A 56651-nucleotide genomic window follows, 5' to 3' on the forward strand; every position below is an offset into this window, starting at 1 on the left:
GCACGTGAGATCGCACACGTTCTCGCCGCCCCGGACGCTCGCGCGACCGGCGAACGGGACGCGCGGGGGCGCGGGATCGCCGTCGTGGCCTCCGCCTCGGAGCGGCGCGCCGTCGTGACACCGAGCGGGCTCGGTACCCCGCCGGGAGGGCGCGTCCACCAGCTCTGGCTGATGCGCCCCGACGGGAAACCGCGCTCTCTCGGCCTCTTCGACGGCGACACGCCCCTGATCGCCGACGGACTGAACCCCGACGCGACGTCACTCGCTGTGACCGTCGAACCTCACGGAGGGTCAATACAGCCCACTACGCAGCCGGTTCTCCAACTCGCCCTGGAAACGGTTGGATTCGGAGAGTAACCGTCAACCCCCTTACAGAGATGGTGAATCCTGGGACCGCGATACACGAGTGCCATGAGGGAGCGATAGGGTTAGCCTGCCCGGGCCGGGTGGACTCGTACGGGTGGGGAGTGACATGGAACAGATAACAGTGCGCAGCAGGGCACGCGTCCCTGCGATCACGTGCGGGAGCAGCGCGACCAGTTCGCGTCTCGACCGCCATCTCGCGGTGCTGGGCGGTCCCGCCATACCGCAACGCGAGACGGTCGAGGCGACGTCGCTGATGCGTGAGCTGACCGCCCGTGACACCGCGCACGACAGCGGCTCCAGGGGTGCGCGTGTGCGGCGGGTCTCGCTGTTCGCGCCGCTCAGGCGGCTGCGCCGTTCGCTGTTCGGCGGCCACTGAGCGGCTGCCGGCACCGGCGTTCCCCGACTCGCGCTCCGGCGGCCCACCGGCCCGCGCGGCGCTGCCCTTCCGCGTCCGTCATCCCCACGGCAGGCAGCGGCGCCCGGTGGCCACCACGGCCGGAGCGCGGGTCACCCACGCCCCGAGCCGATCCGCCCCGCCTGAGCCACCCCTCTCCGCCCCACCCGAGCTGCACCCCCCACCCGTACACCTGATCCGCCCCACCCCGCCCGGCCCACGCGCCCCGCGCCGCATGAGCGCCTTCGTGCGGGGGCCGCACAGTCGGCACACGGCCCCTGCCCGCGTACCCCCCATGTCATCGCCCCCGGTGTCATCGCCCCTGGTGAACCGGGTATCCGCACAGCTCAGCGCACCACCCCGTCCCGGCGCAGCGCCGCGATGGCCGGCTCCGTCATGCCCAGGCCCCGCAGCACCGGCCCCGTGTGCTCGCCCAGGCGCGGGACGGCTCCCATGCGTGCCTCCTCTCCGCCCGGCAGCGTGATCGGGGGCAGCAGAGCCCGGAGCGGGCCGGCCGGGGAGTCCACGTCCCGCCAGCGGTTCCTGGCCGCCAACTGGGGATGCTCCGCCACCTCCAGCACGTCCCGCAGACGCGCGCAGGCGATGCCCGCCGCCTCCAGCCGGGCCACCGCCTCGTCGGCGCCGAGCGCGCCGAGTGCCTTCGCCACCAGCGTGTCCACCCGCTCCCGGTTCGCCACCCGCGCCGGGTTCGTCGCGTACCCCGGATCGTCCGCCAACTCCGGGGTTCCCAGAACCTGTTGGGCAAGCCGTCGCCACTCCCGGTCGTTCTGGACCGACAACAGCACCCGTCCGCCGTCCGCCGTCGAATAGACGTCGTAGGGGACGATGACGGAGTGCGCGAGACCGGTGCGCGCCGGCGGAGTGCCCCCGTGCATCGCGTGGTGCAGCGGATAGCCCATCCACTCGGCCAGCGCGTCCAGCATCGACACCTCCACCGGGCCGCCGAGCCCGGTCGTGCCGCGGCGTACCAGCGCGGCCAGAACGCCGGAGAACGCGTACATGGCCGCCGCGATGTCCGCCGCCGGGATCCCCGCCTTCACCGGCTGCTCCGGCGTCCCGGTCACCGACACGAGCCCCGCCTCGCACTGCACGAGCATGTCGTACGCGCGTTTGCCGGCGTAGGGGCCGGACGGCCCGTACCCCGAGACGTCCACGGCGATCAGCCGCGGGTGTTCGGCGCACAGGGTCGCCGCGTCCAGGCCGAGCCGGGCCGCCGCCCCCTGCGCGAGGTTCTGCACGAACACGTCGGCGTCCGCGACGAGCCGGCGGACGACGTCGAGTCCGCGCGGGTCCTTCATGTCGACGGCGACGGACTCCTTGCCGCGGTTGCACCACACGAAGTGCGAGGCCAGACCCGAGGCCGCGGAGTCGTAACGGCGGGCGAAATCCCCGCCGTCGGTCCGCTCGACCTTGACGACGCGGGCCCCGAGGTCGGCGAGCTGGCGGGTCGCGAAGGGTGCCGCGACCGCTTGTTCGACCGCGACGACGGTGATGCCTTCGAGGGGCAGAGGCTGTGGCTGCATGCGGTGGATCATGGCTCCTCGGCGACGCGTTTGTCATGCGCGAGGGCGGGCGGTCCGGGTTCCGTCGTCGTGCGGGGAGGGGGGGCGGTCCGGGTTCCGTCGTCGTGCGGGGAGGGGGGCGGTTCGGGTTCCGTCGTCGTGCGGGGAGGGGGGCGGTTCGGGTTCCGTCGTCGTGCGGGGAGGGGGCGGTTCGGGTTCCTTCGTCCTGCGGGGAGGCGGGCGGTCCGGGTTTCCTCGGCCCACAGGGGAGCGGGCGGTCCGGGTTCCGTCGTCGTGCGGGCGAACGGGCGGGCCGGTCTCCCCGGTCGTGCGTGAAGGCGGTGGCGGCGGCCCCGTTTCCCTTGTCGGGCGGCAAGACGCGCGGGCTCGTCTCCGCGTTCCTGGCCGGCCGGCCAGGCGGGCGCCCGACCGGATACCGCCATACTCGCCCGCCCCCGAAGCAGCGCGACCTCCCCCTCTACAGCAGCGCGAACTGCCCCTCCGGGCCCTCCTCGTGATGGTCGAGGACCGAGGCCGGGCGGCGGGCCGCGGCCGGTACCGGAAGGACGCCCGCCGCGCTCAGCTCGGTCCGGGTGATCGGCGAGCCGAGGGCCAATTCGGCCTGCTGGGGCCGGAGTTCGGCGAGGAGGGCGAGGACCGTGATGAGTTCGAGGAGTTCGGAGGTCCAGCTCTGCGGCCAGGCGGTGGGGCCGATGGCCTCCAGGGTCCCCGGCTCGGCCGCGCCGGTCCGGGCCGCGAACCACTGCTCCAGCACGCGCACCCCGCCCACCTCGAAGTCCCAGGCCTCAGGCGGTACGGGGGAGATCCGGCCCTCGCCGAGGAGCAGGGCCTCCTCCTCGCGGTCGTAGCGCGGGTCGAGGAGAACCGGCGTGCCGGGGCGGCTCGTGTCGGTGTGCGGGAGGGAGGTGAGCGGCGCGCGCACATACGGGCGCCGGCCACCGGGAAGTTTCGGGCGCTCCCCGTCCCGGCACATCAGCCACAGCATCCGGCGACCCAACTCCACCCCGTACGCCCACACTTCGGGATCGGCGGTGAGCGGGACCAGGCAGCCTTCCCGGCCCGGCCGGGCGACGGCGAGGGTCCACGCGAGGACGTCCCGGGGTGCGGGGGAGTGGCCGAGGCGGGTGGCGAGATGCTCCAGCAGGCCCGGCGCCAGGTTCGGTTCGGTGCCCCCGGGGCGCCGGTACAGCGAGCGCACCCGGCCCCCGCGTCCGGCGGCCAGCGGCAGCACGGAGCCGGCCAGCAGGACCGGACCGGGCGACTCCGGCACCACGGTCTGCTCCACGGTGAACACCTGCCGCTCGTCCGCCACCCGCCACAACTCGGGGCGCGCGGCGTCGATCAGCCGGTGGTCCGGGATGAGCCACTGCTCGTCGAAGGGCGCGGTCAGTACCCGGACCGGCTCGGGGCAGGGGCCGGTGGCACGGGCGAGCCGGCCCGTACCGCCGGACTGTCCCGGGAGCTGGGCGACCGCCGAACGGACGGTGCGCGAGCGGGTCGGACCGAACAGCGCCTCGCGGTCCGGCCCTTCGGCCTTCACGAGCGCGTCCCAGCGGGCCTTCAGGGAGGCCGCGTCGGGGGCCGTCGGCCACCCCCGGCCCGGCCTCGGCGGTGCGGCGGACCACGGCATGAGGTCCGCGAGCAGCGGGGCGGCGTCGTGCGTCACGTTCGGCATCGTACGACGCGGGCCGCGCGCGCCGTCCGGGTCCCGCACGCTCAGTGGGCGTCGAGGGTGACCGTGAACGAGAAGCGGTCGCCCCGGTAGTGGATGACGGCCACGTCCAGCGCGCGCCCGTCCTGGCCGTAGGTGACGCCCGTGTAGCGCAGGATCGGGCTGAGCAGCGGGACCCGCAGCAGCCGGGCCGTCTCCGGGTCCGCGAGCCGGGCCTCCACGGTGTCGGTGATCCTGCTGATGGCGACCCCGAGCCCGTCGCGCAGCACCTTCGTCATCGGCCAGCGGATCAGGTCCTCCCGGTCCACGCGGTCGGCCAGCTCCGTCCTGAGGTAGTTGCGGGCGTGGTTCGTCGGCTCGCCCGTCGCCTCGTCGCCGCGCAGCCGGTGGTACGTCGCCACCTCGGCCACGTCCGGGAAGAACTCGGCCAGTTCGCTCGGCACGGGCGCCCGCCCCTCGTCCAGCAGCTCGGTCGACATGCCCGACTGCTGGGCCACGATCGCGTCCACCGAGCCGAGCAGCCGCACGGGCGCGCCGCGCTGCGCGCTCGGCTCGATGAACGTGCCCCGCCTGCGGTGCCGGCTGATCAGCCCCTCGGCCTCCAGCTCCTTGAGCGCCTGCCGCATGGTCAGCACGCTCACCCCGTAGTGGCCCGCCAACTGCTCCTCGGTGGGCAGGCGCAGCGGGTCCCGGGGGGCGCGGCCGAGTATCGAGGCGCGCAGGGACTGCGACACCTGATACCAGAGCGGCAGCTTGCGGTTCAGGACGATCGAGTCCGGAGCGAAGGAGGTCACGAGGGTATCCGTACCGGTCGCGGGCGGGGAAGGCAACGGCCGGCGGGCCTCAGTCGTCCGCGCGGAAGTGCCGCTGGAGGCCCTGCCAGACGTCGTCGTAGCCCCGCTGGAGGTGTCCGGCCCTGGCCGCCTGGGCCGTGGCGGTCACCGGCCAGCGCGTCTCGAACATGAACGCGAGACCGTCGTCGATCTTCTGCGGCTTCAGCTCGGCGGCGCTCGCCCGCTCGAAGGTCTCCTGGTCGGGCCCGTGCGCCGACATCATGTTGTGCAGCGAACCGCCGCCCGGCACGAAGCCCTCCGCCTTCGCGTCGTACGCGCCCTCGATGAGCCCCATGTACTCGCTCATCACGTTCCGGTGGAAGTACGGCGGCCGGAAGGTGTCCTCGCCCACCAGCCAGCGCGGCGCGAAGACGACGAAGTCCACGCCGGCCAAGCCCGGGGTGTCGGACGGCGAGGTCAGCACCGTGAAGATCGACGGGTCGGGGTGGTCGTAGCTGATGGACCCGATCACGTTGAACCGGCGCAGGTCGTAGACGTACGGCACGTGGTTGCCGTGCCAGGCGACCACGTCCAGCGGGGAGTGGTCGTACGTCGCCGTCCACAGGTTGCCGCAGAACTTGTTCACCACCTCGACCGGGCCCTCGACGTCCTCGTACGCGGCGACCGGCGCGAGGAAGTCCCGTGCGTTCGCCAGGCCGTTGGCGCCGATCGGGCCGAGGTCGGGCAGCCGGAACGGCGCCCCGTAGTTCTCGCACACATAGCCCCGGGCGCCCACGGCCGGTCCGCCCGCCGCGCCGGTGTCCGGCAGCTCCACCCGGAAGCGCACCCCCCGCGGGATCAGCGCGACATGGCCCGGCTCCACGCGCAGCAGCCCGAACTCGGTGCGCAGCAGCAGACCGCCCCGCTCGGGCACGATGAGCAGCTCGCCGTCCGCGTCGCTGAACACCCGCTCCATCGAGGAATTGGCGTGATACAGGTGCACGGCGATGCCGGTGCGCTGGGTCGCGTCGCCGTTGCCGCCGAGGGTCCACAGGCCCGCCAGGAAGTCGGTCCCCGCCGGGGGCTCCGGCAGCGGGTTCCAGCGCAGCCGGTTCGGGTCGGGCACCTCCTCGGTGAAGGGCGCCGTGCGCAGCGCGCCGTTGCCGGTGCGGGTGAACGCGGGGTGCGCTGCCGACGGACGGATCCGGTACAGCCACGAGCGCCGGTTGGCGGCTCTCGGCTCGGTGAACGCGGTGCCGCTGAGCTGCTCCGCGTACAGGCCGAGCGGTGCGCGCTGCGGCGCGTTGCGGCCGAGCGGCAGGGCCCCCGGGACCGCCTCCGAGCTGTGTTCGTTCCCGAATCCGGAGAGGTAGGACGGCCCTTCGGCCGTCTTCCTCGCGTCCCCGCTCATGATCGCTCCCTCGCGCCTGATTCCTATGCATCACCGTAGGATTCGGTCCGCGCCCGCGCAAGAGGCCGGCGGAGGGCACCGCACCGGATCGGCCATCGCCGCCCCGGCCGCCCCACGGCGGATTCCCGCCCCCGGGGTTCCCGGGGCGGCGGGAATCCCCGCCGGACGTAGTCCTCAAGGACCTGCCCGCGGGGCAGGAACCCGACTCCAGGGGGATCCGGCTGTCAGAGCCTTGTTCTACGCTCCCGGTCATGCGGTGGACGCGTGGAGTGCTCGCCGCGCTCGCGGTCGGCGCCCTGTTCGGCGGGCCCGCGGGCTGCGGCAGCGGTGACGGGCACGGGCGGGCGGACGGAGTGTCGGCCTCGCCCGTGGGGACCTTGCTGGACGAGGCGGACGAGGAGGGGCGGCCCTACCGTGACGTGGCGGAGAAGGGTGCCCCCGAGATCGGCATCGAGGTCCAGCCCGCCTCCGCCGACAGCTGGAACGTACGCCTGACCGTCGAGCGCTTCCGCTTCTCGCCGCGGGGCACGCCCGCCGTGCCGGTCGCCGGCCACGGCACCGCCCACCTGTTCGTCGACGGCCGCACGGTCGTCCGGCTGCGGACCACCGAGTACCACCTGGCGGCCCGGCTGGTGCCGCGCGGTACCCACCACGTCACCGCCCGGCTCTACGCGGACGACGGCACCGTCTGGGCCGTCCACGGCGAGCCCGTCGAGAGCACCGCCGACATCACGGCGTCCGCCGCGGGACCGACCCCCGACCAGGCCGGACCCGCACCGCAAGCGCCCCCCGGGGCCACCGGCTCCGCGCCCCCCGCGGCGGGCGAGGGCGCCGAATGAGTGGACAGGGCACCGAGGCACGTAGAGAGGGGGGAGGTTCACCGGACCCCGGCGGAAAGGCATCATGAAGACCGTGCCCCATGCGACCTCGCTGCGCAGAGCGCCCGTCCAGCGGCGCAGCGCGGAACGACTGACCCGGATCCTCGACGCCTGCGCCGAACTCCTCGACGAGGTGGGCTACGACGACCTGAGCACCCGTGCCGTGGCCCAGCGCGCCGGAGTGCCCATCGGCTCCGTCTACCGTTTCTTCGGCAACAAGCGCGCGATGGCCGACGCCCTCGCCCAGCGCAACCTGGACCGCTACACCGAGCGCGTCACCCGCCGCCTGGCCGAGGCGGAGACCCGGGGCTGGCGGGCCGCGATGGACGCCGTGCTGGACGAGTACCTCGCCATGAAGCGCACCGCGCCCGGCTTCTCGCTGGTCGACTTCGGCAACCAGATCCCGGTGGGCGCCACCCACACCGAACCCAACACCCGGGTCGCCGACCGCCTCACCGAACTGCTCGCCGCCCATCTCGGCCGCATCCCGGACGAACATCTGCGCCGCTGCTTCCTGGTCGCCGTGGAGAGCGCCGACAGCCTGGTGCATCTGGCCTTCCGGGTGGCCCCCGAGGGCGACGAGGGAATCATCGCCGAGACGCGCGAACTGCTGCGCGCCTACCTCGGCCGCGTTCTCGACTGAACCGGTCCCGGCCGCCCCCTCTCCTGAACCGGTCCCGGCCGCCCCTCCCCACCGTGCATACCGGTCGGTATGCTCGGCGGTGTCCGCGTGCCACCGACGTCACCGCCCTCCGGGAGGACCCGTGTCCAGCACCGCAGGCAGCACTCCCCACGCCCGTACCGCCCTACGGGTCTGCCCCCTGTGCGAGGCCACCTGCGGGCTGACGCTCACCATCGAGGGCACCCGGGTGACCCGCGCCCGCGGCGACCGCGACGACGTGTTCAGCAAGGGCTTCATCTGCCCGAAGGGCGCCTCCTTCGGGCAGGCCGACGGCGACCCCGACCGGCTGCGCGCCCCCCTCGTCCGCGAGGACGGCGTGCTGCGCGAGGCCACCTGGGAGGAGGCCTTCGACGCGGTCGCCGCCGGACTGCACCCGGTGACCGAGCGGTACGGGCCGCACGCGGTCGGCGTCGTCCTCGGCAACCCGAACGTGCACACCATGGCAGGCGCCCTCTACCCGCCCGTCCTGCTCGGCGCCCTGCGCACCCGCAGCGTCTTCACCGCCTCCACCGTCGACCAGATGCCCAAACACGTCTCCAGCGGACTCCTCTACGGCGACGCCAACGCGATCCCCGTCCCGGACCTGGACCGCACCGACCACCTCCTGCTGATCGGCGCCAACCCGCTGGAGTCCAACGGGAGTCTGTGCACCGCCCCCGACTTCCCCGGCCGGCTCCGGGCACTGCGCGCCCGCGGCGGCACCCTGACCGTCATCGACCCGCGCCGCACCCGCACCGCCAAACTCGCCGACCGCCACGTGGCCATCCGCCCCGGCACCGACGCGATCCTGCTGGCGGCGATGGCGTACGTCCTCCACGAGGAGAAGCTCACCGACCTCGGCGACCTCGCCCCGCATGTCCTGGGTGCCGCCGAACTCGCGGACGCCTTGCGGGACTTCACCCCCGAGGCGGCGAGCACCGCCTGCGACGTGGACGCCCATGTCATCCGGGAACTGGCACGCGAGCTGGCCGCCGCGCCCACCGCGGCCGTCTACGGGCGGATCGGAAGCTGCACAGTCCCGCACGGCACCCTCGCGAGCTGGCTGGTCGACGTCCTCAACATCCTCACCGGCAACCTCGACCGGCCCGGCGGCGCGCTCTTCCCGCTCGCCGCCACCGACCGCGCGCCCCGCCCGGCCGGCCCCGGGCACGGCTTCGCGCTCGGCCGCTGGCACAGCCGGGTCAGCGGACACCCCGAGGCCAAGGGTGAACTGCCGCTGGCCGCCCTCGCGGAGGAGATCGACACCGCCACACCCGAGGGCAGCCCGGTCCGCGCCGTCATCGCGGTCGCCGCCAACCCCGTGCTGTCCGCGCCCGACGGCCGCCGCCTCGACAAGGCGCTGGACTCACTGGACTTCATGGTCAGCGTCGACCCCTATCTGAACGAGACCTCGCGCCACGCCCACGTCGTGCTGCCACCGCCTCCGCCCTCCCGCGGCGCCCACCACGACTTCGCGTTCAACACCCTCGCGGTCCGCAACCAGGTCCGCTACAACCGCCCCGCCGTCCCGCTGGAGGAGGGCCGGATGGCGGAGACCGAGATCCTCGCCCGGCTCGTCCTCGCCGCCTCCGGCACGCACGGCGCCGACCCCTCCACCGTCGACACGATGGTCATCGACAGCACCCTCGGCAAGGCGGCCGGCGACCCCGCCTCCCCGGTGCACGGCCGCGACCCGCGCGAACTCGCCGCCGCTCTCACCGGCGAGAACGGCCCCGAACGCCGGCTCGACATGATGCTCCGCCTCGGCCCGTACGGCGACGGCTTCGGCGCGCGCCCCGGCGGCCTGACCCTGGACCGGCTGCTCGCCCACCCGCACGGCATCGACCTCGGCCCGCTCGCGCCCCGCGTCCCCCAGCGGCTGAAGACCCGCAGCGGGAAGATCGAGCTGCTGCCCGCCCCGATCGCCGCCGACCTGCCCCGGCTGCGCGCCGCGCTGCGCGAACGCCCCGCCGCCATCGTGCTCGTCGGCCGCCGCCATCTGCGCTCCAACAACAGCTGGATGCACAACCTCCCCGCCCTGACCGGCGGTTCGAACCGCTGCACCCTGCACATCCACCCGGACGACGCCGCCCGCCTCGGGCTCGCCGACGGCGGAGCCGTACGGGTCAAGGGCGCCGGGGGAGAGGTGACCGCCCCCGTCGAGGTCACCGACACCGTACGGCGTGGAGTGGTGAGCCTGCCGCACGGCTGGGGCCACGACCGGCCCGGCACCCGGCTCAGTCACGCGGCCCTGGACCCGGGCGTCAACGTCAACCAGCTCCTCGACGGCTCGCTGCTCGACCCGCTGTCCGGCACGGCCGTACTCAACGGCGTCCCCGTGGAACTCACGGCCTGCCCGTCACCCTGACCCGGCCCACCGCCCACCCACCCCTGTGACCTGGAGTTCTGCGCTTATTGCTCACGTGTCAACGTCTTGTTAACGCCTTCGGGCGCGACCTAACGTCGTCGGACCGCCGGCCCTGGTGGGAGTTCAAGGGCGAACGTTAGGTGTCCATTCCATGCTGACCATCCTCGGCTTCGCCATGATCGCGACCTTCCTGGTCCTGATCATGCTGAAGAAGCTGTCGCCGATCGCGGCGCTCGTGCTGATCCCGGCCCTCTTCTGTGTCCTCGTCGGGAAGGGCGCCCGTCTCGGCGACTACGTCCTCGACGGCGTCACCGACCTCGCGCCCACCGCGGCGATGCTGATGTTCGCGATCGTCTACTTCGGCGTGATGATCGACGTAGGCCTCTTCGATCCGGTCGTCCGGGGAATTCTCGGGTTCTGCAAGGCCGACCCGCTGCGGATCGTGATCGGCACGGCGCTGCTCGCCGCCATCGTCTCGCTGGACGGCGACGGCTCGACCACCTTCATGATCACGGTCTCCGCGATGTACCCGCTGTACAAGCGGCTGGGGATGAGTCTCGTCGTGATGACCGGCGTCGCCGCCATGGCCAACGGCGTGATGAACACGCTCCCCTGGGGCGGCCCCACCGCCCGCGCCGCGACCGCGCTCAAGGTCGACGCCGGCGAGATCTTCGTCCCCATGATCCCGGCCCTCGCCACGGGCCTCCTCGGCGTCCTCGCGCTCGCCTACGTCCTCGGCCGCCGCGAGCGCGCGAGGCTCGGCGTCCTCACCCTGGACGAGGCGCTGGAACCCCGCGAGACGCGGACCGGGACGATCCTGGTGGGAACGGCCGGCTCGGAGACGGCGAAGGACCACACGGCGGGCCCGTGCGGCGGAAGTTCGGGCGGCGTCACCGCCAAGTCGCCCACGGCAGGCGGCAGTACGGGGACTGGACCCGGCCTGAACGTCGAACACCCCGGCCAGAACGACGACTTCCCGGGACTCGACCCCCGCCGCGCCACCCTGCGCCCCCGGCTCTACTGGTTCAACGCGCTGCTCACGGTCGCCCTGCTCACCGCCATGATCATGGAGTTGCTGCCGATCCCGGTCCTGTTCCTGCTCGGCGCGGCCCTCGCCCTCACCGTCAACTTCCCCCACATGCCCGACCAGAAGGCCCGGATCGGCGCCCACGCCGAGAACGTCCTCAACGTCTCCGGCATGGTCTTCGCCGCCGCCGTCTTCACCGGAGTCCTCCAGGGCACCGGCATGGTCGACCACATGGCGGCCTGGCTGGTCGGCAACATCCCCGACGGGCTGGGCCCGCACATGGCCCTCGTCACCGGCGTCCTGAGCATCCCGCTCACCTACTTCATGTCCAACGACGGCTTCTACTTCGGCATCCTCCCGGTACTCGCCGAGGCCGGCCACGCGCACGGCGTCTCCACGCTGGAGATCGCCCGCGCCTCGATCGTCGGACAGCCCCTGCACATGTCGAGCCCCCTCGTGCCCGCCGTGTACGTCCTGGTCGGCATGGCGAAGGTCGAGTTCGGCGACCACACCCGCTTCGTGGTCAAGTGGGCGGCGCTGATCTCGCTGGTGGTCCTCGGCGCAGGCGTCCTCTACGGCACCGTCTGAGCCGCGTCGGACGAAGGCCGGCCCGCGCGTCGCCCGGGGGCCTCGGAGCCCCAAGTCCTCCTCCCGATCCGCCCGGTAGACGATCGTCCGTTTCCACCCGTACGGAACCGGCCCGTCCGATACCGGTAGGTGTCTTCCCCCAGGCGTGCGCGGTCCGTTAGCTTCCGTGACTCATACGCCTCGTACGACTCGTACGGGACGACCGACCGCGGAGCACCAGCGCCTTGCACGCCCCCGGGGGCACCTGTCATGACACGCGCCATCTCCCTGCACCACGTCAGCAAGTCGTACACGCGCGGCGTCCGCGTGGTGGAACGGCTCTCGCTGGACATCCGGCCCGGCGAATTCCTCGTCCTGCTCGGCCCCTCCGGCTGCGGCAAGTCGACCGTGCTGCGGATGATCGCCGGCCTCGAAGAGGTCACCGAGGGCGAGATCCGGCTCGACGGGGAGTACGCCAACGAACTCCCGCCGTCCGGACGGGACATGGCGATGGTGTTCCAGAACTTCGCCCTCTACCCGAGCATGACGAGCCGCGACAACATCGGCTTCCCGCTGCGCATCGAGTCTCCCGGCGAGGACCCCCGCCCCCGGGTCGACGCCACCGCCCGCATGCTCGGCATCGAGGACCTGCTGCACCGCTTCCCCGCCCAGCTCTCCGGCGGCGAACGCCAGCGCGTCGCGATGGGACGGGCCATCGCCCGGCACCCCTCCGCCTTCCTGATGGACGAGCCGCTGTCCAACCTCGACGCCAAGCTCCGCAACCACCTGCGCACCGAAATCGCGCGGCTCACCAGGGAGTTGGGCACCACCACCGTCTATGTCACACACGACCAGGCCGAGGCGATGTCGCTCGGCGACCGGGTCGCCGTGCTGCGCGGCGGGGTCCTCCAGCAGGTCGGCACGCCCCGCACGGTCTACGGACTGCCCGCCAACGTCTTCGTCGCCGCCTTCATCGGCACCCCCCGGATCAACCTGCTGCGCGGTGTCGTGCGGGCCCCGCTCGACGGGGCGATGACGATCAGACTCGGCAAGCAGTTCCTGCGGCTGCCCGAACCCCTCTCCCTGGACCACCAGTTGCTCCGGGTGCAGCAGGGCCGCGAGGTCATCGTCGGGCTGCGCTCCGAGGCGGTCCGGCTGGCCAGGGCCTCCGACGCGCGGCCGGGCGAGGTGGCGATCACCGGCCTGGTCGAGCATGTCGAGTTCCAGGGCCACGAGGTCCTGGTCCACTTCAACACCGGCTCGCGGCCCGCCCTCGTACCGGACCTGGAGTCACCGCGTCCGGCCCGCGCGACCCGGCGGCGGCGTCGTGACGGCACCGTCCTCGACCGGCTGCGGGAGCGGGCCGGAGCGCTGCGGGCCGGGCCGGTCGTGGTCCTCGACCCGCCCTCGGACGGGGACCCCGGCCTCGGCCTGCCGGGACAGGCGCCGCCCGAGGGCCGGCTCCCCGGGGACCTCGTCGTCCGCACCACGCCCGACCTCGACCTGCGCCACGGCATGCAGGTCCCGCTCCTCGTGGACCTCGCCCACCTCTTCGTCTTCGACCGGGGCGGCGAACGGATCTGCCCGGCACCGGCGCGACTCCCCGACCTGGACGAGTGAGCCCGGGGCGGCCCGCCCCGTGACGCCCCGCCTCGATCCGGCCTGTGCGTGACGGCCTGACCTGCCCGGCGACCGTGCCGGCCCCGATCCCCCTGGCGCCGCAAAACTATCACCGCTAGTTTAGGGTGCGGACGACGCTGCCCCTGCCCGGGAGGAACACGATGAAGGCACACGACGGCATGTACATCGGCGGGGCGTGGCGTCCCGCCGCCGGACGGGACACGATCGACGTCGTGAACCCGGCCGACGAGCAGGTGATCGGCCAGGTACCGGCGGGCACGGCCGAGGACGTCGACGCCGCCGTGCGCGCCGCCCGTACCGCCTTCCCCGGCTGGGCCGCGACCCCGCCCGCCGAACGAGCCGCCCGCCTGGCCGCGCTCCGTGACGTGCTGGCCGCCCGCAAGGACGAGATCGCCGAGACGGTCACCGCCGAGCTGGGCTCACCGCTCGCCTTCTCGCAGGCCGTGCACGCGGCCGTCCCGGTCCTCGTGGCCGGCTCCTACGCCGAACTGGCCGCGACCTACGCCTTCGAGGAGAAGGTCGGCAACTCGACCGTCTACCAGGAGCCCGTCGGCGTCGTCGGCGCCATCACGCCCTGGAACTATCCGCTGCACCAGATCGTCGCCAAGGTCGCCCCCGCGCTCGCCGCCGGCTGCACCGTGGTGCTGAAGCCCGCCGAGGACACCCCGCTGACCGCCCAGCTCTTCGCCGAGGCCGTCGCCGAGTCGGGAGTGCCGGCCGGCGTCTTCAACCTGGTCACCGGCCTCGGCCCGGTCGCGGGACAGGCCCTCGCCGAACACCCGGACGTCGACCTGGTCTCCTTCACCGGCTCCACGGCGGTCGGCCGGCGGATCGGCGCGACCGCGGGCGCCGCCGTCAAGCGCGTCGCCCTCGAACTCGGCGGCAAGTCCGCCAACGTCATCCTGCCGAGCGCCGACCTCGCGAAGGCCGTCAACGTCGGCGTCGCCAACGTGATGTCCAACTCCGGCCAGACGTGCAGCGCCTGGACCCGCATGCTGGTCCCCGCCGCCCGCTACGACGAAGCGGTCGAACTGGCCGCGACCGCCGCCGCGAAGTACGGCGACCGCATCGGCCCCGTCGTCAACGCCAAGCAGCGGGAACGGGTGCGCGGTTACATCGAGAAGGGCGTCGCCGAAGGCGCCCGGCTGGTCGCGGGCGGCCCCGAATCCCCGCGCGAACAGGGCTACTTCGTCAGCCCCACCGTCTTCGCCGACGTGACCCCGCAGATGACGATCGCGCAGGAGGAGATCTTCGGCCCGGTCCTGTCGATCCTCCGCTACGAGGACGAGGAGGACGCGCTGCGCATCGCCAACGGCACCGTCTACGGCCTCGCGGGCGCCGTGTGGGCCGGCGACGAGGCCGAGGCCGTCGCCTTCGCGCGCCGGCTCGACACCGGTCAGGTCGACATCAACGGCGGCCGCTTCAACCCGCGGGCCCCCTTCGGCGGTTACAAGCAGTCGGGCGTGGGGCGTGAACTCGGCGCCCACGGCCTCTCCGAGTACCTCCAGACCAAGTCCCTCCAGTTCTAGGAGCGTTCACGTGGTTCGCGCCGCAGTCCTTTCCGCCGTGGGTGCCCCGCTGGAGATCGCCGAGATCGACCTCCCCGACCCGGGACCGGGTCAGGTCCGGGTCAGGCTGGCCGCCGCCGGTGTCTGCCACTCCGACCTCTCCCTCTCCGACGGGACCATGCGGGTCCCGGTGCCCGCCGTCCTCGGCCACGAGGGTGCCGGCACGGTCGTCGCCGTCGGTGAGGGCGTCACCGAGGTCGCGCCCGGCGCCGAGGTCGTCCTCAACTGGGCGCCCTCCTGCGGGCGTTGCCACGCCTGCTCGCTGGGCGAGGTGTGGCTGTGCGCCGACGCGCTCACCGGCGCCGGGATGGTCTACGCCCACCGCGCCTCCGACGGTGGCGACCTGTACCCCGGCCTGAACGTCGCCGCCTTCGCCGAGGAGACTGTCGTGCCGGTCTCCTGTCTGCTGCCGCTGCCCGACGGCATCCCGCTCACCGACGCCGCCCTCCTCGGCTGCGCCGTCCTGACCGGCTACGGCGCCGTCCACCACTCAGCCCGGGTCCGGCCGGGCGAGACCGTCGCCGTGTTCGGGGTCGGCGGGGTCGGGCTCGCCGCGCTCCAGGCCGCCCGGATCGCGGGCGCCTCGAAGATCGTCGCGGTCGACGTCTCGGCCGAGAAGGAGGCACTCGCGCGCGAGGCGGGCGCCACCGACTACGTCGTCGCCTCCGACACCACCGCCCGCGAGATCCGCGCCCTCACCGGCAAGCAGGGCGTCGACGTCGCCGTCGAGTGCGTCGGCCGCGCCGTCACCATCCGGACCGCCTGGGAATCCACCCGGCGGGGCGGGCGCACCACGGTCGTCGGCATCGGCGGCAAGGAACAGCAGGTCACCTTCAACGCGCTGGAGATCTTCCACTGGGGACGCACCCTCGCGGGCTGCGTCTACGGCAACTCCGACCCGGCCCGCGATCTCCCGGTGCTCGCCGAACACGTCCGCGCGGGCCGCCTCGACCTCGCGAGCCTGGTCACCGACCGCATCGCCCTCGACGGCATCCCGGCAGCCTTCGACAACATGCTCGCCGGCAAGGGCGGCAGGGCCCTGGTGGTGTTCTGACGGCCGAACCCCGCATGTCTCTCGCCCCCCCCCGCTTCGGCCTGAACGGCCTCGTCCTCAATCGCCGGACGGGCTGGGAATCTTCAGCCCCTCCGGCGTTCGAGGAGCGGGGGTCCGGGGGCGGCGCCCCCCGGGAACGGGACGGGCGGGGGCGGAGGGGGCGAAGAACGCCTGGGCCTCAGCCCTTGTCGGCGGGGCATTCCGCCGAGGGCTTCCCGCCCGCCGGCGCGGGCCCCGACACCGCGGCACCCTCCCGCAGGGCATCCGCCGCGGCCCCAGGCCGCGGACGCGACCGAGACACCGCGACGCCCGCCAGGCACAACGCCCCGCCCGCCAGCGTCAACAGCCCCGGCACCTCGTCCAGCAGCAGCCACGACATCAGCACCACCAGCGCCGGCACCGCGTACGTCGTCGCCCCCATCCGGCTCGCACTCGTCCGGGCCAGCGCGTACGCCCAGGTCGTGAAGGCCAGCGCGGTCGGGAAAACACCCAGGTACACCATGTTGAGCGTCGCCGACACGGGCGCGTCGGCCGCGTCGTGGAGGAGCTGACCGGCGAACGGCAGACAGACCACGGCCCCGATCAGACAGCCGTACGTCGTCACCTGGAGCGCGCTGGCCCGCCCGAGCGCCGGCTTCTGCGCGACGACCCCGCCCGCGTACGCGACCGCGGCGAGCAGGCACAGCACGACGCCGAGCACCGAGGAGCCCCCGCCGCCCGACATCGACAGCCCCACCGCGACCGCGCCCGCGAAGGACACGGCCATGCCCGCCAGCAGCCGGGGCGGCATCGCGTCCCCGAGCAGCCGGGAACCGAGCAGGGCGATCAGAATCGGGCCGATGTTGACCACCAGGGCGGCGGTACCGGCGTCCACCTGCTGCTCGCCCCAGTTCAGCGCCACCATGTAGAAGCCGAACCACAGCACGCCGGAGACCGCGATCCCGCGCCAGGCGCCCCGCGGCGGCAGCCCCTCGCGCCGTACCGCGCAGACCGCCCCGAGCACCAGCACGCCCGAGAGCAGCCGTCCGAGCGCCAGCGCGCCCGGCGAGTAGGCGGCGCCCGCGCTGCGGATCGAGACGAAGGCGGAGGCCCACAGCCCCACGGTGACGACCGCCGCGGCCGCGGCCAGCACTCCGTCACGGCGGTGGTTCGGGGCGGACGTCCGGGCGGGGGAGGCGTTCATCATGCTCCTGAGACTAGGTGGGAAGCGGTTGCCGGGCTCGCGGACATCGGACGGGGAGACCGAGGCGGGCGGCGGACGTGAGCGGCGGACGCGAGGTCCCCGGGCGGGAGGCAGCCGCGTACGGCGGACGGGAACGGCGCGGGGGAGTGCCCCGCGAGGGAGGGAAGGACCGCCGCCGTTCAGCGGAGTGCGGTCGCCTCGATGCCGAGGAGTTCTTCGAAGGCGCGTTCGCCGGCCGGGGTGACCTTGACCGCCCGCCGCGAGCCGACGCGGACGCACCAGCCGGCGTCCAGGGCGTGCCGGCACAGCGCCGCACCGGCGGTGCCGGCGAGATGCGGCCGGCGTTCGGTCCAGTCGAGGCACGCGCGCGCCAGTGGCCGGCGCCCGGTGCGGGCCAGGGCGATGCCCGTGTCGCCGAACCAGCGCAGACCGGCGTCGGTGAGCGCGAACCCGGTGTCCTGGCGCAGCAGCCCGCGGCCCGTCAGCGCGTCCGTGAGGGCGATGCCGAGCCGTCCGGCCAGGTGGTCGTAGCAGGTGCGCCCGCGCGCCATCGCCGACCCGGCGCTCGACTCCCGCAGCGTGCGCGGGGGTTCGGCGGCCCGGGGGCCGGCGTGGGCGGCCAGGTCCTCGATGAGCTGGGCGGTCCGGGCGTCGGCCAGCCGGACGTACCGGTGCCGTCCCTGGCGCTCCTCGGTGAGCAGACCGCCCGCGACGAGCTTGCCGAGATGCTCGCTCGCCGTCGACGGCGCGACCCCCGCCCACCGGGCCAGTTCACCGGCGGTCCAGGCCCGCCCGTCGAGCAGCGCCAGCGCGAACGCGGCCCGCGTCTCGTCCGCCAGCAGCCCGGCCAGGGCGGCGAGCGCCGGCGCCACCGGCTCCTTCGACCTCGTCATGCCGTCCAGCATGCGACACGGACACTTCGGCGCCCACCGAAATACGGGCGGGACCCGTCGGGCCCGCAGCCCCCCGAGCCCTCAGGCCTCCCGAGCCCTCAGGCCTCCTGAGTCCGCCGCCCGTACTGCGCCGCGAGTCCCTCCAGCAGCGCGCCGAGCCCGGTCTCGAAGGCCCGCTCGTCGATCTTCTCCTGCTGGTCGGCGAGCAGGTGTGCCTGCCCCAGGTGGGGATAGTCGGCGGGGTCGTACGCGCTCTCGTCGTCCACGAAGCCCCCGGCGAAGGACCCCAGCGCGGAGCCCATGATGAAGTACCGCATCAGCGCGCCGATCGAGGTGGCCTGGGCGGGCGGCCACCCGGCGTCGACCATCGCCCCGAAGACGGCGTCGGCGAGCCGGAGTCCGGCGGGCCGCCGGCCGGGCCCGCGGGCCAGCACGGGCACGATGTTCGGATGGTCGCGCAGAGCGGCCCGGTAGGAGACGGCCCAGTCGTGCAGCGCGGTCCGCCAGTCGCGGCCGTCCTCGAACATCGACAGGTCGACCTGCGCGCTCACCGAGTCGGCGACCGCCTCCAGGATCTGGTCCTTGGTGCGGAAGTGGTTGTAGAGGGAGGGCCCGCTCACCCCCAGTTCCGCGGCGAGCCGGCGGGTCGAGACGGCCGCCAGTCCCTCGGCGTCCACCAGGGCCCGTGCCGTCTCGACAATGCGGTCGGTGCTGAGGAGGGGCTTGCGCGGTCGGGCCATGGCGCACATAGTAGGGCTGCGCCAGTAAACTAGCAGTGCTAATTTAAAGGTACGGCTTTCAAGGGCCGCTATTTGTGGGGTGACTCGGCATGAACCTAGGTCTCAGCGAGGAGCAGACCGCCGTCCGGCAGCTCGCCCGGGACTTCGTGCAGCGCGAGATCGCCCCGCACGTCGTCGCGTGGGACCGCGCCGAGGAGGTCGACCGCTCGATCGTGAAGAAGCTCGCCGGCGTCGGCTTCCTCGGTCTGACCATTGACGAGGAGTACGGCGGCAGCGGCGGCGACCATCTCGCGTACTGCCTGGTCACCGAGGAGCTGGGGCGCGGCGACTCCTCCGTGCGCGGCATCGTCTCCGTCTCCCTCGGGCTCGTCGCCAAGACGATCGCGCACTGGGGCGACGAGGAGCAGAAGCGGCGGTGGCTGCCGGGGCTGACCTCCGGCGAGTACGTCGGCTGCTTCGGCCTCACCGAGCCGGGCACCGGCTCCGACGCGGGACAGCTCTCCACGCGGGCCGTGCGCGACGGGGACGACTACGTGATCAACGGCAGCAAGATGTTCATCACGAACGGCACCTGGGCCGACGTCGTGCTGCTCTTCGCCCGCTCCACCGACGCCCCCGGACACAAGGGCGTCTCCGCCTTCCTGGTGCCGGCCGACACCCCCGGCCTGAGCCGCCGCACCGTCCACGGCAAGCTCGGACTGCGCGGCCAGGCCACCGCCGAACTCGCCTTCGAGGACGTGCGGGTGCCCGCGAGCGCCATGCTGGCCCCCGAGGGCAAGGGCTTCGCGGTCGCCATGTCCGCGCTGGCCAAGGGCCGGATGTCGGTGGCCGCGGGCTGCGTCGGCATAGCCCAGGCCGCGCTGGACGCGGCGGTGGCGTACGCGACCGAGCGCGAGCAGTTCGGCAAGACCATCGCGCACCACCAGCTCGTGCAGGAACTGCTCAGCGACATCGCGGTGGACGTGGACGCGGCGCGGCTGCTGACCTGGCGGGTCGCCGACCTGATCGACCGCGGGCTGCCGTTCGCCACCGAGTCCTCCAAGGCCAAGCTCTTCGCGTCCGAGGCCGCCGTGCGCGCCGCCAACAACGCCCTGCAGGTCTTCGGCGGCTACGGCTACATCGACGAGTACCCGGCGGGCAAACTCCTGCGCGACGCCCGCGTGATGACCCTCTACGAGGGCACCAGCCAGATCCAGAAGCTCGTCATCGGCCGCGCCCTGACCGGAGTCTCCGCCTTCTGAGGACGCCTTCCGGACACGCCTCCCGGGTGCGGCCGGTGCGTCCGGTGCGTACATGTTCTGAGTACGTCCCTTGAGTACGACGGCTGAGTACGACGGCGGATGTGCCGGACGCCGCGTCCGCCGATCCTTTCTCCCATGAGTGAGACACCGGTCAAACAGCAGAACACCGCCGCCTTCTACGGACAGGCCGTGGCGTCCTTCTCCGTCGCGATGGCCGCCACCGCGCTCGGGATCTTCAAGCTCCAGGCCGACGCCTGGGTGCGGGCCTTCCTGGCCATCGCCGTCCTCTACCTGGTGACGTCCGCCTTCACGCTCGCCAAGGTGATCCGGGACCGCCAGGACGGCCCGCGCGCGGGCGGCAGGGTGTACGACCCCTTCGAGAAGCTCTGACCTGCCGCGCCCCCGGCCGGGCACCGGCACTAAGCGCTCGCTCAGGTTCGGGGGTATGGTGTTCACCCTGGCAGTGGAGAAGGGGCGAACAGCGATGAGTACGGCGCAGGAGACGCCCGGCAGCGAGACGCAGCCGTGGGCCGAGGTCACCCCGGACGCGGCGCGGCGGCTGCTGGTCGCCGCCGTGGAGGCCTTCGCCGAGCGCGGGTACCACGCGACGACCACCCGGGACATCGCGGGCCGCGCCGGCATGAGCCCGGCCGCGCTCTACATCCACTACAAGACCAAGGAAGAGCTGCTCCACCGGATCAGCCGGATCGGCCACGACAAGGCGCTCGACATCGTGCGCACCGCGGCCGACGGGCAGGGCACCGCCGCCGAGCGGCTCTCCGACGCCGTGCGCTCCTTCGTGCGCTGGCACGCGGGCCAGCACACGACCGCGCGGGTCGTGCAGTACGAACTCGACGCCCTCGGGCCCGACGCGCGCGCCGAGATCATCGCGCTGCGCCGCCAGGTGGACGCCGAGGTCCGCGGCATCATCGAGGACGGCGTCGCCGTGGGGGACTTCGACGTCCCCGACGTTCCCGGCACCACCCTCGCCGTGCTGTCCCTGTGCATCGACGTGGCCCGCTGGTTCAACGTCGACGGCCCCCGCACCCCGGACGAGGTCGGCGCGCTCTACGCCGACCTGGTCCTGCGGATGGTCGGGGCCAAAGGGTAGGGCCGCGCTCTCAGAGGTAGTAGCGCGAGACCGACTCGGCCACGCAGACCGGCTTGTCGCCGCCCTCGCGCTCGACGGTGAACGCGACGGTCACCTGGACGCCGCCCGGCACGTCGTCCACCCCGGTGATCGTCGCGGTGGAGCGCAGCCGCGAGCCGACCGGTACGGGCGCGGGGAAACGGACCTTGTTCGTCCCGTAGTTGACGCCCATCTTCACGCCCTCGACCGCGATGAGCTGCGGGCCGAAGAGCGGCAGCAACGACAGCGTGAGGTAGCCGTGCGCGATCGTCGTGCCGAACGGGCCCGCCGCGGCCTTCTCGGGGTCGACGTGGATCCACTGGTGGTCGCCGGTCGCCTCCGCGAAGAGGTCGATCCGCTTCTGCTCGATCTCGACCCAGTCGGTGTATCCCAGTTGCTCGCCCACGGCGCTCCGCAGCTCGTCGACCGTCGCGAACGTCCTCGGCTCTGCCATGTCCCTGGCCTCCCGCATCTCATACCGCATCTCAAAGTCTAAGCGACTGCTTAGCATGCTCGGGTGGGCGGCGCATGTCAACGGACCGGGCGGCCGGCGCGGTGGGTAGGTTGGGGGAGTGCCCCAGATCCCTGAGAAGATCCACGAGCTGACCGTCGGCCAGTTGTCGGCCCGCAGTGGAGCCGCCGTGTCGGCCCTGCACTTCTACGAGTCGAAGGGCCTGATCAGCAGCCGTCGCACCAGCGGCAACCAGCGCCGCTATCACCGTGACGCGTTGCGCCGGGTCGCCTTCGTACGGGCCGCCCAGCGCGTCGGCATCCCCCTCGCCACGATCCGTGAGGCGCTCGCCGAACTGCCCGAGGAGCGCACCCCGACCCGCGAGGACTGGGCCCGCCTCTCCGAGGCCTGGCGTTCCGAACTGGACGAGCGCATCAAGCAACTCGGCCGGCTGCGCGACCACCTCACCGACTGCATCGGCTGTGGCTGCCTGTCGCTGGAGAACTGCGTGCTCTCCAACCCCGACGACGTCTTCGGCGAACGCGGCACGGGCTCCCGCCTCATGGTGGAACGCACCACCCCGGTCCCGGACACCGCCGGGGGCGGGGAGGGCCATCCCGCGCGGCGGGAGGAACCGGCGGGCGACTGCCGCTGACGCGGGCCCGCGCGTGCGAGGGGCCGGGGCCGGTTCAGCGCCCGGGGCGCGTCCGGCCTCCCGGGGTGCGTGACCCGTACCGGCTACGGCCGGGGGCGGGAGTGGCCCTGGGAGCGGGCCGCCTGGTACTGGAGGAGCCCGGCCGTCACCAGCCGGGCGTTGGAATCCGCCCTTTCCCCATCCGGGAGTTCGAGGGTGTCCTCCAGGCCGATCCGGGTGGCCAGCCCCAGGCGTCCCGCCAGGCGCAGCACCGGCCAGGCGCCGCCGTCCTCGCCGTACAGCAGGACGGGACGGCCGGGGGTGCCGAGCGCGGCGAGCAGGGTGTGGGCCGAGGCCTCGGCCGTGTGCGCCGAGGTGTCCGTCACCTCGGCCAGGACCCGCAGCACCCGGGGCGCGAGCGGTGAGGCGGCGAACCGGGCGGATCCGTCCGTGCCGGACCAGATGCCGGCCTCCACGCCGATCCCGCGGTCCAGGAGGGCGGCGGCGATCTCCTCGGCGCCGGGTTCGTGCCAGTTGACCGACGCGTGGTCGGGCAGCGCGGTCCAGGAGCGGACCCGCTCCACCCGGTCCGCCGGGTCGGGCTCGGCCCAGGCGCCGGTGGTCACGCCGACGGGGACGGCGACCCGGGCCCGGATCGCTTCGAGCGTGGCCGCCAGCACGCGCGGCGACAACGTGTCCTGCCCGCAGGGGGTCTTGGGGTGGACATGGATATCGGAGGCCCCGGCCGCCACCGCCTCGGCGGCGGCCCGTGCGAGGGCCTCGGGGGACATCGGCACGGCGGTCCCGTCGGCTGTGCCGCGGGCTCCATTCAGACAGACCTGCACCATCCCCCGATAGTGCCGGACCCCACTCCCGGCCGCGGCCAGGCCCGCATGCCCCACCGACGACATCCGGCCACAGCCGAACCCGCACCGGCCCCCTCGGGCAACCACCAACGGGAACCCGCCGCATCCGCACCCGTACCGGCCCTCCGGGCGCGCGCACGGCCCTTCCGGTCGGCACCCGCAGGGGCCTTCTGGCCCGCCCTCGCCCCGGTCCCGTCGGCGGGCGCCCGCACGGCTCCCTCCGGCCGGCACCCGCTGTGACCCGCCCCTTCCCGCGCCACCGCCCCTCTCCCGTCCGTGGCGGGAACCGCGTGTCCGGGCCGGACCTCCGCTCCGTGGGCGGCGGCCCGCGCGCGGCCCCCTCGTGTGCCGTTCAGGCCGGGCGGGCGCTCACGCGGAGACGAGCAGTCGGCCGCGCCTGGCCCCCGCCAGGGCTTCCGGGGTCAGGACGGGCCGGGGCACCACGATGCCGCAGCTCGTGCAGACGGGGCCCGACGAGGGTTCGTGGGCCAGGTCGTACATCCACAGGAGGTTGTCCCCGGCGCACACCGGGCAGACATCGCCCGGCTCGCGCTCCAGCGCGGCGATCAGCCGGCGCAGCACCTCGGCGAGGGACTCACGGGGATGGACCCGGGGATCGTCGCACCACGCGACCCCGAAGCCGCCCCAGGTCAGCCGGTGCCAGTCGTCGACACTGCCCGGCCTGCGCAGCCCGTCGTGCTTCTCCTTCCTGCGGCGCTGCGCGAACTCCACCTCATAGGCGAGCCAGACGGAGCGGGCCTCCTCCAGCTCCTCCAGCGCGGCCACGAGCCGCGCCGGATCGGGGGAGCGGTCCTCGGGGCCGAACCCGGCCCGCGAACACAGATGGTCCCAGGTCGCCCGATGCCCGTACGGGGCGAACCTCTCCAGGCATTTGCGCAGTGAATACCGCCGCAGTGCCAGATCACACCGCGGATCTCGCACCTGTCTCGCCAGACTCCGGAAACCGGCCATCGCCCTGCACCTCCGTCACACCTTCACGTGTACTCCGGTCACTTCGGCGCCGTCTCGTACGGACGTCGCCGAGTAGACGTATCGACACACGATTCGGCTCCATCCGTTTTTCGATGACTGCCATAAGCCACCCGCCGAGTGCCCTCGGTCCGCCTCCCCTTGCCGTCGGCCGCCCGCAGGCGGGTCCATGGTCGCGACGCGTCCTCAAAACTGACGCATGTTCACCTTCAATCGCGGGGATACCGGCGGTAACGTCGGCCCACCCCAATCGGTAGGAGCTGACATGCCACCGAGCACCTCACGCACCACCCTGGACAGACTGAGAACTCCCCGCAGATTCCCCAAGTTCCTCAAGGCCGCTTCCCTATGCGTGCTCATTGCCGGACTTTTGTCGCCGCTTTCCCCGGCCGCCGCCGCCGACACCTCGGCATCGGCCGCGGCGAACGACTACTGCGGCGGCCGGTGTTCGGACATCCTGCCGCCGGGCCAGAACGGCAACGCGACCCTGGCGGAGATCCTGCTCAACCAGGCCTTCGGCACCCAGCCCGGCCACGCGGAGGACCAGCTCACCCCGTACGGCAACCTCGCCTCCGGCTATCCCGCGCTCACCGACGCGAAGATCAACGACTTCTTCAACGACGCCTCCTTCGGCGTCGCCCCCGGCCAGGTCGCCTCGACCACCAAGCCGGGCGGACGCGGCGACGTGACGATCGTCCGTGACAAGAAGACGGGCGTTCCGCACATCACCGGCACCACCCGCTACGGCACCGAGTACGGCGCGGGGTTCGCCGCCGCCCAGGACCGGCTGTGGCTCATGGACGTCTTCCGGCACGTCGGCCGCGGCCAGCTCACCGGCTTCGCCGGCGGCGCCCCCGCCAACCAGGGCCTGGAACAGGAGTTCTGGCGCAACGCCCCCTACACCGAGGCCGACCTCCAGGCCCAGATCGACAACGCCACCGGCAACGCCGGAGCCCGCGGCGCCCAGGCCCTCGCCGACGCCAAGGCCTACCTCGACGGCGTCAACGCCTACATCGACGCCTCCGACAGCGGCCGCTACTTCCCCGGCGAGTACGTCCTGACCGGCCACAAGGACGCCATCACCAACGCCGGCACCATCGACCACTTCAAGCTCACCGACCTGGTCGCGCTCGCCTCCGTCATCGGCTCGCTGTTCGGTTCCGGAGGCGGCGGCGAGGTCGACAACGCGCTCTCGCTGCTCGCCGCCCAGTCCAAGTACGGCGTCACCGAGGGCACCAGGGTCTGGGAGTCCTTCCGCGAACGCAACGACCCGGAAGCGGCCCTGACCGTCCACAACGGCGAGAGCTTCCCGTACGGCGGCAAACCGGACACCGCACAGGGCCAGGCGCTCCCCGACGCCGGATCGGTCACCCAGGAGCCGCTCGTCTACGACCGCACCGGCAGCGCCAGGTCCGCGAGCGCGACCGGCGCCTCCGCCGGCGCCGCGAAGAGCACGCTCGGCTCGGCCAGGCGCGGCATGTCCAACGCCCTTGTGGTCAGCGGCAAGCACACCGCGAGCGGCCACCCCATCGCCGTCTTCGGCCCGCAGACCGGCTATTTCGCGCCACAGCTCCTCATGCTCCAGGAGATACAGGGCCCGGGTCTCAGCGCCCGCGGCGCCTCCTTCGCGGGCCTGAGCATGTACGTCGAACTGGGCCGCGGCCAGGACTACGCGTGGAGCGCGACGACCTCCGGCCAGGACATCATCGACACCTACGCCGTCGAACTGTGCCAGGACGACTACCACTACCTGTACCACGGCACCTGCACGGCGATGGACAAGGTCGAGCGGACCAACTCCTGGAAGCCGACCGTCGCCGACGGCACCGCGGCCGGCTCCTACCGGATGCAGGTCTACCGGACCAAGTACGGCCCCGTGGAGTACCGGGCGACCGTCGGCGGCAAGAAGGTCGCCTACACCACCCTGCGCTCGTCGTACATGCACGAGGCCGACTCGATCATCGGCTTCCAGATGCTCAACGACCCGGACTACGTGAAGAGCCCGGCGACCTTCCAGAGCGCGACCCAGCACATCAACTACACCTTCAACTGGTTCTACGCCGACTCCGCGCACACCGCCTACTACAACAGCGGGGACAACCCGGTACGGGCGAGCGGCGTCGACGCCGAGTTCCCGGTGTGGGCGCGGGCCGCGTACGACTGGCAGGGCTGGGACCCGGCCACGAACACCGCCGCGTACACCCCGCCCTCCCAGCACCCCAACTCCGTCGACCAGGACTACTACATCTCCTGGAACAACAAACAGGCCAAGGACTACACGACGGCCTCCTGGGGCGACGGCTCGGTGCACCGCGGCGACCTGCTGGACGACCGGGTGGCGAAGCTGGTCGCGGCCGGCGGGGTGACCAGGACCGCGCTGGTGAAGGCCATGGCGGACGCCTCCCTCGCCGATCTGCGCGCCGAGGACGTGCTCCCCAACCTGCTGAAGGTGGTCAACAGTTCGCCGGTCACCGACCCCACCGCCGCCGCGGCGGCGGGCAAGCTGAGCGCCTGGCTCACGGCGGGCGCCAAACGCACCGAGACCTCCGCCGGTTCGCACACCTACGCCGACGCCGACGCGATCCGCGTCCTGGACGCCTGGTGGCCGCTGCTGGTCAAGGCGGAGTTCCAGCCGGGGCTCGGCGACGGCCTGTACAGCGCGTTCGGCAACAACCTGCCCATCGACGAGGCCCCGTCCGCCGGACACGGGCCGACCGGATCACACGCCGGAAGCTCCTTCCAGTACGGCTGGTGGAGCTATGTCGACAAGGACATCCGGGCGGTGCTGGGCGAGACCGTGCGGGGCGGCCTGGCACGCGAGTACTGCGGCGACGGCAGCCTCGGCGCCTGCCGGGACGTCCTGGTCAGCACGTTGAAGGAGGCGGCGGGCAAGAGCGTGGCCACCGTCTACCCCGGCGACGACCAGTGCTCGGCCGGCGACCAGTGGTGCGCCGACTCGATCGTCCAGCGGACGCTCGGCGGCATCAAGCACGGCAAGATCACCTGGCAGAACCGGCCGACCTACCAGCAGGTCGTCGAGTTTACGAGTCACCGGTGAGCACCCGGCCGCGCCGTCGGGCGCGGCCGGCCCCACCACAGGGCCGGGGGCGGACCGCGCAGGCGGCCCGCCCCGCGTCCCAAGGGCCAACGGGCCCGGCGGACAAGGGCGGCCGGCCGGCCGGCGCCATGCCGGACGGCCGGGCCTCGGGATCACCGGTACAGCAGGTACTCCTTGCGGGTCCGCCGGAACGCGCGGAGTTCGTCCTGCCAGGCCGCCACGACCTCGTCCGTGCTCGCCCCCGCGTCGATCATCGTGCGTACCTGTGTGGACCCGGTCAGCTTGTCGATCCAGTTGTCGGAACGCCAGGCGAACCCGCTCCAGACCCTCCGGGCGGTCACCAGGAGGGCGATCCCGGTGCGGACCGGGTCGTACGCCGCCCGGTCGTGCACATGGATCTGCACGCCCCCGATGGTCTTGCCCTCGAACTTGGAGAACGTCGGGGCGAAGTACGCCTCCCTGAAGTGCACGCCGGGCAGGCCCAGTTCACCGACGGCGGCGGCCCACCGCCCGTCCAGGCCCTCCGCGCCCAGCAGTTCGAAGGGCCGCGTGGTGCCGCGCCCCTCCGACAGGTTCGTCCCCTCGAACAGACAGGTCCCCGAGTACACGAGCGCGGTGTCGGCGGTCGGCATGTTCGGACTCGGCGGCACCCAGGGCAGCCCCGAGACGTCGTAGAAGTCGTCGCGCCGCCAGCCCGACATCAGCACGGTGTCCAGCTCGACGGGCCGCGCGAGGAACTCCCCGTTGAACAGCCGGGCCAGCTCCGCCACCGTCATCCCGTGCGCCTGCGCGATCGGCTGCCGGCCGACGAACGTGGCGAACTCCTTGTGCAGCACCGGCCCGAGAGCCGCCCGGCCGGTGACCGGGTTCGGCCGGTCGAGCACCACGAAGCGCTTCCCGGCGAGCTGGGCCGCCTCCATGCAGTCGTACAGCGTCCAGATGTACGTGTAGAACCGCGCCCCGGCGTCCTGGATGTCGAACACGACCGTGTCCACGCCGGAGGCCGTGAAGACGTCGGCGAGGGGCCGGCCGCTCTTCAGGTACGTGTCGTAGACGGGCAGTCCGGTCGCCGGGTCGTCGTAGCGGCCCTCGGAACCGCCCGCCTGCGCGGTGCCCCGGAAGCCGTGCTCGGGCCCGAAGACGGCGGTCAGGTCCACCCGGTCGTCCGCGTGCATGACGTCCACGATGTGCCGGACGTCGCGGGTGACACCGGTCGGGTTGGTCACCACGCCGACCCGGCCGCCGCCCAGCGCGGCGTACCCGGAGGCGGCGAGCCGCTCGAAGCCCGTGCGGAGCCGGGAGCCGGGATGCGCGGCCCGCGGCGCCGCCTCCGCGGGCAGCGGGCTCAGCGCCGCCGCGGCGGTGCCGGCCGCGAGCAGTGACCGTCGGGACATGCGCATGGTGTGACCTCCGTGATCGCGGAAGGTGGGCACGTGCACGCTAGAGGCTCACGGCCGAAGTTCGTAGACCGCCGTTCCGGTTCGTCCGTCGTGGCTCGTCACACGGTCGGCGGCGGGAGCCCGGAGCCCCTTCCCCCGCAACATACCGACTGGTTAGTCTGGCGTCGCAGGAGAGCCGTGTCGCGTCGAAGGAGACCGATGGTGGGAGCCGTGCAGGGTGCGGGAGTGGTCGTCACAGGAGCGGGAGGCGGCATCGGGGCCGCGCTGGCCCGCCGCTTCGCCGCCGAGGGAGCGCGGGTCGTCGTCAACGACCTCGACGCCGCCAAGGCGAAGGCCGTCGCCGACCGGATCGGCGGGATCGCCGTCCCCGGGGACGCGTCCCTGATCGTCGAGGAGGCCCGCGACGCCCTGGGCGGCACGGTCGACGTCTACTGCGCGAACGCGGGCGTCGGCTCGGGCGGCTCCGAGGCGGCCGACGAGCAGGTGTGGGAGCTGGCCTGGGACGTCAACGTGATGGCCCATGTGCGCGCCGCCCGCGCCCTGCTGCCGGACTGGCTGGAGCGCGGCGGCGGCCGGTTCGTCTCCACCGTCTCGGCCGCCGGCCTGCTCACCATGATCGGCGCCGCCCCGTACAGCGTCACCAAGCACGGCGCGTACGCCTTCGCCGAGTGGCTCTCCCTCACCTACCGCCACCGCGGGGTGAACGTGCACGCGATCTGCCCGCAGGGCGTGCGCACCGACATGCTCGCCGCCACCGGCAGCGCGGGCGACCTGGTGCTCCAGCCGACCGCCATCGAGCCCGAGGACGTCGCCGACGCCCTGATGAAGGGGATCGAGGAGAACCGTTTCCTGATCCTGCCGCACCCCGAGGTCGCCGGGTACTACCAGGCCCGGGCCGCGGACCCCGACCGCTGGATGACGAACATGAACCACCTCCAGCAGAAGTGGGAGACGACCGAGTGACCAGCTATGCCGACCGGCCCTGGGTGGCCCTGCTCAACGACGCCCAGCGCGCCCCGGTCCACCCCGCCGACACCCTCGTGCACGCCCTCCGGGACGCCGTCGCCGCCACCCCGGACCGCACCGCCCTCGCCTACTTCGACGGACGGCTGAGCTACCGCGAGGTGGACGAGCTGAGCGACTCCGTCGCCGGCCACCTCGCCGCCCGCGGCCTCGGACGGGGCGACCGGGTGGCGATCCTGCTCCAGAACTCGCCGCAGTTCGTGCTCGCCCTGCTCGGCGCCTGGAAGGCCGGCGCGACGGTCGTGCCGGTCAACCCGATGTACAAGTCGGGCGAGGTCCGGCACGTCCTGCACGACGCCGAGGTGACCGCCCTCGTCTGCTCCGACCGCGCCTGGGACACCTATCTGCGCGACACGGCCGCCGACTCGCCCGTGCGGATCGCCTTGACCGCCTGTGAACTCGACTTCCAGAGCCGGGGCGACACCCGCGTGCTGTCCTTCGAGCGGCTGCCGCTCGACCTCGGGGCGGACGACCTGGTGGCCGTCGCCCGGCAAGGGCACCAGGCGCCGCCCGGCCGCGATCTCGGCCCCTCGGACATCGCCCTGATCAGCTACACCTCGGGCACCAGCGGCACCCCCAAGGGGGCCACCAACACGCACGGCAACATCATGTACAACGCCGAGCGGCAGCGGACCGGCCTCGCCCTGCCCGACGCGCCCGTGTACTTCGCGCTGGCCCCGCTGTTCCACATCACCGGCATGGTCTGCCAGCTCGCCGCCTGCATCGACAGCGGGGGCACGCTCGTCCTCGCCTACCGCTTCGAGGCGGGAGTCGTCCTCGACGCCTTCGCCGAGCACCGGCCGCTCTACACGGTCGGCCCCTCCACCGCCTTCATGGCGCTGGCCGCCCACCCGTCGGCCACACCGGACCACTTCTCCTCCTTCGTCAACATCTCCTCCGGCGGCGCGCCGCTGCCGCCCGCCCTGGTCGAGAAGTTCCGCGCCGGCTTCGGCCCGTACATCCGCAACGGCTACGGGCTCACCGAGTGCACCGCGCCCTGCGCCTCCGTGCCGCCCGCCCTGGAGGCGCCGGTCGACCCCGTCTCCGGGACGCTCGCGGTGGGAGTGCCGGGCCCCGACTCGGTGGTCCGCATCGTCGACGACCTGGGCCAGGAGGTCCCCTTCGGCGAACAGGGCGAGATCCTCGTACGCGGACCCCAGGTCGTGCCGGGCTACTGGCGCCGCCCCGAGGCCACCGCCGAGACCTTCCCGGACGGCGAACTGCGCACCGGCGACATCGGCTTCATGGACTCCGACGGCTGGCTCTACGTGGTCGACCGCAAGAAGGACATGATCAACGCGTCCGGGTTCAAGGTCTGGCCGCGCGAGGTCGAGGACGTCCTCTACACCCATCCCTCGGTCCGCGAGGCGGCCGTCGTCGGGATTCCCGACGGCTACCGAGGCGAGACCGTCAAGGCCTACATCAGCCTGCGCCCGGGCGCCTCCGAGGACCCCGACGCGCTCGCCGCCTGGTGCAAGGAGAGACTGGCCGCCTACAAGTATCCGCGGCAGGTGGAGATCCTGCCCGAACTGCCGAAGACGGCGAGTGGGAAGATCCTGCGTCGGGAACTGCGTTCCCGTACGGAGGACTCCCCGTAGCTCCCGGGACACGACGCTCCCGGGGGGCTCGGCGCTCCCCGGGACCGTCCCGGGACAGCCGCGGGGACGGCAGTGAACGATGATCGATGTGAACGCACGGAAGGCAGGTGGCGGCAGTGCCCAGGACGACGGACGGTGACGGTACGCCCGTCCCGCAGCGGCTGCTGGCCGCCGCCACCCGGCTCTTCGCCGAGCAGGGCTACGACCGGACCTCCGTGCAGGAGATCGTCGAGGCGGCGGGCGTCACCAAGGGGGCGCTCTACCACTACTTCGGCTCCAAGGACGACCTGCTGCACGAGGTGTACGCGCGCGTGCTGCGCCTCCAGCAGGAGCGGCTCGACGCGTTCGCGGACTCCGACGCGCCGGTGGAGGAGCGGCTGCGCGGCGCCGCGGCCGACGTCGTCGTCACGACCATCGACAACCTCGACGACGCGTCGATCTTCTTCCGGTCGATGCATCAGCTCAGCCCGGAGAAGCTCAAGCAGGTGCGGGCCGAGCGGCGGCGCTATCACGAGCGGTTCCGGGCGCTGATCGAGGAGGGCCAGAAGAAGGGCGTCTTCTCCACGGCCACCCCGGCCGACCTCGTGGTCGATTACCACTTCGGCTCGGTCCACCACCTGTCCACGTGGTACCGCCCCGACGGCCCCCTGGCCCGCCAGGAGGTGGCCGACCACCTGGCCGACCTGCTCCTGCGCGCCTTGCGCCCATAACTCCTCACGTGCCGGAGGGGCCGGAGTCTTCTCGTCCGGAGCCGGAAACTCTCAGCCCGTCCGGCGTTCGAGGACGCGGCCGTTCAGGCCGAAGCGGGTCCGGGGGCAGCGCCCCCGCAACGGGACGGGCGGGGGCGGGGGCGAAAACCCCGCCCCCGCCCCGTCGGCGTCACACGTACTTCTTGATCTCCCGCCGCGCCAGCGACCGCTGGTGCACCTCGTCCGGCCCGTCGGCCAGCTTCAACGTCCGCGCGCTCGCCCACAGCTCGGCCAGCGGGAAGTCCTGGCTCACCCCGCCCGCGCCATGAAGCTGCACGGCCTTGTCGAGGATGTCCACGACCGTACGCGGAGTGGCGATCTTGATGGCCTGGATCTCCGTGTGGGCCCCCTTGTTGCCCACGGTGTCCATCATCCAGGCGGTCTTCAGGACCAGCAGACGCAGCTGCTCGACGGCGACCCGCGCGTCGGCGATCCAGTTCTGCACCACGCCCTGCTGGGCCAGCGGCTTGCCGAACGCCGTCCGGGACACCGCCCGCTGGCACATCAGCTCGATGGCCCGCTCGGCCATGCCGATCAGCCGCATGCAGTGGTGGATCCGGCCGGGGCCGAGCCGGGCCTGCGCGATGGCGAACCCGCCGCCCTCCTCGCCCACCAGGTTCGTCACCGGCACCCGGACGTGGTCGAAGACGACCTCCGCGTGCCCGCCGTGCGAGTGGTCCTCGTAGCCGTACACCTGCATGGCGCGCCGGACTTCCAGGCCCGGGGTGTCGCGGGGCACGAGGACCATCGACTGCTGGCGGCGGATGTCGGAGCCGTCCGGGTCCGTCTTGCCCATCACGATGAAGACCTTGCAGTCCGGGTTCATCGCCCCGGAGATGTACCACTTGCGGCCGGTGATGACGTACTCGTCGCCGTCCCGCTCGATCAGCGTGGTGATGTTCGTGGCGTCGGAGGACGCCACCTCGGGCTCGGTCATCGCGAACGCGGAGCGGATCTCACCGGCGAGCAGCGGCTCCAGCCACTGCTTGCGCTGCCGCTCGTCACCGAACTGGGCGAGCACCTCCATGTTGCCGGTGTCGGGCGCGGCGCAGTTCAGCGCGGTGGGCGCCAGATGCGGGCTGCGGCCGGTGATCTCGGCGAGCGGCGCGTACTGGAGGTTGGTGAGACCGGCGCCGTACTCGGAGTCCGGCAGGAAGAGGTTCCACAGGCCCCGCCTGCGGGCCTCCGCCTTCAACTCGCCCACCACGGCGGGCGTGTCCCACGGCGAGGCCAGCAGGGCGCGCTGCTCCTCGGCGACGGCCTCCGCCGGATACACGTGCTCGTCCATGAAGGCGAGCAGCTTCCCGCGCAGCTCTTCGGTGCGCGCGTCGAATCCGAAGTCCATGACGGATCAGCCTTCCTGAAGGGTGGTCAGGCCGTGCTCGATGAAGACGGGGGTGAGTTCGCCGATGCGGTCGAAGCCCGCGCCGACGGTCTGGCCCTTGGTGTAGCGGTAGTGGATGCCCTCCAGGATCACGGCGAGCTTGAACCAGGCGAACGCCGTGTACCAGGAGACGGCGGACACGTCGCGCCCCGAGCGCGCGGCGTACCGCTCGACGATCTCGCCCGCCTCCGGGTGACCGGCCGCCGAAGCCGTCGTGCTGATGGGCGAGTCGGGAAGATCCAGGCGCGTGCTGTACATGACGAGCAGGCCCAGGTCGGTGAGCGGATCGCCGAGGGTGGACATCTCCCAGTCCAGGATCGCCCTGATCCGGTCGTCCGGGCCGATCAGCACGTTGTCGAGCCGGTAGTCGCCGTGTACGACGGTGGGCGCGGGGGAGTCCGGCAGGTCGCGCCCGAGGGCGGCGTGCAGTTCGTCGATGCCGGCCAGCTCGCGGTTGCGGGACGCGTCCAACTGCTTGCCCCAGCGCCGCAGTTGCCGGTCGAGGAAGCCCTCGGGGCGGCCGAAGTCGGCGAGTTGGACCGCGGCGGGGTCCACCGCGTGCAGTTCGACCAGGGTGTCCACCAGGCCGAGCACCGCGGCCCGCGTACGCTCCGGACCGAGCGGGGCGAGCTGGCCGGCGGTGCGGAACGGGGTGCCCTCCACGAACTCCATGACGTAGAACGGCGCGCCGAGCACCGACTCGTCCTCGCACAGCAGCACGGGGTCGGGCACCGGGACCGCCGTCGGGTGCAGCGCGCTGATCACCCGGTGCTCGCGCTTCATGTCGTGCGCGGTCGCCAGGACGTGCCCGAGCGGCGGCCGTCGTACGACCCACGTCGAGGCGCCGTCGGAGACCGCGTAGGTGAGGTTGGACCGTCCGCCCTCGATCAGCCGGCCGGTCAGCGGGCCGCTCACCAGCCCGGGCCGCTCACGGTCGAGCAGGCCGCGCAGCCGGTCGAGATCGAGACCTGGCGGGTGGTCCGGACTCATCTTTGCTCCTCAGCACACGGAAAACGGGTCGTGACCATGATGCCGACCAGTCGGTATGTCGTCCAGCGACTGTACGAAACGTGATCGGCGTCTCCCCCGGAGTGGCTGGAACCGGAGGGAGACGCCGTGGGATCGCGGGAGGTCGGCGGGGGTCGGTGGTCGTCCCGGTGGCCTTCGTGCTCGGCGCGCCCGTGGCCGTCGGGGGTGCGGAGGGGGTGGTGCGGCGGGGTGGGCCGCCGCGTCCGGGGCGGGGCGGCGGGACACCTCAGGCCATCGCCGTAGGGCGGTGCAAACCGTGTCATCGGGGATTGGCCGGCGTCGCGTGGCGGCGCCGGAGCGCCTCGCGCCCCCGGCGGTCCGGACGGCTCAGAACACCAGCGCCGCCGCGCACCCGGCCAGGGCGATCGTGCAGGCGACGGCCGCCGCCGCGTGCCGGGGGGTGAGCGGGGCGGGGCCGGCCGGACCGGCGAGGGCCAGCGCCCGGATGCGGTGGTGGGTGAGGGCGAGGAAGGTCAGCCACAGGACGCAGGTGACCGCGCAGGCCGCGATCCCGGCCGCCGAGCCGGGGTCGTGCAGGGCCGCCCTCGCCGCGAGCACGGCGACGACGGTGCTGGAGAGGGTCGTACGGCGCCAGGCGAGCCGGGTCCGTTCCGGCTGGAGCCCCGGGTCCCGCTCCTCGCGCGCCGCCGGGGTCATCCGGCCCGGCCCGCGAGGACCACGACGATCATCGCGACCGCCACGACCGCGACGGTGACGCTGAGCACCGCCGGGAAGCGCGACACCGGCAGATCCTCGCCGTGCCGCATCGCCCGCTCGCAGCGCACCCAGTGGTCGACCGCCCGCAGGGCGCAGAGCACGCCCGCCGCCAGCAGCGCCAGCGCGAGGCCCACCCGCCAGGCCCAGCGCAGATCCGGCAGGAACTGGTCCACGGCGAAGCCGCCGCCGATCAGCGCGAGCGCGGTGCGCAGCCAGGCCAGGAAGGTCCGCTCGTTGGCCAGTGAGAACCGGTAGTCCGGCGTCCCGCCCTCCTCCCGGATCTGCTGGGGCGCGAACCACAGCCGGACATTCCGCACGAGTTCGATCACGCACCGGACCCTACCCGGCGCCCCCAGGAGCCCCCGGTAGCCCCTGGAGCCTCAGTCCATCGCCCGGTAGTCCTTGAGCCGTTCGTGGGCCGCGAGGCCGTCGGGGACCCAGGTCCAGTCCGTCAGCCGGGCCTCCACCTCCGCGTCGGTGAGGAAGTCGTGCCAGGCGACCTCCTCCACCTGGGGGTCCACCGGCAGCTCGCACAGCACCTCGTAGACCGCGGACCACCAAGTGCGGCCGGCCCCGTCGTCGTACAGGAAGCGGAAGAGCGGGGTCGGCCGGGGGAGTCCCGAGACGCCCAGTTCCTCCTCGGCCTCGCGGAGCGCCGCGTCGTCGTAGGACTCGCCCGCGCCGACGACTCCGCCGACGAACATGTCGTAGAAGGAGGGGAAGACCAGCTTGGTGGCGGTGCGGCGGTGCACGAAGACCCGGCCCTCGGCGTCCCGGGCCTGGATGAACACGCAGCGGTGACGCAGCCCGCGCTCGTAGGCCTCCCCGCGCGGGGCCTGCCCGATGACCTGGTCGTTCTCGTCCACGATGTCGAGGATCTCGTCAGCGGCACTCATAGGAGCCATCCAAGCAGCCCGGGGCCGGGAACGGGACGCGGCGGCCCGTCGGCCCGGGCCCGCGCCGGGGTGGCTCAGTGCGGCTGGAGGTCCCGCGAATGCTCCGGTTCGGCCGTGCCCGAGGGCATCGCGGGGTGCATCCCGAGCAGGATGATCCCGGCGACGACCCCCGCGAGCCCGGCCGCCTGCCAGGCGAGGGCCCCCGCGTCGGTGCGGAGCTGGTCGCCGAGGAAGCCCACCCCGCAGGCGATGCCGGCGAGCGGCTGGGCGGCGGTGAGCGCGGGCAGCGACATCCGCAGCGGGGCGGTCTCGAAGGCGCTCTGGACCAGGATCAGCCCGGTGACGCCGAGCACGAGCACCGCGTACGGCTGCCAGCCGGTCAGCAGCTCGGACCAGCTCCCGTCGCCGAACCGCTGGCCGCTGACCCGGGTGAGCGCGTCCTGGAGCCCGTACAGCAGACCGGCGGCGGTGGCGAGGAGCACGGGACCGGCGCTCAGCCGGGAGCGTTTCGCGTAGGTGGTGAGCAGCAGGGCGAGGCCGACCACGATCCCGATGATCAGCCAGTGCCGCAGCGGGTCGTCGATGGCCTCACCGCCCTCCGGCTGCCCGGCCACGATGAACGCCGAGACCCCGCCCGCCAGCAGCAGGAGCCCGGCCCAGCCCTGCCGGCCCAGCGGCTGCTTGGTCTGGTGGCGGGAGAGCGCGAGAGCGAACAGGAGGTTCGTGGCGAGGAGCGGTTCCACCAGGGAGACCTCGCCCTTGCCCAGCGCGACCGCGCCGAGCACCATGCCGCACACCATGAGCCCGATGCCGCCCAGCCAGCGCGGAACCCGCACGAGGTCCAGCAGGATGCGCGGGGACAGGAAGTCGCTCAGCGGGGCGTGGGAGGCGGCGTTCTGCTGGAGCACGAAGCCGAAGCCCAGACAGCAGGCGGCGCTCACCGCGAGGACCAGTACCAGAACCGACACGCTGGGTACCTCGAAACATCGGGGTCGGGGGCCACGGTGCGTTTCCCGCCGACTCTAGTGTCATGGGCCACGGCCTGCCCCGGGACTCCGGAGAACCAGGCGGTTGACTCGGTCACCTTCCTTGCCGAAGGATCTGACCGATCAGTAACAACGGCTGGTCGCCCGTCGCGGCCGACCACCACACACACCTCCAATGTCTCATCAACCACCGACCCTGCCGATCGGTTCGTGACAAACGTCATCAAGTCGTCCCCGGGCGACGACCCGATCCGACCAGTCGGAATGCCGAGAGGACGGGCCCATGGCCTACGACGCGGACGTGATCGTCATCGGAGCGGGCCTGGCGGGACTCGCGGCGACCGCGGAGCTGGTCGACGCCGGCCGCAAGGTGATCCTCCTCGACCAGGAGCCCGAGCAGTCGATCGGCGGCCAGGCGCACTGGTCCTTCGGCGGTCTCTTCTTCGTCGACTCGCCCGAGCAGCGCCGCCTGCGGATCAAGGACAGCCACGCGCTCGCCCTCCAGGACTGGATGGGCACGGCGGGCTTCGACCGGCCCGAGGACCACTGGCCGCGCCGGTGGGCCGAGGCGTACGTCGACTTCGCGGCCGGTGAGAAGCGGTCCTGGCTGCACGGCCAGGGCGTGCGCTTCTTCCCGGTGGTCGGCTGGGCCGAACGCGGCGGCTACGACGCCACCGGGCACGGCAACTCCGTACCGCGTTTCCACATCACCTGGGGGACCGGCCCCGGGCTCGTCGCGCCCTTCGAACGCCGGGTGCGGGAGGGCGTCGCCCGCGGCCTCGTCGAGCTGCGGTTCCGCCACCGGGTCACCGGCCTGTCCCGCAGCGCCGGCTCCGTCGACACGGTCACCGGCGAGGTCCTGGAGCCGTCCGGCATCGAGCGCGGCCAGGCCAGCAGCCGTACCGTCACCGGCGCCTTCGAACTGCGGGCGCAGGCCGTGATCGTCACCTCCGGCGGCATCGGCGGCGACCACGACCTCGTCCGCGCCAACTGGCCCGAGCGGCTCGGCACCCCGCCCGAGCGGATGATCTCCGGCGTGCCCGCCCACGTCGACGGCAAGATGCTCGGGATCGCCGAGGAGGCCGGCGCGCGGCTGATCAACCGCGACCGCATGTGGCACTACACCGAGGGCATCCAGAACTGGAACCCCATCTGGGACAAGCACGGCATCCGCATCCTGCCCGGCCCGTCCTCCCTGTGGCTGGACGCCCGCGGCAACCGGCTGCCCGTCCCGCTCTTCCCCGGCTTCGACACGCTCGGCACCCTCGAACACATCATGCGCACCGGCCACGACCACACCTGGTTCGTGCTCGACCAGAAGATCATCGGCAAGGAGTTCGCGCTCTCCGGCTCGGAGCAGAACCCCGACCTGACCGGCAAGTCGGTCCGGGACGTCATCGGCCGCGCCCGCGCCGACGTGCCCGCCCCGGTGAAGGCGTTCATGGACCACGGCGCCGACTTCGTCGTGGAGAAGGACCTCGCGGCCCTGGTGCGCGGGATGAACGCGCTCACCGCGGAACCGCTCATCGACGAGGCCGCGCTGCGCCGGGAGATCGTGGCCCGCGACCGGGAGATCGCCAACCCGTTCACCAAGGACCTCCAGGTCATGTCCATCCGCGGGGCCCGCAAGTACCTCGGCGACAAGCTGATCCGCACCGCGAGCCCGCACCGCATCCTCGACCCCAAGGCGGGCCCGCTGATCGCCGTCCGCCTCAACATCCTGACCCGCAAGACGCTCGGCGGCCTGGAGACCGACCTCTCCTCGCGCGTCCTCACCGAGGGCGGCGACCCACTGGAGGGCGTGTACGCCGCCGGTGAGGCCGCCGGGTTCGGCGGCGGCGGGGTGCACGGATACCGCTCCCTGGAGGGCACGTTCCTCGGCGGCTGCCTCTTCTCCGGCCGCGCCGCGGGCCGCGCGGCGGCGGGGGCGGTCGGCTGAGCCGGGCCGGGCGGAGGTCGGCCCCGGCGGATGTCCGACCTCCCCGGGACGCTTCGGGACGATGAGGGTGACAGGGGTCAACTTCACGTCAAGCCCCGCCCGTTGACACGTGTAGCGACTTGGCCGGGCCTTGACTTGAACCTTGGCTGCGGGTTTGCTGTCCGTGATCACTCTTTGACGAACCGCGCCTGTGAGGTTGAGCAGCGGTGTCACCACCCCCGCCACCCCTGGGCCGTAGCCGCAAGCGCGCGGCCCAGGCATTCGACGCCGCGCTCGACGACGCCGAACTCGTCGCCGCCCGCGCCTCGTTGAGCCAGGGGCGCTGGACCGCCGTCCGCTCACTCCTCGCCGAGACCGGCGCGGACTGGGACCGCCGCGGACACCGCGTCACCGTCCTCGCCCAGGAGCCCGCCACCCTCGCCTGGGCCCACGACTGGCAGCTCGCCGAACCGGAGTCGCCGGACGCGGCCGTCCTGCTCGGCTGCGCCACCGTCGAGCGCGCCCTGCACGGCAAGGAGCGGCCCGAACGCGCCCGGGACGCCTGCCGGGCCGCGGCGGCGCTCGCCCCCGCCGACCCCACCCCCTGGCTGGGCCTGCTCCTGCTGGAGCGCTCGCTCGGCGCCGAGGAGGACGTGGTCCGGCTCTTCGACGAGGTGCGCCACCGACACCCCGACCACCACCACGCGCACCACCTCATGGTCGCCCGGCTCGCCGAACGCCGCGCCACCGCCGGCCAGGACCCGCTGCACGAGGTCTACGACTTCGCCAACTGGGCCGCCGAACAGGCGCCCGCCGACTCGCCGCTCGCGATCCTCCCGGTCGTCGCGCACGCGGAGCGCTTCCGGGTACTGGCCGCCGCCGGGAGCGAGCCCGCCGACCCGGTGGCCTCCGGGCACTGGGTCGGACGCCGGGCCCGCCAGGTGATGAAGGCCGCCTTCGACTGGTGGCTGGAGTGGGAGCGCGACGACCACCCGCGCCGCCTCGTGGACCTCAACTTCCTCGCCCACGCCAAGTACTGCGAGGGCCGGGGCGCCGAGGCCGCGGCCCTGTTCCACCGGATCGGCGAGCACCCCACCCCGGCTCCGTGGTCCTACCCCGACCGCGATCCGTACACCGCCTTCCGTACCGCACGCGACAGCGCGCTCGGCACGGTCTGAACGCCCCCCCCGACGACCTGACATCCGAAAGGACGACCCCGCGATGACGACGGGCAGTTCGAGCACATCGAGTACGTCGAGCACGGGAAGACCGGCCGCCGACGACGCCGGCATCAGCACCTTCAAGGGGCAGGACCGCGCCCTGCGGGCCGGCCGCCTCGGCACGGGCGGTCTGCTGCTGTCCGTCCTCGCGGCGACCGCCCCCCTCATGGTGGTCGCGGGTGTCATGCCCACCACATTCGCGGTGATGGGCATCGTCGGACAGCCGCTGCTCTTCGTCATCCTCGGCGTCGTCCTCGTGCTCTTCAGCGTCGGGTACGCCGAGATGAGCCGGCACGTCCACAACGCGGGCGCCTTCTACGCGTACATCTCACGCGGACTCGGCGGCACCCCCGGCGCCGCCGCCGCCGCGGTCGCCCTGCTCGCCTACAGCTCGCTCCAGGTCGGCATCTACGGACTCTTCGGCTTCGAGGTGTCCGGGCTCTTCGCCACCTACCTCGACACCGAGATCGTCTGGTGGATACCGGCGCTGGCCGCCGTGCTCGTCGTCGGCGCGTTGGCCTGGCTGAAGATCGACGTCAACGCCTGGGTGCTCGGCGTGCTGCTGGTCATCGAGGTGACCCTCGTCGTCGTCTTCGACGTCGCGGCCGTCGCCGACCCCGCCAAGGAAGGCCTGTCGCTGCACGCGTTCAACCCGGACACCCTCACCGGCGCGGGCATCGGCACCGCGCTGTGCTTCTGCATCGCGGCCTTCACCGGCTTCGAACAGGCCCCGGTCTACGCGGAGGAGACCAGCCGCCCGCACATCCTCGTCCCGCGCGTCATGTTCCTCGCGATCGGCTTCGTCGCCGTCTTCTTCGCGATCAGCTCCTGGGCGCTGACGGTGGCCACCGGACCCTCCTCGATCATCGGGACCTCGCAGAAGCAGAGCGCGGGACTGCTGTTCTTCCTCACCGAGTCCCGGCTCGGCTCCACCTTCACCGACGTCCTGCACGTGCTCTTCGTGACCGGCATGTTCGCGGCGCTGCTCAGCTTCCACAACGTGGTCTCGCGGTACGCCTTCGCCATGGGCCGGGAGGGGCTGCTGCCCGCCGCCTTCGGCCGGACCACCGAGTCCAGCGGCGCCCCCGGCACCGGCTCGCTCCTGCACACCGTGGTCTCCCTGATCGTGGTCGGCGGTTTCGCGCTCGCCGACGACAAGCCGACCGGCGACCCGACCGCACCCGTCCTGCACCTGTTCACCTGGGGCGGCAACGTCGGAGCGCTCGGCGTGATCGTCCTGATGGCGACCGCCTCGCTGTCGGTGATCGTGTTCTTCGTCCGCCGCGGCGCCGCCCGCGCCCAGGCCGGGCGCCTGGTCACCTCCGCCATCGCGGGCATCGCCCTGCTCGTCATCGTCGTCTACACGGTCAAGGACTTCGACGTCCTGGTCGGCACCGGACCCGACTCCGCGCTGAGCCGGCTGCTGCCCGCCCTGATCGCCCTCGCCGCGCTCGTCGGGCTCGTCCAGGGTCTCGTGCTGCGCTCCCGCAAGCCCGAGGCGCACGCCCGGATCGGGCTCGGCAACGAGGCCTTCCAGTTGGACAAGGCGGCCGAGTCCACCTCCTGAATTGGGCTCGTACGTCCTGTCCTGGGCCCGGCGCCCTGGGCAGGACGTACGCGCAGATCACGTAATACCCGACGAGCACCCGGCAGGACTGGCCTTTTGGGGGTCGCGGGTGCTCGAATCGACGGGTGAACACCGAACGGCCCGGCGAACCGGACCCCGGGCATCCGCGCCCCCGGAGCCCGGGGGACCCGCACAGCCCCCGACTGCCGAACCCGCAGGACCCGCAGAGCCCCGCGCTGTCGAACCCGCAGGACCCGCACAGTCCTCCGCTGTCGACCCCGCAGGACCCGCACAGCCCCCCGCCGTCGAACCCGCAGGACCCACACAGCCCCCCGCCGCCGAGCCCGCCGCCGCACCCGGAGGAACCGGGCAAGCCCATCGGCCGGCGCGTGCTGCTCGGCACCCTCGGACTCGGTGCCCTCGGCGTCCTGGCCGCCCCCACCCTCCAGCGCGCCATGGAGTCGTTCCTCGCCGGCGCCTCCGAGAAGGACCCCACCGGGCTGACCGGACTGCTCCCCAACGGCGGCGGCTTCCGCTACTACTCGGTGACCTCCTCCGTCCCGCACCGGAACGAGACGAACTACCGGCTCACCGTCGACGGCCTGGTCGACCGCCCCGGCAGCTACACCCTCGCCGACCTGCGCGCGCTGCCGCAGACCCGGCTCGTCCACGACGTCCAGTGCGTCACCGGCTGGCGGGTCCCCGGCACCCCCTTCGAGGGCGTCCGCCTGTCCGACCTGCTCGACGCGGCCGGCGTCCGCTCCTCGGCCGGCGCGGTCCGCTTCACCTGCTTCGACGGCGCGTACTCGGAGAGCCTGACGCTCCGCCAGGCCCGCCGCGTGGACGTCCTGGTGGCCCTGCGCATGCAGGACAAGCCCCTCGGCCACAACCACGGCGGCCCCGTCCGCCTCTACGTCGCGCCCATGTACTTCTACAAGTCCGCCAAGTGGCTCTCCGGCATCACGGTCACCGAGGACGTGCGTCCCGGGTACTGGGAGAACCGGGGCTACGACGTCGACGCCTGGGTCGGCCGTTCGAACGGACGCGACGATGAACCCACGAGCTGACGGCACCCCCGCCGTGTCCGCCGCCCCGAGCCCGTCCCGGCACGTCCGCCGCTTCACCGCGGCCGAGCGCTGGGTGCACCGCGGCACGGCCGTCCTGATGGGTCTGTGCGTGGCCACCGCCGCCTGCCTCTACGTCCCCGAATTCGCCGAACTCGTCGGCCGCCGCGAACTCGTCGTCCGGGTCCACGAATGGGCCGGACTGCTGCTCCCGGTCCCGGTCGTCGCGGGCCTCGCCTCCCGGGCGTTCCGCCGCGACCTCGGCCACCTCAACCGCTTCGGCCCGCACGACCGGGTGTGGCTGCGCGCCGCGCTGCGCCGCGACAAGCGCAGGGACTCCCGCCCGGCGGCCAAGTTCAACGCGGGCCAGAAGATCTACGCCGCCTGGATCGCCGGGGCCACCCTGGTGATGGTGGGCACCGGCCTGCTGATGTGGTTCACCCACCTCACCCCGCTGATGTGGCGCACCTCGGCGACCTTCGTACACGACTGGCTGGCGCTGACGATCGGCATCGTCCTCGCGGGCCACATCGGCATGGCGCTGGGCGACCCGGAGGCCCGCCGCGGCCTGCGCACGGGCTCGGTGAGCCGCGAATGGGCGGAACGGGAGCACCCGTTGTGGCGGCCGTGACCGTACGGCGGTGAGGGCGGGGCGGGGGCGGCCGTGACCGTACGTCCACGCGACAGCCGGTCGGGGGCGGCCCCGCCATCCCGGACCCGCCCCCGACCGGTCCGGCACCGTGGACCCGCTCCCGAAGCGGAGCTAGATGACCGGTGACAGCAAGCTAGATGACCAGTGACAGCAGCAGCACCAGGCCGCCCGCCACCACCGAGATGATCGTCTCCATCACGGACCAGGTCTTGACGGTCTGGCCGACGTCCAGCCCGAAGTACTCCTTCACCAGCCAGAATCCCGCGTCGTTGACATGGCTGAAGAAGAGCGAGCCGGCGCCGATCGCGAGGACGAGCAGGGCGGTGTGCGCGGTCGACATGTCGGCCGCGAGGGGCGCCACCAGACCGGCCGCCGAGATGGTGGCCACGGTCGCCGAACCCGTCGCGAGCCGGATGATCACGGCGATCAGCCAGGCGAGCAGCAGTGCGGGGATCGACCAGTCCTTGGAGATGTCCAGGATCATCTTGCCGACGCCGCAGTCGATCAGGGTCTGCTTGAAGCCGCCGCCCGCGCCCACGATCAGCAGCACACCGGCGATCGGCGCGAGGGACTTCTCGACGGTGGTCGAGATGCGGTCCCGGGTGAAGCCGGCCGCCCGGCCCAGGGTGAACATGCCCACGATCACCGCGGCGAGCAGCGCGATCAGCGGGGCGCCGACGACGTCGAAGACGCGCTGCGTGCCGTTCGCCGGGTCGTCCACGACGATGTCCACCAGCGCCTTGGCCAGCATCAGCACGACGGGCAGCAGCATGGTGGCGAGCGTGGCGCCGAAGCTCGGGCGCTTGTCCAGGTCCTCGGAGGCGCGCTGCGGGATCATCCGGTCGGGCGCCTGGACATCCACCCAGCGGGCGGCGTAGCGGGAGAACACCGGGCCGGCGATGATCACCGTCGGGATGGCGACCAGCACACCGAGGGCGAGCGTGACACCGAGGTTGGCCTTGACCGCGTCGATCGCGACCAGCGGACCGGGGTGCGGCGGGATCAGACCGTGCATCACCGACAGGCCCGCGAGGGCCGGGATGCCGATCCGCATCAGCGAGTAGTTGCCGCGCCGCGCGACCATCAGCACCACCGGAATCAGCAGCACGATGCCGACCTCGAAGAACAGCGGCAGCCCGATCACGGAGGCGATCAGCACCATCGCCCAGGGCATCGCCCGGCCGCCCGCCTTCGCCAGGATGGTGTCGACGATCTGGTCGGCACCGCCCGAGTCGGCGAGCAGCCGGCCGAGTATCGCGCCGAGGGCGATCAGCACACCCACGCCGGCCACGGTCGAGCCGAGCCCGCCCGAGAAACTGACGATGACCTTGTCGAGCGGTGCTCCGGCGGCCGCGCCGAGGACCAGCGAGCCGATGGTCAGGGCCAGAAAGGCGTGCAGCTTGAACCTGGTGATGAGCAGCACGATGACGGCGATGCCCGCCAGCACGGCTATGCCCAGTTGAGCGTGGCCCGCCGAGGTGATCGGTTCGACGGCGTCCGCTGCCAGCATCTCGACACTGAGTCTGGTCACGGTGAGTCCCTTGTCGGTGGAAGGTCGCGTGGAAAATCGCGGGGAGGTTCGCGTGGAAGGGGGTGCGGCAAAGGGGGCGTCGAGCCCCCCGTCGTCGCCCCACACGCGAGGTGACGCGGCGCGAAGACGGCGCATACGCGCTTACGGCACGGAGTCGGCGCTCGCGGCGCGGAAGCGCGGCCCCCTATGGAGGCGTCAGGCGCTCGAGCGCGGCCACGGCACGCTCGGTGATGTCGGCGGGGTCGCCGGCCACGTCCACCTCGACCCCCGCCTCGTCGGCGGCCAGCGGCTGAAGCGTGGCGAACTGCGAGTCCAGCAGCGCGGTGGGCATGAAGTGGCCCTTGCGCTCGGCCATCCGGCCCTCGATCAGCGCGCGGTCACCGGCGAGGTGGACGAAGACGACCCCGGGGGCGGCGGCGCGCAGCCGGTCCCGGTAACCGCGCTTGAGCGCCGAGCAGCTCACCACACCGCCGAGCCCGGCCCGGTCGTGCGCCCACTGCCCGATGGCGTCCAGCCAGGGCCCGCGGTCGTCGTCGGTCAGCGGTGTCCCGGCGGACATCTTGGCGATGTTGGCCTGCGGGTGGAAGTCGTCGCCCTCGGCGTAGGGGACACCGAGCCGGGCCGCGAGCAGCGGCCCGATGGTCGTCTTGCCGGTACCGGCGACGCCCATGACCACCAGGACATGGGGTGAGGGACTCTGCTGCATCACGCTCTCGCTGTCTTCGTCGACATCTGATGTCGACGCCACTGAAACGCATTAGGTACGACGAATTCAAGTAGCTGTGACATATAAGTCTGACTTTTTGATTGTGGCGTCCGCCTCGTACGCTGACGTCATGAGCACACGGGGCCGGGGGCTGCACGGACACGTACTGGAATCCCTCGGGCCGGCCATCACGGCGGGCGACTACCCCCCGGGGAGCGTCCTACGCACCGACGAACTGGCCCAGCGCTTCGAGGTGTCGCGCTCCGTGATGCGCGAGGCGGTCCGGGTCCTGGAGTCCATGTACCTGGTCGAGTCCCGCCGCCGGGTCGGAGTGACCGTCCGCCCCAAGGCCGAGTGGAACGTCTACGACCCGCAGGTCATCCGCTGGCGGCTGGCCGGCGCCGACCGCCCCCACCAGCTCCGTTCCCTCACCGTGCTGCGCTCCGCCGTCGAGCCGGTCGCCGCCGGACTCGCCGCCCAAAACGCCACAGCCGAACAGTGCGCCCGGCTCACCGAGTGCGCGCTCGGCATGGTCGCCACCTCACGCGGCCGGCAACTGGAGGGTTACCTCGTCCACGACGTCGCCTTCCACCGCGTGATCCTCAACGCGTCCGGCAACGAGATGTTCGCCCGCCTCGGGGACGTCGTCGCGGAGGTCCTGTCCGGCCGGACCCACCACGAGGTGATGTTCGCGAACCCCGACCCCGCCGCCGTCACCCTGCACGTCAAGGTGGCCGAGGCGGTCCGCGAGGGCGACGCCGCGCGCGCCGAACAGCTCACCCGCGAGATCACCGTCGGCGCCCTCCAGGAACTGGACATCCTGGCCCCCTGAGCGCCCGGACACGGCGGGCGGCACGGGCGGCGCCGGTCAGGCCCGGAGGCGGTCCGTCCACGACGGCCGGACACGGCGGCCGGGCGGTCACCCGGAAGCGGCCCCTCCACGACGGCCGGCGCCGAGGATCAGTCGAGGAAGTCCCCGTCCACGTACACCCACGCGCCGTCCACCCGCTCGAACCGGCTGCGCTCGTGCAGCGAACCGCCCCGGTACGCGGCCCGGAACGTCACCGTCCCCGTCGAGTGGAACGCCGAGCCCTGCTCCGCGCCGAGGATCTCCAGCCCCGTCCACCGCGTCCCGGGGTCGAACTCCACCCGGGCCGGCCGGGTCCGCGGATGCCAGGTGCGCAGCAGATAGGCCTCGTCCTCCTGGACGAAGGCGCAGTACCGCGACCGCATGAGGGCCTCGGCACTCGGCGCCGCGGCCTCACCGCGGTGGAAGCGCCCGCAGCAGCGCGCGTACGGCTCGGCGAGCCCGCAAGGACAGGAACGGCTGGTCATCGCGTCATTCTCCCCGGACCCGCGCCGGGTCGGTGGTGGTGGGCGGATAGCTGGGCCGGGCCGGCAACCGGACGGCCGGCGCGGGCGGCGCCGGGAGCGCCGTCTCGTACAGCCAGGCGGTGAAGAGGCCGTCCAGCGGCTCGGCCGCGTAGCGGGCGACGTGCGCGGTGAACACGGACGTGGTGACCGCGCCGCCGCGGTGCAGGGCGGTCCAGCCGCGCAGCATCCGGAAGAACGCCTCGTCGCCCAGCGCGCAGCGGACCGCGTGCACCGTCAGCCCGCCCCGCTCGTAGAGCCGGTCGTCGAACATCAGCTTGCGGCCCGGGTCGGACAGCAGCAGGTCCTGCGGCAGCGCGGACAGCTTCCGGTGCGCCACGCCCGCCAGTTGGTGCGCCGGACGCCCGCCCGACCGCTCCGACCACAGCCACTCGGCGTACTTCGCGAGCCCCTCGTTCAGCCAGATGTGCCGCCAGTCGGCGATCGACACACTGTTGCCGAACCACTGGTGGGCCAGCTCGTGCGCGATCAGCCGCTCCGAACCCCGCGCCCCGTCCACATGGTTGGCGCCGAACAGCGACAACCCCTGTGCCTCGACCGGGACATCGAGTTCCTCGTCGGTCACCACCACCGCGTACTCACCGAACGGATAGGGCCCGAAGAGATCCTCGAACAGCTCCATCATCGCGGGCTGCCGGGCGAAGTCCCGGGAGAACTCCGGGAGCAGCCGCGCCGGCAGATGCCCGGACTGCGGCACGCCCCCGAGGCCCGGGTCGCCGAGCAGCACCGTCTGGTACTTGCCGATCGACAGGCCGACCAGATAGCTGGAGGTCGGCGCGGCCTGCTCGTACACCCAGGTCGTCGTGGACGCTTTCGCCGTCCGGGTCAGCAGCCGGCCGCCGGCCACCACCGCGTACGCGGACGGCGTGGTGACCGAGATCTGGTAGGCGGCCTTGTCGGCGGGCCGGTCGTTGCACGGATACCAGGACGGCGAACCGACCGGCTGGCTCGCCACCAGCGCCCCGTCCTCCAGCTCCTCCCAGCCGATCCCGCCCCACGGGCTGTGCACCGGCTTGGGGTTGCCCGACCACTGCACCTCCACGGTGAACGCGGCACCGGCCCGGACCGGCTTCGCGGGCCGGACCCGCAGCCGCCCGCCGCGGTGCGTGTAGTGCGCCGCCTTCCCGTCGACCCGGATCCGGCCGATCCGGAAGTCCGCCAGATTGAGCTGGAACTCGGCCAGCGGGGAGCGGCCCGCTATGGCGTTGAGCCGCGCGGTGCCGGACAGCCGGTTCGGGGCGGGGCGATAGTCCAGCGCCAGCTCGTACCGGTGCACCCGGTAACGGGGATCGCCGTTGGCCGGGAAGTAGGGGTCCGGTCCCGCTGTCTGCTGAACGCTCACTGCTGCGACTGCTCCCTGCCCTGTCCTCGACGTACCGCTGTACCGCCCTTCGTGTCCGACCGGCTCAGGCCTGCGGGGAACGCCAGGCCTCGATCGGGTTGCCCAGCCAGCGGGTGTCGTCGGGAACGGACTCCGCCGCCATCACCAGCGACGCGGGACCCAGCGTGGAGCGGGCCCCGACGGAGCTGCCGGGCAGGACGATTCCGCCCGGACCCAGGGTGGCGCCCTCACGGAGGACCACAGTATCCGTCCGCAAGATCCGGTCGTGGAAGAGGTGGGTCTGCAGGACACAGCCCCGGTTCACCGTGACCGCGTCCTCCAGCGTCACCAGGTCCGTCTCCGGCAGCCAGTAGCTCTCCACCCACGTGCCCCGGCCGATCCGCGCGCCGAGCCCGCGCAGCCACGCCGTCAGCAGCGGCGTACCCGGCACCGCGCCCGCCAGCCACGGCACGGCGACGACCTCCACGAAGGTGTCCGCCAGCTCGTTGCGCCACACGAAACCGCTCCACAGCGGATGCTCACCGGCCCGGTGCCGGCCCACCAGCAGCCACTTCGCCACGACCGACACCAGGCACCCGAGCAACCCGGCCGCCAGCAGCACCGCGCCCGGGAACACCCACGCCCACGGGCCCAGCGCGCACAGCGCGGCGACCGTCAGGACGGCCAGCGCCGCCGAGCAGAACACCGGCACGATCCGGCACGCCTCCACCAGCCCCCGCGCCCACAGCAGCCGGGCCGGCGGATCGTAGGTGCGGCTCTGGTCCCCGCCCTGCGCCGAACGCGGCAGCTTCACCGGCGGCAGCCCCAGATACGAGCTGCCCTTCTTCGCCTTCTTCGGCGTCGCCGACAACACACCGACCAGACCGCCGTCGGGCACGCTGCGGCCCGGCGCCGTCATCCCGGAGTTCCCGAGGAACGCCCGCCGGCCGATCTCCGCCCGCCCGATCCGCATCCACCCACCGCCCAGCTCGTACGGAGCGGTCAGCGTGTCGTCGGCGAGGAACGCGCCCTCGCCGACCGTGGTCAGACTCGGCAGCGCGAGCACCGTGGAGATCTCCGCGCCCCGCCCGATCCGCATCCCGAGCAGCCGCAGCCACACCGGCGTGATCAGCCCCGCGTACAGCGGGAACAGCGTCTCCCGCGACCGGTCCATGAGCTGGGTGACCGTCCACGCCTGCCAGCCGATCCGGCTGTGCGTCGGATGGGTACCCTCCCGGAGCCCGAGGCTCAGCAGCCGCACGGCGACCAGCAGCAGCAGCGCGTACGCCAGACCGAAGGCCAGCGTCGCCGGCACCAGCGCGACCGCCGCCCCGCGCAGCGCCTCCCCGAACCCGGCGTCCGCGCTCACGAAGACCCGCGCCACGAGCAGCGCCGCGACGGCCGCCAGCACCGGAAGCGCCGTCAGCGCGAACCCGCTCGCCCCGTACATCACCCGCCAGTACGTGCCGCGCCGCGGCCGGTCCTTGGGCCACGCCCGCTTCGCCTTGCCCAGCTTGCCCGCCGGCGCACCCGCCCAGCGCTGCCCGGTCGGGATCTGCCCCGCGACCGCCGACCCCGGCGCCACCTCGGCGCGCTTGCCGACCCGGGCCCCCGGGAACAGGATGCCGCGCGTCCCGACCACCGCGCCCGCGCCCACCTTCACCGCGCCGATCTCCAGCCGGTCACCGTCCAGCCAGTACCCCGACAGATCCACCTCGGACTCCACCGCGGCACCCCGGCCCAGCTTGAGCATGCCGGTCACCGGCGGCAGCGAGTGCAGATCCACGTCCGGGCCGACCCGCGCGCCCAGCGCACGGGCGTACCGCTCCAGCCAGGAACCGGTCAGCGAGGTCGCGCCGCTGAACTCGGCGAGCCGCTCCGCCGTCCACAGCCGCAAGTGGACCGAGCCGCCGCGCGGATAGCGGCCGGCCTTCAGACCGCGCAGCAGCAGCCGCGCCCCGCCCGCGGCGATCGCGAGCCGCCCCGGCGGACTGAACAGCACGAGCCCCGCCGCGCCCACCAGCCACCACGAGGCGCTCGGCGCCCACGGATACGGCCCGAACCAGTGCAGTACGTTCCCGAGCGCGGCCAGCGCCACGGTCCAGCGCAGCCCCAGCAGCGTGAACAGCGGCAGCAGCACGAGAAGCTGGATCACCTTGGCCCGCGTCGGGACCGGCGCGACCGTCCGGCCGGCCCCGTCGTCCTGGGCGGACTTCTCCAGATGCCGGGCCAGCTTGCGCAGCACCGGCTGCTGGTAGATGTCCAGCACGGCCGCGCTCGGATAGCGGGCGCGCAGCCGGGTGGTGAGCTGCGCCGCCGCGAGACTGTTGCCGCCGATCGCGAAGAAGTCGTCGGCCGAACCGCCGACCGGGATGCCGAGCACCTCGCTCCACTGCTCGGCGAGCCACGCCTCGGTGCCGTACAGCGGCTCGGTCGCGCCGCCGGTCTGCAGACCCTCAAGCGGCCAGGGCAGCGCGTTCCGGTCGACCTTGCCCGACGTCCGGGTCGGCAGGTCCTCCACGGGGGCGAGCAGCGGCACCAGCGCGGCGGGCAGCTCGGCCCGCAGCTTCTCGACCGCCGTCGCCTGGTCCCAGCCGTCCTGGGTGACCACATAGCCCACCAGGAGCTGGTTGCCGCCGCGCGCCGTGCGCACCGCCGCCGCGGCTCCCGCGACCCCGGGCAGCGCCTGGAGCGCCGCGTCGACCTCGCCGAGTTCGATCCGGCGTCCGCCCAGCTTGATCTGCTCGTCCGCCCGCCCGAGGAAGACCAGCCCCTCGGGCTCGGCCCGGACCAGGTCGCCGCTGCGGTACGCCCGCTCCCAGCCCAGCGAGGCGAGCGGCGCGTACTTCTCCGCGTCCTTCTCGGCGTCGAGATACCGGGCCAGCCCGACCCCGCCGATCACCAGTTGGCCGCTCGCGCCCATCGGCACCAGCTCACCGGCCTCGTCGACGACGGCCAGCTCCCAGCCGTTCAGCGGCAGCCCGATCCGGATCGGCTCCTCACCGGTCAGCAGCGAGGCACAGGCCACCACGGTCGCCTCGGTCGGCCCGTACGTGTTCCACACCTCGCGGCCCTCGGTCACCAGCCGCTGGGTCAGCTCGGGCGGGCAGGCCTCACCGCCGAAGATCAGCAGCCGGACCTCGTTGAGCGCCTCCGGCTCCCACAGCGCGGCGAGGGTCGGCACGGTGGAGACCACGGTGATCTCCTGCTCGACCAGCCAGGGCCCCAGATCGGCGCCGCTGCGCACCTGGGAGCGGGGCACCGGCACCAGACAGGCCCCGTACCGCCAGGCCAGCCACATCTCCTCGCAGGAGGCGTCGAAGGCGACGGACAGGCCCGCCATCACCCGGTCGCCGGGCCCGATCGGCTCCTCGGCGAGGAAGAGACCGGCCTCGGCGTCCACGAAGGCGGCGGCGCCGCGGTGGCTCACGGCCACGCCCTTGGGCTTGCCGGTGGAGCCCGAGGTGAAGATGATCCACGCGTCGTGCTCGATCCCGGGCCGCCCGGCGGGTATTTCGGAGCGGCCGCGGACGGTCAGCTCGTGCCCGGCCCCGACGACGGCGCGCACCTCCGCCTCCCCGAAGACCAGCTCGGCCCGCTCGTCCGGGTCCTCCGCGTCCACCGGCACATAGGCGGCACCCGCCGCCAGCACCCCGAGGATCGCGACGTACAGCTCGTTCGTGCCGGACGGGACCCGTACCCCGACCCGGTCGCCGAGCCCTACCCCGGCCTCGGCGAGCCGCCGCCGCATCGCCTCGACCTCGGCGGCCAGCGCACGGTAGGTGAGCGCGCGCCGCCCGTCGTCGAGGGCGGGCTCGTCGGGGTACGCCCGTACGGACGCGTCGAGGATGTCGACAAGGGTGCGCGGCGACGCGGCCGGGGCGGCGGAGAAGCGCGCCTGGTCACCGAACTCCGCACGCACCTCGTCGTCGGACAACGCGACCGCTGGGCCTTGCTGGAGGGCTGCCATCGGGTCCTCACGTGTTGTTCCCGGGAGAGCCGGGGCGCTGGTGGGCCCGCAGGTACGCCTGGGGATGTTCCGGTCCAGCTCCGAACAAGCCTGCAATTTTAGTACGACGCTAGCCTCGGCCCTGGTCATCAGCCATGCGAGGCCTCCGCCCGGGGCACCGGAGCCTTTGATTCCGGTGCGTTGACGTGGAGGTATGTCAGCGTGACGAGATCTGCCCCACATCTGTCCGTGACACGGCGGACACAAGGAGCGAGAGCCCCGGCGGAGCACCGCTCCACGGCCCGTCGAGGGCCGCCCGGCCGCAGGCCGGAGGCCGTCGGGGGCCGGTCGCGCACAACGAGTGAGGGCCCCGACCTCAACGGTCGGGGCCCTCACCCTTCTCTGTGTCCGAGGGGGGACTTGAACCCCCACGCCCGATAAAGGGCACTAGCACCTCAAGCTAGCGCGTCTGCCATTCCGCCACCCGGACAAGGTGTCTGTCGCGCGGGGTTTCCCTCGCGGCGACAGAGAAAACATTACCAGGCTTTCCAGGAGCCTCGATCACCCCCCGTCGCGGCGTGAACGGCGTGTGACGGGCCGGGACCTGCCTTGGGAGGAGAGCGCCGGGGGAGAGAGGATGAGGGAGACCACCAGCGGCGACAGCGGGAGGAAGCAGCGTGAGCGACACCGGCACGACCAGCAGCGTCACCGGCCAGGACGAGGTCGTGGACCTCTGCCGCGAGCTGATCCGGATCGACACCAGCAACTACGGCGACCACTCGGGGCCGGGTGAGCGCAAGGCCGCGGAGTACGTCGCCGAGAAGCTCGCCGAGGTCGGTCTGGAGCCGCGGATCTTCGAGTCCCACCCGGGCCGCGCCTCCACCGTGGCCCGCATCGAGGGCGAGGACCCCTCGCGGCCCGCGCTCCTCATCCACGGCCACACCGACGTCGTGCCCGCCAACGCGGCGGACTGGACCCACGACCCGTTCTCCGGCGAGATCGCCGACGGGTGCGTGTGGGGACGCGGGGCCGTCGACATGAAGGACATGGACGCCATGACGCTGGCCGTGGTGCGCGACCGGCTGCGTACCGGCCGCAAGCCCCCGCGTGACATCGTCGTCGCCTTCCTGGCCGACGAGGAGGCGGGGGGCACGTACGGCGCCCGCTACCTGGTCGACAATCACCCCGAGCTGTTCGAGGGTGTCACCGAGGCGATCAGCGAGGTCGGCGGCTTCTCCTTCACGGTGAACGAGCAGCGCCGGCTCTACCTCATCCAGACCGCCGAGAAGGGCATGCACTGGATGAAGCTCACCGTGGCCGGCACCGCCGGGCACGGCTCGATGATCCACCGGGACAACGCCATCACCGAGCTGTCCGAGGCCGTCGCCCGGGTGGGCCGTCACAAGTTCCCGGTACGGGTCACCAAGACCACCCGCGCCTTCCTGGACGAACTCGGCGACGCGCTCGGCACCGAGCTGGACCCGGAGGACATGGAGTCCACACTCGCCAGGCTCGGCGGCATCGCCAAGCTCATCGGCGCCACCCTCAGCAACACCGCCAACCCCACCCAGCTCAACGCCGGCTACAAGGTCAACGTCATCCCCGGCGAGGCCACCGCCCACATCGACGGCCGCTTCCTGCCCGGCTACGAGGAGGAGTTCCTCTCCGACCTCGACCGGCTGCTCGGCCCGAACGTCCGCCGGTCCGACGTGCACGCCGACAAGGCGGTGGAGACCGGCTTCGACGGCGCGCTCGTCGAGGCGATGCAGTCCGCTCTGGTGGCCGAGGACCCCGCCGCCAAGGCGATCCCCTACATGCTCTCCGGCGGCACCGACGCCAAGTCCTTCGACGACCTCGGCATCCGGGGCTTCGGCTTCGCGCCGCTCAAGCTGCCCCCGGAGCTGGACTTCGCGGGCATGTTCCACGGCGTGGACGAGCGGGTGCCGGTGGACGGTCTGCGGTTCGGCGTGCGCGTGCTGGACCGGTTCATCGACGCGTCCTGACCACCGCCGCCCCGGCCCGCCGGCCGCGTCCCGCCCGGCCTCGCCGACCGCGTCCCTCCCGGCCTCACCGGCCTCACCGGCCCGGCGGGTCGCGGCGTTGACGCCGACATTCGGCTGCCCGTACGAAGATCGCCCGGGACGGGTGAATGTGACCATCCGCTAGTAGCTCTACTACTCCCTCCTCGTTACAGGTATTGCGATCAGCTACTTGGGATCGCGTTTGCCAACAAGGAGGAATAATGATCAAGAAGGTCGTCGCCGCTGCGGCTGCCACTGGCGGTCTGGTTCTCGCGGGTGCGGGCCTGGCTGTCGCCGATTCCGGTGCTCAGGGTGCTGCCGTGCACTCCCCGGGCGTCGTTTCCGGCAACGTCATCCAGGTGCCTGTTCACGTCCCGGTGAACGTCTGCGGCAACACGGTCTCCGTGATCGGGCTGCTGAACCCCGCCTTCGGCAACACCTGCTTCAACAAGTGACGTCGTGCCCCGTCTCGGGACGGGGCACCCCATGGGGTCGCCTCATGAGGGTCACTTCGTGAAGGTCTGAGCCAGTCGGCCCCGGAGTGCGCGCCATGCGCTCCGGGGCCGACCTGCTTCCCGCGCACCCGTCTCGTGGGCGCGTGCGCGTTCTTGATGGTCCACGTCCCAAGGACTGAGGCAGGGATACAGCTATGCGACAGGTCACCCGCAAAGGCCTGATGACCGTGGCCGCGGCGAGTGGTGTGATCGCCGTGACCGGTGTGTCCGCACACGCCGACACGGGCGCGACCGGCTCGGCGTCGGGGTCCCCCGGCGTGCTGTCGGGCAACACGGTGCAGGTGCCGGTGCACGTGCCGGTCAACGTCTGCGGCAACACGGTGAGCGTGGTCGGGTTGCTCAATCCGGCCGTCGGCAACAAATGCGCCAACCAGGGCGGCGGCGCTCCCGGCGGATCCCACTCCGCCGGCGGCTCACGGGCGGGCGGTCACGCGACCGGCTCCCCGGGCGTCGGCTCCGGCAACCACGTCCAGGTGCCGATCGACGTTCCCGTCAACGTCTGCGGCAACAGCGTCAACGTCATCGGCCTCGGCAACGCGGCGGCCGGCAACGACTGCGCGAACGACTCGACCGGCGGCCACACCACCACCCCACCGGGCGGCGGCCACCCGGGAACACCGGGGCACCCGGGTAACCCCGGACACCCGGGCCATCCAGGCAACCCCGGTACGCCGGGCCACCCCGGTCACCCCGGCCATGGGGGTCACCCCGGCAATCCGGGACACCCCGGCAATCCGGGACACCCCGGAACGCCGGGGCACCCGGGGCATCCGGGCCAGCCCGGTCACCCTGGTAACCCCGGCAATCCGGGTCACGGTCAGCCCGGTCACCCGGGGCAGCCCGGTCACCCCGGTCACGGCGGTCACCACCCGGGCCACCCCGGCCACGGGGGTCACCCGGGGCACGGGCACCAGGGCAACCCCGGCACCCCCGGTCAGCCGGGCACGCCGGGACAGCACGGCGGTACGTCCGGAACGGTCGGCGGAGGCAAGCACCGCGGGGGAGTCTCCCAGGTGACACACCCGGGCACCCGCTCCACCGTGCGGACGGCCCAGGCCACGCAGTCCGGCCCCGCGCAGCTCGCCCACACGGGCAGCGAACTGCCCGTCGGTGCCGTCGTCCCCGCCGGAGCGGCCGCGCTGCTCGCGGGCGCCGTGCTCTACCGCAAGGCCCGCTCGGCACGCGTGTGAGCCGCGCGCCGGTTCGGACACCGGCACAGGTGTGACCGTGGCGTCACGGATCGTCCGTGGCGTCGCGACGGAGCGGGCCCCGCGATCGCGGGGCCCCTCCCTGTCTCCCGGGTCCTACGTCACCAGGTGGCCCGCACCTGGCGGATGATCCGCCGACGCAGCCGCACCCTGCGGCTGCCGTCGCGGAGCAGACTCAGGCGGTCCAACTCCCAGTGTCCGTACTCGGCATGGTCGGTCAGCAGACGGGTCGTCTCCTTGCGGGAGACCCCGCGCGGCACGTACACGTCGACAAATTCGTATTCCGGCATCGCATCTATTGTGCGGGCAGAGCCCCGGTACGGATAGCGTCTGCACTATGTCTGATGCTGTGCAGCCCACCGCTGCCGAGGTACGAGCCGCCGCCGAGGCGGTCAAGACCGCTCTCGACCGCCACCTGGCCGCGGTCGAGCGCAGGACGGGCGACGACGACCCGGCCGTGTACGAGGCGTTCAACGAGCTGGCCGCCGCTGCCGAGGAGTACGACGAACTCCTCTACGACCGCTACGACGAGGTCACCCCCTTCGAGATCCCCGGCAGTGACGACACACTGCCGCCGTACACCGGCCCGGAGGAACCGAACGCGCTGAGCGTGGTCATCCGCCGGGACTACGCGGTGGTGGAGCCGCAGCGACTGCTGGCACAGGCCCAGCGCGTGGAGGCGGTCGAGGAGGACGG

50 protein-coding genes and 1 tRNA gene (2 of these 51 cut by a window edge) are annotated in these 56651 nt (G+C 72.8%); 27 read left to right on the top strand and 24 right to left on the bottom strand.

Annotation, left to right across the window (positions count from 1 at the left end; all coding sequences use genetic code 11):
- Window positions 1–357 carry the final stretch of an anti-sigma factor gene (locus AB0912_RS08945; protein ID WP_366697268.1) on the top strand. It extends 465 nt beyond the left edge of the window, so only the last 357 of its 822 coding nucleotides appear in the window; its start codon lies beyond the left edge, outside the window; the stop codon is at window positions 355–357.
- Window positions 358–472: 115 nt separating this feature from the next.
- Complete coding sequence (locus AB0912_RS08950) at window positions 473–742, top strand: hypothetical protein (protein WP_366697269.1); 270 nt, start codon at window positions 473–475, stop codon at window positions 740–742.
- Between the two features lie 365 nt (window positions 743–1107).
- Here AB0912_RS08950 and AB0912_RS08955 read toward each other — a convergent pair whose 3' ends face one another.
- The 4 genes from AB0912_RS08955 to hmgA all read right to left on the bottom strand — a co-directional run bounded on the left by AB0912_RS08955 (window position 1108) and on the right by hmgA (window position 6160).
- Window positions 1108–2316, bottom strand: coding sequence for a CaiB/BaiF CoA-transferase family protein (locus AB0912_RS08955; protein WP_366697270.1), 1209 nt, complete (start codon window positions 2314–2316; stop codon window positions 1108–1110).
- Window positions 2317–2761: 445 nt separating this feature from the next.
- Complete coding sequence (locus AB0912_RS08960) at window positions 2762–3979, bottom strand: type ISP restriction/modification enzyme (protein ID WP_366697271.1); 1218 nt, start codon at window positions 3977–3979, stop codon at window positions 2762–2764.
- A 41-nt stretch (window positions 3980–4020) separates the two neighbouring features.
- On the bottom strand, window positions 4021–4770 hold the full coding sequence (locus AB0912_RS08965; RefSeq protein WP_366697272.1) for a GntR family transcriptional regulator: 750 nt from the start codon (window positions 4768–4770) through the stop codon (window positions 4021–4023).
- 49 nt (window positions 4771–4819) lie between these two features.
- Complete coding sequence (hmgA, locus tag AB0912_RS08970) at window positions 4820–6160, bottom strand: homogentisate 1,2-dioxygenase (protein WP_366697273.1); 1341 nt, start codon at window positions 6158–6160, stop codon at window positions 4820–4822.
- A 251-nt stretch (window positions 6161–6411) separates the two neighbouring features.
- Between hmgA and AB0912_RS08975 the strand changes: the two genes are divergently transcribed.
- The 7 genes from AB0912_RS08975 (at window position 6412) to AB0912_RS09005 (ending at window position 15924) form a co-directional block, all read left to right on the top strand.
- Complete coding sequence (locus AB0912_RS08975; protein ID WP_366697274.1) at window positions 6412–6999, top strand: hypothetical protein; 588 nt, start codon at window positions 6412–6414, stop codon at window positions 6997–6999.
- 64 nt (window positions 7000–7063) lie between these two features.
- Window positions 7064–7681, top strand: a complete 618-nt coding sequence (locus AB0912_RS08980) for a TetR/AcrR family transcriptional regulator (protein WP_366697275.1) — start codon at window positions 7064–7066, stop codon at window positions 7679–7681.
- A 121-nt stretch (window positions 7682–7802) separates the two neighbouring features.
- Window positions 7803–10067: a molybdopterin oxidoreductase family protein gene (locus AB0912_RS08985; RefSeq protein WP_366697276.1), complete on the top strand. Its 2265-nt coding sequence runs from the start codon at window positions 7803–7805 to the stop codon at window positions 10065–10067.
- A 151-nt stretch (window positions 10068–10218) separates the two neighbouring features.
- Window positions 10219–11682 (top strand): citrate:proton symporter, encoded by a 1464-nt coding sequence (locus AB0912_RS08990; RefSeq protein ID WP_366697277.1) that lies wholly within the window; start codon window positions 10219–10221, stop codon window positions 11680–11682.
- Between the two features lie 249 nt (window positions 11683–11931).
- On the top strand, window positions 11932–13281 hold the full coding sequence (locus AB0912_RS08995) for an ABC transporter ATP-binding protein (protein ID WP_366697278.1): 1350 nt from the start codon (window positions 11932–11934) through the stop codon (window positions 13279–13281).
- Between the two features lie 161 nt (window positions 13282–13442).
- On the top strand, window positions 13443–14831 hold the full coding sequence (locus AB0912_RS09000) for an aldehyde dehydrogenase family protein (protein ID WP_366697279.1): 1389 nt from the start codon (window positions 13443–13445) through the stop codon (window positions 14829–14831).
- Between the two features lie 10 nt (window positions 14832–14841).
- Window positions 14842–15924 carry a Zn-dependent alcohol dehydrogenase gene (locus AB0912_RS09005; protein ID WP_366697280.1) on the top strand — a complete coding sequence of 361 codons (1083 nt, stop codon included), beginning with the start codon at window positions 14842–14844 and terminating at the stop codon, window positions 15922–15924.
- A 178-nt stretch (window positions 15925–16102) separates the two neighbouring features.
- On the opposite strand, the gene AB0912_RS09010 is transcribed toward AB0912_RS09005, so the two are convergent.
- The 3 genes from AB0912_RS09010 to AB0912_RS09020 all read right to left on the bottom strand — a co-directional run bounded on the left by AB0912_RS09010 (window position 16103) and on the right by AB0912_RS09020 (window position 18740).
- Entirely contained in the window at window positions 16103–17107 is a 1005-nt protein-coding gene (locus AB0912_RS09010; protein WP_366697506.1) for a DMT family transporter, read from the bottom strand.
- 179 nt (window positions 17108–17286) lie between these two features.
- On the bottom strand, window positions 17287–18000 hold the full coding sequence (locus tag AB0912_RS09015; RefSeq protein WP_366697281.1) for a helix-turn-helix domain-containing protein: 714 nt from the start codon (window positions 17998–18000) through the stop codon (window positions 17287–17289).
- Between the two features lie 98 nt (window positions 18001–18098).
- Window positions 18099–18740: a TetR/AcrR family transcriptional regulator gene (locus tag AB0912_RS09020; RefSeq protein ID WP_366697282.1), complete on the bottom strand. Its 642-nt coding sequence runs from the start codon at window positions 18738–18740 to the stop codon at window positions 18099–18101.
- Window positions 18741–18829: 89 nt separating this feature from the next.
- Here AB0912_RS09020 and AB0912_RS09025 point away from each other — a divergent pair, with 89 nt between their 5' ends.
- The 3 genes from AB0912_RS09025 (at window position 18830) to AB0912_RS09035 (ending at window position 21092) form a co-directional block, all read left to right on the top strand.
- Window positions 18830–19981, top strand: coding sequence for an acyl-CoA dehydrogenase family protein (locus AB0912_RS09025; RefSeq protein ID WP_366697283.1), 1152 nt, complete (start codon window positions 18830–18832; stop codon window positions 19979–19981).
- A 135-nt stretch (window positions 19982–20116) separates the two neighbouring features.
- Window positions 20117–20371 carry a YiaA/YiaB family inner membrane protein gene (locus AB0912_RS09030; protein ID WP_366697284.1) on the top strand — a complete coding sequence of 85 codons (255 nt, stop codon included), beginning with the start codon at window positions 20117–20119 and terminating at the stop codon, window positions 20369–20371.
- Between the two features lie 94 nt (window positions 20372–20465).
- Window positions 20466–21092, top strand: a complete 627-nt coding sequence (locus AB0912_RS09035; protein ID WP_366697285.1) for a TetR/AcrR family transcriptional regulator — start codon at window positions 20466–20468, stop codon at window positions 21090–21092.
- Window positions 21093–21102: 10 nt separating this feature from the next.
- Here the strand turns inward: AB0912_RS09035 and AB0912_RS09040 are convergent, their stop codons facing one another.
- On the bottom strand, window positions 21103–21564 hold the full coding sequence (locus AB0912_RS09040; RefSeq protein ID WP_366697286.1) for a MaoC family dehydratase: 462 nt from the start codon (window positions 21562–21564) through the stop codon (window positions 21103–21105).
- A gap of 118 nt (window positions 21565–21682) precedes the next feature.
- Here AB0912_RS09040 and soxR point away from each other — a divergent pair, with 118 nt between their 5' ends.
- Window positions 21683–22216 carry a redox-sensitive transcriptional activator SoxR gene (soxR, locus tag AB0912_RS09045; RefSeq protein WP_366697287.1) on the top strand — a complete coding sequence of 178 codons (534 nt, stop codon included), beginning with the start codon at window positions 21683–21685 and terminating at the stop codon, window positions 22214–22216.
- 83 nt (window positions 22217–22299) lie between these two features.
- Here soxR and AB0912_RS09050 read toward each other — a convergent pair whose 3' ends face one another.
- Both AB0912_RS09050 and AB0912_RS09055 read right to left on the bottom strand, forming a co-directional pair.
- Window positions 22300–23043 (bottom strand): 3-keto-5-aminohexanoate cleavage protein, encoded by a 744-nt coding sequence (locus tag AB0912_RS09050; protein WP_366697288.1) that lies wholly within the window; start codon window positions 23041–23043, stop codon window positions 22300–22302.
- Between the two features lie 387 nt (window positions 23044–23430).
- Entirely contained in the window at window positions 23431–24033 is a 603-nt protein-coding gene (locus AB0912_RS09055) for a hypothetical protein (RefSeq protein WP_366697289.1), read from the bottom strand.
- A gap of 283 nt (window positions 24034–24316) precedes the next feature.
- On the opposite strand from AB0912_RS09055, the gene AB0912_RS09060 reads away from it, so the two are divergent.
- A complete protein-coding gene (locus AB0912_RS09060; protein WP_366697290.1) occupies window positions 24317–27109 on the top strand; it encodes a penicillin acylase family protein in 2793 nt (930 codons plus the stop codon).
- 152 nt (window positions 27110–27261) lie between these two features.
- On the opposite strand, the gene AB0912_RS09065 is transcribed toward AB0912_RS09060, so the two are convergent.
- The gene (locus AB0912_RS09065; protein WP_366697291.1) at window positions 27262–28509 is read right to left on the bottom strand and encodes a DUF1343 domain-containing protein; all 1248 of its coding nucleotides are present in this window, start codon (window positions 28507–28509) and stop codon (window positions 27262–27264) included.
- Window positions 28510–28707: 198 nt separating this feature from the next.
- On the opposite strand from AB0912_RS09065, the gene AB0912_RS09070 reads away from it, so the two are divergent.
- From AB0912_RS09070 to AB0912_RS09080, 3 genes are all read left to right on the top strand, one after another.
- A complete protein-coding gene (locus AB0912_RS09070) occupies window positions 28708–29472 on the top strand; it encodes an SDR family oxidoreductase (protein WP_366697292.1) in 765 nt (254 codons plus the stop codon).
- Window positions 29469–31130 carry an AMP-binding protein gene (locus AB0912_RS09075; protein WP_366697293.1) on the top strand — a complete coding sequence of 554 codons (1662 nt, stop codon included), beginning with the start codon at window positions 29469–29471 and terminating at the stop codon, window positions 31128–31130. Before AB0912_RS09070 ends, AB0912_RS09075 begins: the two co-directional genes overlap by 4 nt.
- A gap of 116 nt (window positions 31131–31246) precedes the next feature.
- Window positions 31247–31840, top strand: coding sequence for a TetR/AcrR family transcriptional regulator (locus tag AB0912_RS09080; protein ID WP_366697294.1), 594 nt, complete (start codon window positions 31247–31249; stop codon window positions 31838–31840).
- A gap of 169 nt (window positions 31841–32009) precedes the next feature.
- Here the strand turns inward: AB0912_RS09080 and AB0912_RS09085 are convergent, their stop codons facing one another.
- From AB0912_RS09085 to AB0912_RS09110, 6 genes are all read right to left on the bottom strand, one after another.
- A complete protein-coding gene (locus AB0912_RS09085) occupies window positions 32010–33224 on the bottom strand; it encodes an acyl-CoA dehydrogenase family protein (RefSeq protein ID WP_366697295.1) in 1215 nt (404 codons plus the stop codon).
- Between the two features lie 6 nt (window positions 33225–33230).
- A complete protein-coding gene (locus AB0912_RS09090) occupies window positions 33231–34253 on the bottom strand; it encodes a phosphotransferase family protein (protein ID WP_366697296.1) in 1023 nt (340 codons plus the stop codon).
- 366 nt (window positions 34254–34619) lie between these two features.
- Window positions 34620–34949, bottom strand: coding sequence for a DUF202 domain-containing protein (locus tag AB0912_RS09095; protein ID WP_366697297.1), 330 nt, complete (start codon window positions 34947–34949; stop codon window positions 34620–34622).
- Window positions 34946–35338, bottom strand: a complete 393-nt coding sequence (locus tag AB0912_RS09100) for a DUF202 domain-containing protein (RefSeq protein WP_366697298.1) — start codon at window positions 35336–35338, stop codon at window positions 34946–34948. Before AB0912_RS09100 ends, AB0912_RS09095 begins: the two co-directional genes overlap by 4 nt.
- A 51-nt stretch (window positions 35339–35389) precedes the next feature.
- Window positions 35390–35905, bottom strand: a complete 516-nt coding sequence (locus AB0912_RS09105) for an NUDIX domain-containing protein (protein WP_366697299.1) — start codon at window positions 35903–35905, stop codon at window positions 35390–35392.
- A gap of 74 nt (window positions 35906–35979) precedes the next feature.
- Entirely contained in the window at window positions 35980–36873 is an 894-nt protein-coding gene (locus AB0912_RS09110; RefSeq protein WP_366697301.1) for a DMT family transporter, read from the bottom strand.
- A 301-nt stretch (window positions 36874–37174) separates the two neighbouring features.
- Between AB0912_RS09110 and AB0912_RS09115 the strand changes: the two genes are divergently transcribed.
- The 5 genes from AB0912_RS09115 (at window position 37175) to AB0912_RS09135 (ending at window position 43291) form a co-directional block, all read left to right on the top strand.
- A complete protein-coding gene (locus AB0912_RS09115) occupies window positions 37175–38830 on the top strand; it encodes an FAD-binding dehydrogenase (RefSeq protein ID WP_366697303.1) in 1656 nt (551 codons plus the stop codon).
- Window positions 38831–39036: 206 nt separating this feature from the next.
- The gene (locus AB0912_RS09120) at window positions 39037–39987 is read left to right on the top strand and encodes a hypothetical protein (RefSeq protein ID WP_366697305.1); all 951 of its coding nucleotides are present in this window, start codon (window positions 39037–39039) and stop codon (window positions 39985–39987) included.
- A gap of 43 nt (window positions 39988–40030) precedes the next feature.
- Entirely contained in the window at window positions 40031–41596 is a 1566-nt protein-coding gene (locus AB0912_RS09125) for an APC family permease (protein ID WP_366697307.1), read from the top strand.
- Window positions 41597–41973: 377 nt separating this feature from the next.
- Window positions 41974–42663 (top strand): molybdopterin-dependent oxidoreductase, encoded by a 690-nt coding sequence (locus AB0912_RS09130; RefSeq protein WP_366697508.1) that lies wholly within the window; start codon window positions 41974–41976, stop codon window positions 42661–42663.
- A complete protein-coding gene (locus tag AB0912_RS09135; RefSeq protein WP_366697309.1) occupies window positions 42647–43291 on the top strand; it encodes a cytochrome b/b6 domain-containing protein in 645 nt (214 codons plus the stop codon). The genes AB0912_RS09130 and AB0912_RS09135 overlap by 17 nt, the downstream gene beginning before the upstream one ends.
- Window positions 43292–43445: 154 nt before the next feature.
- Here AB0912_RS09135 and AB0912_RS09140 read toward each other — a convergent pair whose 3' ends face one another.
- Window positions 43446–44843, bottom strand: coding sequence for a gluconate:H+ symporter (locus AB0912_RS09140; protein WP_366697311.1), 1398 nt, complete (start codon window positions 44841–44843; stop codon window positions 43446–43448).
- A 184-nt stretch (window positions 44844–45027) separates the two neighbouring features.
- Window positions 45028–45549, bottom strand: coding sequence for a gluconokinase (locus AB0912_RS09145; protein WP_366697313.1), 522 nt, complete (start codon window positions 45547–45549; stop codon window positions 45028–45030).
- Between the two features lie 130 nt (window positions 45550–45679).
- Between AB0912_RS09145 and AB0912_RS09150 the strand changes: the two genes are divergently transcribed.
- Window positions 45680–46381, top strand: coding sequence for a FadR/GntR family transcriptional regulator (locus tag AB0912_RS09150; RefSeq protein WP_366697315.1), 702 nt, complete (start codon window positions 45680–45682; stop codon window positions 46379–46381).
- Between the two features lie 128 nt (window positions 46382–46509).
- Here the strand turns inward: AB0912_RS09150 and AB0912_RS09155 are convergent, their stop codons facing one another.
- The 4 genes from AB0912_RS09155 to AB0912_RS09170 all read right to left on the bottom strand — a co-directional run bounded on the left by AB0912_RS09155 (window position 46510) and on the right by AB0912_RS09170 (window position 52701).
- Entirely contained in the window at window positions 46510–46884 is a 375-nt protein-coding gene (locus AB0912_RS09155; RefSeq protein WP_366697317.1) for a YchJ family metal-binding protein, read from the bottom strand.
- Between the two features lie 4 nt (window positions 46885–46888).
- On the bottom strand, window positions 46889–48283 hold the full coding sequence (locus tag AB0912_RS09160; RefSeq protein WP_366697319.1) for a M1 family metallopeptidase: 1395 nt from the start codon (window positions 48281–48283) through the stop codon (window positions 46889–46891).
- Between the two features lie 64 nt (window positions 48284–48347).
- Complete coding sequence (locus tag AB0912_RS09165) at window positions 48348–52232, bottom strand: Pls/PosA family non-ribosomal peptide synthetase (RefSeq protein WP_366697321.1); 3885 nt, start codon at window positions 52230–52232, stop codon at window positions 48348–48350.
- Window positions 52233–52616: 384 nt separating this feature from the next.
- Window positions 52617–52701 (bottom strand) — tRNA-Leu (locus AB0912_RS09170).
- A gap of 187 nt (window positions 52702–52888) precedes the next feature.
- Here AB0912_RS09170 and AB0912_RS09175 point away from each other — a divergent pair.
- The 3 genes from AB0912_RS09175 (at window position 52889) to AB0912_RS09185 (ending at window position 55937) form a co-directional block, all read left to right on the top strand.
- A complete protein-coding gene (locus AB0912_RS09175; RefSeq protein ID WP_366697323.1) occupies window positions 52889–54214 on the top strand; it encodes a M20/M25/M40 family metallo-hydrolase in 1326 nt (441 codons plus the stop codon).
- A gap of 239 nt (window positions 54215–54453) precedes the next feature.
- Entirely contained in the window at window positions 54454–54687 is a 234-nt protein-coding gene (gene chpH / locus AB0912_RS09180; protein ID WP_358819597.1) for a chaplin ChpH, read from the top strand.
- A 194-nt stretch (window positions 54688–54881) separates the two neighbouring features.
- A complete protein-coding gene (locus AB0912_RS09185; RefSeq protein ID WP_366697325.1) occupies window positions 54882–55937 on the top strand; it encodes a chaplin in 1056 nt (351 codons plus the stop codon).
- Window positions 55938–56056: 119 nt separating this feature from the next.
- On the opposite strand, the gene AB0912_RS09190 is transcribed toward AB0912_RS09185, so the two are convergent.
- Window positions 56057–56245 (bottom strand): DUF5703 family protein, encoded by a 189-nt coding sequence (locus AB0912_RS09190; protein WP_081223519.1) that lies wholly within the window; start codon window positions 56243–56245, stop codon window positions 56057–56059.
- A 47-nt stretch (window positions 56246–56292) separates the two neighbouring features.
- Between AB0912_RS09190 and AB0912_RS09195 the strand changes: the two genes are divergently transcribed.
- Window positions 56293–56651, top strand: the 5' portion of a protein-coding gene (locus AB0912_RS09195; RefSeq protein WP_366697327.1) for a hypothetical protein. 340 nt of this gene lie beyond the right edge of the window; 359 of the gene's 699 nt are visible here — the first part of the coding sequence; the start codon lies at window positions 56293–56295; its stop codon lies off the right edge, out of view.

Source organism: Streptomyces sp. NPDC007084 (genome assembly GCF_040703595.1).
In the GTDB taxonomy this organism is placed as follows: Bacteria; Actinomycetota; Actinomycetes; order Streptomycetales; family Streptomycetaceae; genus Streptomyces.

What these genes read in the sequence shown, in the direction of transcription:
- AB0912_RS09035 (WP_366697285.1), top strand. Translation starts at nt 20,466, where the DNA reads ATGAGTACGGCGCAGGAGACGCCCGGCAGCGAGACGCAGCCGTGGGCC.
- AB0912_RS09010 (WP_366697506.1), bottom strand. Translation starts at nt 17,107, where the DNA reads ATGAACGCCTCCCCCGCCCGGACGTCCGCCCCGAACCACCGCCGTGAC.
- AB0912_RS09150 (WP_366697315.1), top strand. Translation starts at nt 45,680, where the DNA reads ATGAGCACACGGGGCCGGGGGCTGCACGGACACGTACTGGAATCCCTC.
- AB0912_RS09040 (WP_366697286.1), bottom strand. Translation starts at nt 21,564, where the DNA reads ATGGCAGAGCCGAGGACGTTCGCGACGGTCGACGAGCTGCGGAGCGCC.
- AB0912_RS09165 (WP_366697321.1), bottom strand. Translation starts at nt 52,232, where the DNA reads ATGGCAGCCCTCCAGCAAGGCCCAGCGGTCGCGTTGTCCGACGACGAG.
- AB0912_RS09135 (WP_366697309.1), top strand. Translation starts at nt 42,647, where the DNA reads ATGAACCCACGAGCTGACGGCACCCCCGCCGTGTCCGCCGCCCCGAGC.
- AB0912_RS09060 (WP_366697290.1), top strand. Translation starts at nt 24,317, where the DNA reads ATGCCACCGAGCACCTCACGCACCACCCTGGACAGACTGAGAACTCCC.
- chpH (WP_358819597.1), top strand. Translation starts at nt 54,454, where the DNA reads ATGATCAAGAAGGTCGTCGCCGCTGCGGCTGCCACTGGCGGTCTGGTT.
- AB0912_RS08995 (WP_366697278.1), top strand. Translation starts at nt 11,932, where the DNA reads ATGACACGCGCCATCTCCCTGCACCACGTCAGCAAGTCGTACACGCGC.
- AB0912_RS09190 (WP_081223519.1), bottom strand. Translation starts at nt 56,245, where the DNA reads ATGCCGGAATACGAATTTGTCGACGTGTACGTGCCGCGCGGGGTCTCC.
- AB0912_RS09020 (WP_366697282.1), bottom strand. Translation starts at nt 18,740, where the DNA reads ATGGCCCGACCGCGCAAGCCCCTCCTCAGCACCGACCGCATTGTCGAG.
- AB0912_RS08975 (WP_366697274.1), top strand. Translation starts at nt 6,412, where the DNA reads ATGCGGTGGACGCGTGGAGTGCTCGCCGCGCTCGCGGTCGGCGCCCTG.
- AB0912_RS09055 (WP_366697289.1), bottom strand. Translation starts at nt 24,033, where the DNA reads ATGGCCGGTTTCCGGAGTCTGGCGAGACAGGTGCGAGATCCGCGGTGT.
- AB0912_RS09125 (WP_366697307.1), top strand. Translation starts at nt 40,031, where the DNA reads ATGACGACGGGCAGTTCGAGCACATCGAGTACGTCGAGCACGGGAAGA.
- AB0912_RS09185 (WP_366697325.1), top strand. Translation starts at nt 54,882, where the DNA reads ATGCGACAGGTCACCCGCAAAGGCCTGATGACCGTGGCCGCGGCGAGT.
- AB0912_RS09105 (WP_366697299.1), bottom strand. Translation starts at nt 35,905, where the DNA reads ATGAGTGCCGCTGACGAGATCCTCGACATCGTGGACGAGAACGACCAG.
- AB0912_RS09000 (WP_366697279.1), top strand. Translation starts at nt 13,443, where the DNA reads ATGAAGGCACACGACGGCATGTACATCGGCGGGGCGTGGCGTCCCGCC.
- AB0912_RS08980 (WP_366697275.1), top strand. Translation starts at nt 7,064, where the DNA reads ATGAAGACCGTGCCCCATGCGACCTCGCTGCGCAGAGCGCCCGTCCAG.
- AB0912_RS09085 (WP_366697295.1), bottom strand. Translation starts at nt 33,224, where the DNA reads ATGGACTTCGGATTCGACGCGCGCACCGAAGAGCTGCGCGGGAAGCTG.
- AB0912_RS08950 (WP_366697269.1), top strand. Translation starts at nt 473, where the DNA reads ATGGAACAGATAACAGTGCGCAGCAGGGCACGCGTCCCTGCGATCACG.
- AB0912_RS09070 (WP_366697292.1), top strand. Translation starts at nt 28,708, where the DNA reads ATGGTGGGAGCCGTGCAGGGTGCGGGAGTGGTCGTCACAGGAGCGGGA.
- AB0912_RS09155 (WP_366697317.1), bottom strand. Translation starts at nt 46,884, where the DNA reads ATGACCAGCCGTTCCTGTCCTTGCGGGCTCGCCGAGCCGTACGCGCGC.
- AB0912_RS09115 (WP_366697303.1), top strand. Translation starts at nt 37,175, where the DNA reads ATGGCCTACGACGCGGACGTGATCGTCATCGGAGCGGGCCTGGCGGGA.
- AB0912_RS09025 (WP_366697283.1), top strand. Translation starts at nt 18,830, where the DNA reads ATGAACCTAGGTCTCAGCGAGGAGCAGACCGCCGTCCGGCAGCTCGCC.
- hmgA (WP_366697273.1), bottom strand. Translation starts at nt 6,160, where the DNA reads ATGAGCGGGGACGCGAGGAAGACGGCCGAAGGGCCGTCCTACCTCTCC.
- AB0912_RS09050 (WP_366697288.1), bottom strand. Translation starts at nt 23,043, where the DNA reads ATGGTGCAGGTCTGTCTGAATGGAGCCCGCGGCACAGCCGACGGGACC.
- AB0912_RS09015 (WP_366697281.1), bottom strand. Translation starts at nt 18,000, where the DNA reads ATGACGAGGTCGAAGGAGCCGGTGGCGCCGGCGCTCGCCGCCCTGGCC.
- AB0912_RS08990 (WP_366697277.1), top strand. Translation starts at nt 10,219, where the DNA reads ATGCTGACCATCCTCGGCTTCGCCATGATCGCGACCTTCCTGGTCCTG.
- AB0912_RS09145 (WP_366697313.1), bottom strand. Translation starts at nt 45,549, where the DNA reads ATGCAGCAGAGTCCCTCACCCCATGTCCTGGTGGTCATGGGCGTCGCC.
- AB0912_RS09030 (WP_366697284.1), top strand. Translation starts at nt 20,117, where the DNA reads ATGAGTGAGACACCGGTCAAACAGCAGAACACCGCCGCCTTCTACGGA.
- AB0912_RS08960 (WP_366697271.1), bottom strand. Translation starts at nt 3,979, where the DNA reads ATGCCGAACGTGACGCACGACGCCGCCCCGCTGCTCGCGGACCTCATG.
- AB0912_RS09095 (WP_366697297.1), bottom strand. Translation starts at nt 34,949, where the DNA reads ATGACCCCGGCGGCGCGCGAGGAGCGGGACCCGGGGCTCCAGCCGGAA.
- AB0912_RS09065 (WP_366697291.1), bottom strand. Translation starts at nt 28,509, where the DNA reads ATGCGCATGTCCCGACGGTCACTGCTCGCGGCCGGCACCGCCGCGGCG.
- AB0912_RS09090 (WP_366697296.1), bottom strand. Translation starts at nt 34,253, where the DNA reads ATGAGTCCGGACCACCCGCCAGGTCTCGATCTCGACCGGCTGCGCGGC.
- AB0912_RS08955 (WP_366697270.1), bottom strand. Translation starts at nt 2,316, where the DNA reads ATGATCCACCGCATGCAGCCACAGCCTCTGCCCCTCGAAGGCATCACC.